This is a genomic window from Streptomyces sp. NBC_01525 (assembly GCF_045040405.1).
In the GTDB taxonomy this organism is placed as follows: domain Bacteria; phylum Actinomycetota; class Actinomycetes; order Streptomycetales; family Streptomycetaceae; genus Streptomyces; species Streptomyces benahoarensis.
Genome location: NZ_CP109397.1, coordinates 5177973 through 5220000, shown reverse-complemented (window position 1 = coordinate 5220000; position 42028 = coordinate 5177973). Strand labels below are relative to the sequence as shown.

Below are 42028 nucleotides of genomic sequence, written 5' to 3'. Positions count from 1 at the left end.
TCAGCTTGGAGCCGATCAGCGGGATGTCCGGCTTCTCCCGCAGGAGGAAGGGGACGCCGCCGATGTGGTCCTCGTGGCCGTGCGTGAGCACGATGCCGTCGATGTCGTCGAGCCGGTCCCTGATGGACGTGAAGTCCGGCAGGATCAGGTCGATTCCGGGCTGCTCCTCCTCGGGGAAGAGCACTCCGCAGTCGACGATCAGCAGCCGGCCTCCGTACTCGAAGACCGTCATGTTGCGGCCGATCTCTCCCAGGCCGCCGAGGGGTGTGACCCGCAGGCCGCCCTTGGGGAGCTTCGGGGGGCGGCCGAGTTCGGGATGCGGATGACTCAAAAGACTCTCCTCACCACGCGCGCCACGCTGCCGTCGGGGCACGTGGCGCGCATGACATTCGTGCACTTGCTGTGGGGCGGTTAAGGGCCGTTTTCAGTTGTGAAGTCTGTGCTCAGAGTTGTACCCCGCCGGCGGCGAGGTCCCGCGTCAGCTGCTCCGTCTCCTCGGGGGCCAACTCCACCAGCGGCAGGCGCAGCGGCCCGCCGGGCAGGCCCTGCAGGCCGAGGGCCGCCTTGGTGGTGATGACGCCCTGGGTGCGGAACATGCCGGTGAAGACCGGCAGCAGCTTCTGGTGGATCTCCGTCGCCTTGGTGACGTCACCGGCGAGGTGGGCGTCCAGCAGGGCGCGCAGCTCGGGAGTGACGACATGGCCGACGACCGAGACGAAACCGACGGCGCCGACGGAGAGCAGCGGGAGGTTGAGCATGTCGTCGCCGCTGTACCAGGCGAGGCCGGAGCGGGCGATGGCCCAGCTCGCGCGGCCGAGGTCGCCCTTGGCGTCCTTGTTGGCGACGATCCGGGGGTGCTCCGCCAGCCGGACGATCGTTTCGGTGTTGATCGGGACACCGCTGCGGCCCGGGATGTCGTACAGCATCACCGGCAGGTCGGTGGTGTCCGCGATGGCCGTGAAGTGCCGCAGGAGTCCTTCCTGGGGCGGCTTGCTGTAGTACGGCGTGACCGCGAGCAGACCGTGGGCGCCGGCGTCCTGCGCGGCGCGGGCCAGCTCCACGCTGTGCCGGGTGTCGTTGGTTCCGGCTCCGGCCACCACGAGGGCACGGTCCCCGACGGCATCGACCACAGCGCGGACCAGCTGCGCTTTCTCCGTGTCGCTGGTGGTCGGGGACTCTCCGGTGGTGCCGTTGACGACGAGGCCGTCGTTACCGGCGTCCACCAGGTGGGCGGCGAGCCGCTGCGCGCCGTCGAGGTCGAGATCGCCATCCTCCGTGAACGGCGTGACCATGGCGGTCAGCACCCGCCCGAACGGGGTCTGCGGTGTGGAAGTCGGAGCCATGGGTCCCACGCTACTCGTAGCTCACCGCTGGATGTGCCGCCGGGGAGCAGGGATGTGGACTCCGGCACTGCCTGCTCGGGGGTTCAAGCAGTGCCGGGTCCGTTTCTTCAGCGTAGATGAAGTTCTCAAAATGCTGCAATACGGACACCTCCGGGGTTGGGGTCCCGGAGGTGCCGCGGTGCAGGTCGGCGGGGCTACGGGGCGATGCGGCCGTTGGCGTTGAATGCGCCGTACGTGAGCGGCATCAGGCGTGCCCAGTGGGCCTCCATCTGCTCGCCGACCATCTCGATCTCGCGCTGCGGGAAGGACGGCACCTGCGCCTGCTCGTGCTGGGTGCGCAGCCCGAGGAAGTGCATCAGGGAGCGGGCGTTGCAGGTGGCGTACATGGAGGAGTAGAGGCCGACGGGCAGGACCGCGCGGGCGACCTCGCGGGCGACCCCGGAGGCCAGCATCTCCTGGTAGGCGGCGTACGCCTGGCGGTAGGAGTCCTCCATGACGCGGCCGGTCAGCTCGTGCTGCTCGGTGGTGCCCTCGACGAACTCGTACTTGCCGGGGCGGCCCTGCTGGACGAGCTTGCGGTCGGCGCCGGGGACGTAGAAGACCGGCTCCAGGCGGCGGTAGCGGCCGGACTCCTCGTTGTACGACCAGCCGACGCGGTGGCGCATGAACTCGCGGAACACGAAGATCGGGGCGCTGATGAAGAAGGTCATGCTGTTGTGCTCGAACGGGCTGCCGTGCCGGTCGCGCATCAGGTAGTTGATCAGGCCCTTGGAGCGCTCCGGGTCCTTCTGCAGCTCTTCGAGGGACTGCTCACCGGCCGTGGAGACGCGGGCTGCCCACAGCACGTCGCTGTCCGCGGCGCTGTGCTTGACCAGCTCGACCGTCACCTCGCTCCGGAAGCGGGCGAGCTCACTGTCGGAGCTGTCAGGGCCGTCAGGGCTCTGCGTGCTCGCGGCGGGGGTCTGGGACACCGGTGGTTCCTTCCGTTCGATCCGTGCGGCGTCCAGCCTACGGCCCGCCACTGACAGTCCGGGAAATCCCGCCTGATGCGGTGTTAGCGGGCAAAAGGGACCCCGGTGTCGGGAGGGAGCGGGGTCGTTGATATTTTTCACAGAAGTTACTGGAAACAGGCACCAAACGGACGCCACAGACGTCTAACCCTGTGAAAGTGCCCACTTCGAGGTTCCTAGGAGAGCCCCAGATGTTCCGCCGGCGTGAGCCCGTCCCGTTCGCCTTCGTCGCCGAGGCAGACCGGTTCCGCAGCAATGTCACTCCCCCGCCCCGCGAACGCGCCTCGCGCTCCCAGCTGGCGGGCCGCACACTGATCACCCTGACCCTGGTGGGCGGCCTGGCGGGCTCCCTGCTGTTCGGGATTCCGGCGCTCCAGCAGGAGGCGCCGGGCGCCGTCAGTACGCATCAGTCCGAGGCCGCGCACCGCTGACCTGCGGGGCCGGAGCCACCCGTGCCGGAGGGCGCCGGGTGGTTCCGGCCCCGCACTGCCGATAGCCTCACCGGTCACAGCGTCCACCAGCGCCCTGAGTGAGGATCAGCCGTGCCCCTGCCCTTCCTGACGGCCGACCGCGACCTCGACGTCGACGACCGTACGGCGGCTCCGCCGCTGCCCCACGAGGCGCCCGAGCGCTGGCGGCGGCCCTACCGCCCCGGCCCCTGGCGGGTGGGCATCTCGGCGGTGGCCCTGCTGCTGGCGTCGTTCGTGCTGCTCTCCGCGATGATCATCGGCTTCGCCGGTTCGCTGCCGGGCGCCGTGACCTGCGTGGTGCTGGCGCTGATCGTCATCGGTCTCGCGCTGCGGCTGCTGCGGGTCGGCGTCTGGGTCAGCGCGCAGGGGCTGCGACGGGTCGGCCTGATCGGCACGGTCACCGAGCCGTGGGGCGCCACCGGGGCGCTGCGGACCGTCCAGCAGCCGGTGCGCTGGCTGGGGCTGCCCCGTACGGTGCAGGGGCAGGCGCTGATCGACCGGCGGGTGTCCGGCCAGTCGCGGGTGCTGCTCACCGACCACGGCGCCGACTTCCTCTCCCGCCCGGAGGCGTTCGAGCGGGCGGCCGATGTCCTGGAGGCGTGGGCCGCGGAGTACCGCAGGTAGACGGATGGAGTACCGCAGGGAGACGAATACGGATGACGACGGCGCCCGGCCGGGGAGAGTTCTCCCGGCCGGGCGCCGTCGTCGTGTGTCCGGTGGTCGTCGTGTGTGCCGTGATCGCGCGGGCCCGCCACCGTATGCCGTGGTCACGGGGCCCAGCAGCTCAGGCGCGCACCGGATCCCCGTCGTGGAGAGCGATGGCGCGCTGCATGGCCTTGCGGGCGCGCGGGGTGTCGCGGGCGTCGTGGTAGGCGACGGCGAGGCGGAACCAGACCCGCCAGTCGCCGGGCGCCTCCTCCGCTTCGGTCTGCCGCCGGGCGAAGACCGCGTCGGCGGCGTCCCGGTCGATCCGGCCGCCCGGGGTAAGCGCGGGTGCCCCGTCATCGGCACCGTTCGCGCCGTCCTCGGCCGCCAGCTCGCGGCCGAGGCGGTGGGCGTCGCGGGCGAAGCGGGTGTTGTGCCAGAGGAACCACGCGCCGATGACCGGCAGGACGAAGGCGATCGCGCCCATGCCCATCGCGGCCGGCTTCCCCGTCAGCAGGAGCAGCGCGCCCTCCATCGCGACCACGCCGAAGACCAGGACCAGCACGGTCGCGAGGAAGAAGTAGGTGATCTTTCCGCCCATGACGCTCAGCCCAGGTCGAGGAAGTGTTCCAGGCCCACCGTCAGGCCCGGGGTGGACACCACACGCCGCGCGCCGAGCAGGATGCCCGGCATGAAGCTGCTGTGGTGCAGTGAATCGTGGCGGATGGTGAGGGTCTCCCCCACGCCGCCGAACAGCACCTCCTGGTGGGCGAGGAGCCCGCGCAGCCGTACCGAGTGCACGGGGACGCCGTCGACCGACGCGCCGCGGGCGCCGTCCAGCGCGGTGCTGGTGGCGTCCGGCTGCGGCGCGCACCCGGCCTCCTCGCGGGCCGCGGCGACGAGCTGCGCGGTGCGGGTGGCCGTACCGGACGGGGCGTCCGCCTTGTTGGGGTGATGCAGCTCGATGACCTCGGCCGATTCGAAGAACTTGGCGGCCTGCCGGGCGAAGGTCATGGTCAGCACGGCGCCGACGGAGAAGTTCGGCGCGATGAGCACGCCGGTCCCCGGGGAGGCGGCCAGCGCGGTGCGCAGCTGCGCGAGGCGTTCGTCGGTCCAGCCGGTCGTGCCGACCACGCCGTGGATGCCGTGGCGGACGCAGAAGTCGAGGTTGCCCATGACGGCATCCGGGTGGGTCAGCTCGACGGCGACCTGGGCACCGGCGTCGGTCAGCGCCTCCAGGGAGTCACCGCGGCCCAGCGCGGCGACCAGCTCCATGTCCTCGGCGGCCTCGACGGCCTTGACGGCTTCCGAGCCGATACGGCCCTTGGCGCCGATCACGGCCACGCGCAGCTTGCTCATCGTGTCAGCTCTCTCTTGGTGGTACGGCGAACGGGGTCAGGCGACGGCTTCGTGCAGCCGGTCGGCCTGCCGGTCCTTCAGCGGGCCGATGACGGACAGCGAGGGCCGCGCGCCCAGGACCTCTCGGGCCACCTCCCGGACCTCGTCGGGGGTGACGGCGGATATCCGCTCCAGCATCTCGTCGACGGAGAGCTGGGCGCCCCAGCACAGCTCGCTCTTGCCGATGCGGTGCATCAGGGCGCCGGAGTCCTCCAGGCCGAGGACGGTGGAGCCGCGCAGCTGCCCGATGGCCCGGCGGATCTCGTCGTCGGTGAGGCCCTCGGCGGCGACCTGGTCGAGCTGGTCGCGGCAGATCGCGAGGACGTCGCGCACCTGGTTGGGGCGGCAGCCCGCGTAGACGCCGAACAGGCCGCAGTCGGCGTAGCCGGAGGTGTACGAGTACACGCTGTAGGCCAGGCCGCGCTTCTCACGGACCTCCTGGAAGAGCCGGGAGCTCATACCGCCGCCGAGTGCGGTGTTGAGGACGCCCAGGGCCCAGCGGCGGTCGTCGGAGCGGGCGAGCCCCGGGGTGCCGAGGATGACGTGGGCCTGCTCGGACTTGCGGTTCAGGTGCTCGACGCGGCCCCCGGCACGCAGTGTGCGGGCGCCCGCGCGCGGGGCGAGCGGGGTGGCGTCCGTGCCGTCGAGGGCACCGGCCCGCTCGAAGGCGCGGCGGACCAGGCGGACGACCTTGGCGTGGTCGACGTTGCCGGCGGCGGTGACGACGAGGTGCGTGGGGTCGTAGTGCTTCTTGTAGAAGCGGCGGATCCGCGCGGGGGTGAGGGCGTTGACGGTGTCGGGGGTGCCGAGGACCGGGCGGCCCAGGGGTGTGTCGCCGAGCATCGTGTGCGCGAAGAGGTCGTGGACGCCGTCGCCCGGGTCGTCCTCGGTCATCGCGATCTCTTCGAGGATCACCCCGCGCTCCGCCTCGACGTCCTCGGCCTCGATGAGCGAGCCGGTGAGCATGTCGCAGACGACATCGATGGCGAGCGGCAGGTCCGTGTCGAGGACCCGCGCGTAGTAGCAGGTGTATTCCTTCGCGGTGAAGGCGTTCATCTCGCCGCCGACGGCGTCGACGGCCGCGGAGATGTCCAGGGCGCTGCGCCGCTCGGTGCCCTTGAAGAGCAGGTGCTCCAGGTAGTGCGTGGCGCCGTTGAGGGACGGGGTCTCGTCGCGGGAGCCGACGTGGGCCCAGATGCCGAAGCTGACCGAGCGGACGGTGGGCAGGGTCTCGGTGACCACCCGCAGACCGCCGGGGAGGACGGTCCGGCGGACGGTGCCCGCGCCGCCCTCGCCCTTGAGGAGTGTTTGGGTACGGGCGACGGCCCGCCCCTCCGAGGAGGTGCGGGCCGTCGTCCGGTGCGTGCGGGACGTCACTTGTCGGCGTCGTCCTTCTTGCTGTCGGCGTCGTCCTCGTCCTCGACCACGGGGATCAGGGAGAGCTTGCCGCGCTGGTCGATCTCGGCGATCTCGACCTGGACCTTGGCGCCGACCCCGAGCACGTCCTCGACGTTCTCCACGCGCTTGCCACCGGCGAGCTTGCGGATCTGCGAGATGTGCAGCAGGCCGTCCTTGCCCGGGAGCAGGGAGACGAACGCGCCGAAGGTCGTCGTCTTCACGACGGTGCCCAGGTAGCGCTCGCCGACCTCCGGCATGGTCGGGTTGGCGATGCTGTTGATCGTGGCGCGGGCGGCCTCGGCGGCCGGGCCGTCGGCGGCACCGATGTAGATGGTGCCGTCGTCCTCGATCGTGATGTCGGCGCCGGTGTCCTCCTGGATCTGGTTGATCATCTTGCCCTTGGGGCCGATGACCTCACCGATCTTGTCCACGGGGATCTTGACGGTGATGATCCGCGGGGCGTTGGGGGACATCTCGTCCGGGACGTCGATGGCCTCGTTCATCACATCGAGGATGTGGAGGCGGGCGTCGCGGGCCTGCTTGAGCGCGGCGGCCAGGACCGAGGCGGGGATGCCGTCGAGCTTGGTGTCGAGCTGCAGGGCGGTGACGAACTGCTTGGTACCGGCGACCTTGAAGTCCATGTCGCCGAACGCGTCCTCCGCACCGAGGATGTCGGTGAGGGCGACGTAGTGGGTCTTGCCGTCGATCTCCTGGGAGATCAGGCCCATGGCGATACCGGCGACCGGGGCCTTGAGGGGCACACCGGCGTTCAGCAGCGACATGGTGGAGGCGCAGACCGAGCCCATGGACGTCGAGCCGTTGGAGCCCAGCGCCTCGGAGACCTGGCGGATCGCGTAGGGGAACTCCTCGCGGGTCGGCAGGACCGGCACGATGGCGCGCTCGGCGAGCGCGCCGTGGCCGATCTCGCGGCGCTTGGGCGAGCCCACGCGGCCGGTCTCACCGACGGAGTACGGCGGGAAGTTGTAGTTGTGCATGTAGCGCTTGCGGGTCACCGGGGAGAGGGTGTCCAGCTGCTGCTCCATGCGGAGCATGTTGAGGGTGGTGACGCCCAGGATCTGGGTCTCGCCACGCTCGAACAGCGCGGAGCCGTGGACCCGCGGGATCGCCTCGACCTCGGCGGCGAGCGTACGGATGTCCGTGACGCCGCGGCCGTCGATGCGGACCTTGTCCTTGATGACGCGCTCGCGGACCAGCTTCTTGGTCAGCGCGCGGTAGGCACCGGAGATCTCCTTCTCGCGGCCCTCGAACTGCGGGAGCAGCTTCTCGGCGGCGATCTCCTTGACGCGGTCGAGCTCGTTCTCCCGCTCCTGCTTGCCCGCGATGGTCAGCGCCTGGGCCAGCTCTTCCTTGACGGCAGCGGTGAGCGCCTCCAGGACGTCGTCCTGGTAGTCGAGGAAGACGGGGAACTCGCCGGTCGGCTTGGCGGCCTTGGCGGCGAGGTCGGCCTGGGCCTTGCACAGCACCTTGATGAAGGGCTTGGCGGCTTCCAGACCGGCAGCGACGACCTCTTCGGTCGGGGCCTCGGCCCCGTCCTTGACCAGCTGGACGGTCTTCTCGGTGGCCTCGGCCTCGACCATCATGATCGCGACGTCACCGTCGGGCAGCACACGGCCGGCGACGACCATGTCGAAGACGGCGTTCTCCAGCTCGGTGTGGGTCGGGAAGGCGACCCACTGGCCGTTGATCAGGGCGACGCGGGTGCCGCCGATCGGGCCGGAGAAGGGCAGGCCGGCCAGCTGCGTGGAGCAGGAGGCGGCGTTGATGGCGACCACGTCGTAGAGGTGGTCGGGGTTGAGCGCCATGACCGTCTCGACGATCTGGATCTCGTTGCGCAGGCCCTTCTTGAAGGAGGGGCGCAGCGGCCGGTCGATCAGGCGGCAGGTGAGGATCGCGTCCTCGGAGGGCCGGCCCTCGCGGCGGAAGAAGGAGCCGGGGATCTTGCCGGCCGCGTACATCCGCTCCTCGACGTCGACCGTCAGGGGGAAGAAGTCGAGCTGGTCTTTGGGCTTCTTCGACGCGGTCGTGGCCGACAGCACCATGGTGTCGTCGTCCAGGTACGCGACGGCGGAGCCGGCGGCCTGCTTGGCCAGGCGGCCCGTCTCGAAGCGGATGGTGCGGGTGCCGAAGGTGCCGTTGTCGATGACGGCTTCGGCGTAGTGGGTCTCGTTCTCCACCAAGAAAATCTCCTCGTCAGCGTCCGCCACCCGTGTGGCGGCGGACCTTCGTCGGCGGAGCGCCGGTACGGGCCGGTCTTCGATCGAAGCTCCCGGGATGCAGCCGCGGAGATGTCGCGCGGAGATCCGGGGGCCACTACCGAGGACCGGCGGCCAGGGGGCGCTCCCCCTCGTTCGGTTGTGCTCGTGACACCAGACTACAAAGCTTCCGGCCGCCTCGCGGCGGCAGCGGTGTCCGGTGCGTACGGCGAAGGGAGCGGCCCCCGGTGGGAACCGCTCCCTTCACGGCGTCCTACTTGGCGCCCGCCGCGCCGCGGCGGATGCCCAGGCGCTCGACCAGCGCGCGGAAGCGCGTGATGTCCTTCTTCGCCAGGTACTGCAGCAGGCGGCGGCGCTGGCCGACGAGCAGCAGCAGACCACGGCGGGAGTGGTGGTCGTGCTTGTGGGTCTTGAGGTGCTCGGTCAGGTCCGAGATACGGCGGGAGAGCATGGCCACCTGGACCTCGGGGGAACCGGTGTCACCCTCCTTGGTGGCGAACTCGGCCATGATCTGCTTCTTCGTAGCGGCGTCGAGCGGCACGCGGTACTCCTCGGTGTGTACGGCCCGGGAGCGCCCCTGGATTTGCTTCACAGGGAATCTTGGTGACTCACGGCGGACCGTCACACAGCGTACCAGCCGACGACGACGGCCCCCCGGGCGGGCCGGGGGGCCGTCGTGGGGCGCGGGCGCAGGTCAGTTGCCGGTCAGGCCGCGCACGGTGGCGTAGACGTCCAGGACCGCCAGGCAGAGCGGCACCAGGGAGAGCAGGACCAGGCCGTCGAAGATGTCGAAGATCCGGCCCCAGAAGGGGGTGACACCCTTACGGGGGACGACCAGTCCGACGCCGACGAGCAGGGCGGCACCGGCGGCGATGCTGGCGGAGAACCAGACGGTGCGGATGTTGAGCGGGCCGGAGTCGCCGAAGCGGGCCAGCTCGACGAGGGCGTCGACCGGCGGGTGGAGCGCGATGCCCAGGATGAGCAGCACGATCGTGAGGATGCCGGCGACGGCCATGCAGGCGATCTGCGCGGTGTAGTCGAAGAGCCGGGCGCGGAGCATGATCGTGATGCCCGCGGCCAGCGCCATGAGCTGGGCCCACATGTTGTCGGAGAAGCCGAGGACGACACCGGCGGAGCCGACGACCAGGGCGGAGCAGCCGGCGACGAGGCCGAGCAGGAGCTCGTGGCCGCGGCGGGCCTGGTTGCCGATCTTGACGAAGTCGACGGCCTCGGAGTCGCCGTCGGCGTCGTAGCCCTTGGCGATCTGGTCGGGCGACTTGTAGCCGATGGGCAGGCGGGCGAAGCGGGCCGAGAGGCCGGGCAGCCAGGCGACGAGCGCGATGGAGACGGCGGCGGTGACGGCGGCGACCTCGATGGGCGCGGCGTCGGTGAGGATCGCGGCGAACACCGAGAGGGTGCCGATCGCCGAGAGGAAGGCGGCGGCGACGAACGGGGCGTCACCCTGCGGTAGCAGCACCACCAGCAGGACGGAGGCGATCAGGACGACCACGCAGCCGACGAGGAGGTGGAGGCGTCCGGGGCCCTCGCCCGCCTCGACGGGGAAGATCCCGGAGCCGGCGATCAGCAGATGCGGCAGCGAGGCGAGGCCCAGCGCGATGGAGGAGCCGTGGTCGTCGTAGACGCGGGCACGGACGCCGGAGACGGCGACGAGGACGATGCCGACGACGCCCGCGATGATGCCGGGCAGCCGGTGCATGTCGCGGTCGACCGGGTTCGAGAACCAGAGAGCGAACGCCATCATCGTGAGCAGCAGGACGCCGGCGGTGAGGCCGACGTAGTGCATGAGGTCGTCGCTCCAGCGGGTGCGGTTCTGCTTGACCGCGGAGGCGACGGCGTCCGAGACGTCGTCGAAGACGGGGAGCGGCAGCGATTCGGCGAACGGCTTGAGCAGGAGGAGGTCGCCGTCGAGGATCTGCTGCTGCGCGAGCGACTGACCGGCGTCGAGTACGGTGCCGTCGCGGCGCACGAGGTGGTAGCCGGTGGGGGCACCCTCCGCCTGGGACTGCCCCGACAGGCGCAGGATCTCCGGGTAGATGTCGACGAGTGCGACGTCCTCCGGCAGTGCCACATCGATCCGTGCGTCCGGCGCGGCGACCGTGACCCGGCAGAAGCCGGTACCTGTGGTCGTGCTCACCTGGCGGTTCCCCCTATCCGTTGGGTGTTTTGTCGCGTGCGTGGCGTATGTATGGATTCATATACGGATCCCTGCGGGAGCCTTATTCACCCCGTCGCGGCACGCTCGCGGGGCGTCAGCGTACCGTCCGATTCGGCGCTTGCCCCACTCCCCCCGAGACTTGACTCCAAACAGTAGGATCAACGCCTGCGTCGGGCCAAGGACTTGGCTCGGGGGACCGTCGAATCCAACGGGGGCGGTCCGAGACTGCGAGATGCATGAAGGACTGATGCCTCGGTGAGCGTTGTCATCGTCAAGCGCCCGCCCCGCGCGCTACCACCTGAAGTTCCTGGTGAGGAGGTGACGCTGGAGGCGCCTCCCGAACTCCCCCGGGAAGGGGAACAGGAGAACATCCTGATGATGTTCATGCCCATGATGGGTATGGGCTCATCGGCCGCTTTCCTTTTCATGGGCGGCCAGCCGTTCATGAAAATCATGGGCGGCGTGATGGTGGTTTCCACCCTGGCAATGGCGATCGTACAGATCGTCAAAGCCCGTCAAGGCCCTTCCGGGCAAATGGTTCAAGAGCGTCAGGATTACCTCAAGTACCTTTCGCAGAAGCGAAAAGAGGTACGGCGCACCGCACGTAAGCAGCGTGACGCGCAGCTGTTCACGCACCCCGACCCCGGGCAGCTGTGGTCGGTCGTCGCGGAGGGCAAGCGGGTCTGGGAGCGCCGGGCGAGCGACCCGGACTTCGCGCAGGTGCGGCTGGGACTCGGCCCGCAGCAGCTGGCCACCCCGCTGAAGGCGCCGGAGACCGCGCCGGTCGACGAGCTGGAGCCGCTGACCGCGCACGCGATGAAGGAATTCCTCGACAAGCACGGGCACTTGGAGAACCTTCCGCTCGCGGTGTCGCTGCGCGCCTTCTACCACCTGACGGTCTCCGGCGACCCGGACACCGTCTACGCCGCCTCGCGCGCGATGGTGGCGCAGCTGTGCACGATGCACTCCCCCGAGGACCTGATGGTGGCGGTCGTCGCCTCCCCAGGTGCGCAGGCGGAGTGGGAGTGGACGAAGTGGCTGCCGCACGTCCAGGACAAGACCACGGACGGCGCGGGTACCCGCCGCCTGGTCGTCGGTGACCTCGGCGAGGTCGAGGAGCTGCTGGCCGACGAGTTGGAGGGCCGCGGCCGCTTCAACCCGCAGGGCACGCCGGTGACGGACACCCCGCACCTGGTGATCCTGCTGGACGCGGGCGAGGTGCCGATCGACTCGGTCATCGCCGGTGCGGAGGGCCTCCAGGGCGTCACCATCGTCGAGGTCGTCCCCGGCGACCTCGACGAGATCCGCGGCGGTCTGGCGGTGCAGGTCCGGCCGGGCAAGCTGGTACTGGAGTCGGCGAGCGGTGCGGTGTACGAGGGGTCCTGCGACACCCTGTCGATCCCGGAGGCGGAGGCGCTGGCGCGTCAGCTGGCGCCGCTGCGGGCCGGCGCCGGTGCGGACGGCGAGGAACCGCTGCTGTCCAACTTGGACTTCACGGACCTGATGGATATCGGCGACGCCGGTTCCGTCGACGTCCAGCGCACCTGGCGGCCGCGGACGCTGCACGAGCGGCTGCGGGTGCCGATCGGTGTCGACCGGGACGGTCAGCCCGTCATGCTCGACATCAAGGAAGCCTCCCAGGAGGGCATGGGCCCGCACGGTCTGTGTGTCGGTGCGACCGGTTCCGGTAAGTCCGAGGTGTTGCGCACCCTGGTGCTGGCCCTGGCGGTCACCCACTCGTCCGAGACGCTGAACTTCATCCTCGCGGACTTCAAGGGTGGCGCCACCTTCACCGGTATGTCGGAGATGCCGCACGTCGCGGCGGTCATCACCAACCTCGGTGAGGACGTCTCGCTGATCGACCGCATGCGCGACTCGATCACCGGTGAACTCCAGCGCCGTCAGGAGCTGCTGCGCTCGGCGGGCAACTACGCGAACATCACCGACTACGAGAAGGCGCGTGCCGCGGGGGCCCCGCTGGATCCGCTGCCGTCGCTGGTGATGATCATCGACGAGTTCTCCGAACTGCTGGCCGCCAAGCCGGACTTCATCGAGATGTTCATCCAGATCGGCCGCATCGGCCGTTCGATGGGTGTGCACATGCTGCTCGCCTCGCAGCGCCTGGAGGAGGGCAAGCTGCGCGGTCTGGACACATTCCTGTCGTACCGGCTGGGTCTGCGGACGTTCTCCGCCGCCGAGTCGCGGACCGCGATCGGTGTGCCGGACGCCTACCACCTGCCGAACGTTCCCGGCTCCGGCATCCTGAAGTACGACACCGAGACGATGGTGCAGTTCAAGGCCGCGTACGTGTCGGGTCCCTACCACGGTCCCGGTGCGGGCGGCGGGGGCGGCGGCGGGCGGGCCAACCGGCTGCCGGTGCCGTTCACGGCGGCGCCGGTCGCCGAGCAGATCATCGAGGACCCGACGCCGGCCGAGCCGGAGGCGCCGCAGCAGGACGACGCGCTGGCCGACACCGTGCTGGACGTCATCGTCCAGCGGATGCAGGGTCAGGGCCCGCCGGCGCACCAGGTGTGGCTGCCGCCGCTGGAGGAGGCGCCGACCGTCAACCAGCTGCTGCCGTCGCTGGCCGTCACCCCCGAACGGGGCGTGCACGCGCCGGAGTACAGCGCGCTCGGCAAGCTCGTGGTGCCGGTCGCGCTGGTGGACAAGCCGTTCGAGCAGCGGCGTGACGTGATGTACCTGGACTTCTCGGCCGGTGCCGGTCACGGTCTGGTCGTCGGTGGTCCGCAGTCCGGTAAGTCGACGCTGATCCGTTCGGCGATCGCCTCGTTCGCGCTCACCCACACCCCGGCCGAGGTGCAGTTCTACTGCCTGGACTTCGGTGGCGGCGGCATGCTCGCCATGGAGGGGCTGCCGCACATCGGCGGTGTCGCCTCGCGTCTGGACGCCGAGAAGGTCCGCCGTACGGTCGCTGAGGTCGTCGGCATCCTCAACGAGCGTGAGGAGTTCTTCCGGCAGCACAACATCGACTCCATCGGCACCTACCGCCAGCGGCGTGCCTCGGGCGCCTTCCCGGACCAGAAGTGGGGTGACGTCTTCCTCGTCATCGACGGCTGGTCGACGTTCAAGACCGACTACGAGCAGCTGGACCCGGTCATCCTGGACATCGCCGGGCGGGGTCTGGGCTTCGGTATCCACCTGATCATCGCCGGTTCCCGCTACACCGAGATCCGTCCGGCGCTGCGCGACCAGCTCCTCAACCGCGTCGAGCTGCGGCTCGGTGACGCGATGGAGTCGGAGTTCGACCGCAAGCGCGCGGAGAACGTCCCGATGGGCAAGCCGGGCCGCGGTCTGTCGCCGGAGAAGCTGGACTTCCTGGCCGCACTGCCGCGGCTGGACGGCATCAGCGATCCGGAGTCGCTCAGCGAGGGCATGGCGAATCTGGTGGAGACGGTCAAGGAGCACTGGCAGGGCGAGCCCGCCCCGCAGGTGCGGATGCTGCCGACGATGCTGTACGCCCGGGATCTGCCCAAGGGCAGCGACTACCCGGACCACGGCATCGCGATCGGTGTCGACGAGACGACGCTGTCGCCCGCCTTCATCGACTTCGAGACCGACCCGCTGCTGGTCATCTACGGCGAGAGCGAGTCGGGCAAGTCGTCACTGCTGCGGCTGCTGACCAAGCAGATCGCCGAGCGGTACCCGTCCGACAAGGCGCTGATGGTGGTCTCCGACTACCGCCGCGCGCTGCTCGGCGAGGTCCCGGAGAGCCATCTGTACAAGTACTGCGCCGCGGGGCCGCAGCTGGAGGAGGTCATCTCCGGTCTGGCCGGTTCGCTGGGCCGCCGGATGCCGGGCCCGGACGTCACGCCGGAGCAGCTGCGCAACCGCAGCTGGTACGACCTGCCGGACGCGTTCGTGATCGTGGACGACTACGACCTGGTGGCGACGAGCAGCGGCAACCCGCTGCAGCCGCTCCTGGAGTATCTGCCGTTCGCCCGTGACCTGGGTCTGCGCCTGATTCTGGCGCGCACCTCCTCGGGTGCCGGACGTTCCTCGTTCGAGCCGGTGATGCAGCGGACGAAGGAGCTCGGCGCGCAGGGTCTGATCCTGTCGGCCGACCCGGGCGAAGGCCCCCTGATGGGCAACATCAAGGGCCAGAGCCTGACGCCCGGCCGGGCCACGTTCGTCACGCGCAAGCGCGGCGCGCAGCTGGTCCAGACGGGCTGGCTCCCGGCGAGCGGCCGCTGACCGGCGGTCCTCGGGATGGACGACGGCGGTGGGGCGTCCCTCTTCGGAGGGGCGCCCCACCGCCGTGGTGGGGGGAGTTGTTCTCGCGTTCCGTACGGGGCCGGGGAGGGTTCCCGCGACCGGCCGGGCCCGTCCTGGTGGGCGGGCCCGGGGTCCCGCGACCGGCCCGGGCCCCCGGGGCGGCTCAGCCGAAGGCGCCGTGCCTGCCGACATCGGGGCGGACGCCGCCTGCCGGAGTGGTGCCCCCGGCCGGGTCGGTGCCGCCGGAGGGCTTGGCGTCCGGGGCCGCGGCGGGTGCCGGGGCGGCGGACGGCGCGGCCGCCGCATCCGGGCCGCCGGAGCCCTTGCCCGCCGGTGCGGCGTTCTTCGGCCCGCCCGTACCGGATGCGGCGGCCGCGCCGTCCGGGGTGCGGGCCCCCTTGGCGATACCGGCGCCGCCGCGGCGGGGGCCACCGGGGCCGAACGGGTCGGGGCCCGCGGGCGCGTCGGAGACCGCCCATTCGCCCTTCAGCGGCGGCCGGCTGCCCTGGCCGCCGCTCCCGCCGCCCTTGCCCCGGGCGAAGCCGCCGAGCGCGTTGCCCAGCTGCCCGAGGGCCATGACTCCGTACATCAGATCGCGGCCGCCGTCCGAGGAGTTGCCGACGGGCGCGGCGGGCGCCGGGGCGTCCTTCGCCTCACCCTCGTGCTCCGGCGCGGCGGGCCGGGACGCGGCGGATTCCAGGTCGGCGGCGGCCAGTTCGAAGACCGGCAGCGTCTCGTCCACCGACCGCTTGAGGCGGTGCCAGTCGGCGGCGAACGCCTCGCCCGCCGGGCCCTGCCAGTCGGCGGCCGCCGCCCGGCCCACATGCTTGTCCAGCTCGCGCACCATGCCGTCGAGGTGGCTGCCCATCTCCCGCCACCCGGCCGCCGCCTCGTGCAGCGCCTCCGGATTGCCCCGCCCCGTCATCCGGCACTCCTGATCATCGTGTCCAGCTCGTCCTCGACCGCCTGCGTCGAGGCGGCCGTCCGCCGTATGCCGCCGCCGACCTCGGCGAGCCGCTCCCGCAGCTGCCCGAGGGCGCGTTCGGCCTGCTCGTACAGTTCCCTGTGCGAACGGGCCGCCTCCTCGTCGCCGAAACCGTCGCGCAGCGCGGTGGCGTCGGCCCTGCGCCGGAATGCGGTCAACTGCCGTGCCAGATCGTCCGCATGTTTTTCGAAGACCGCGCCGAGCTTGTGCAACTGCTCGGTATCGGTCCGGACTTCGTCGGACATCATTTTCTCCCCGAATTTGATGGGCAGTGACCTGCCGGACATCGTCTCAGATGTAGCACACCGGCAAAGGGCGGCCACCTCACCGTTCGGCGGCCGGACGGTGGTACCCGGAATGCGCGGTACGCGATATCCGGCAATAGAGACAACCCGCCTTGACGCCCTCTTCCCACCCGTCATTAGACTCGTGACGCCGGTGCAGCACATGTGGTTGCTGTGCCACACGTTCAAGGGGGCAGCATGAGCAACGAACGGCAGATCCAGGACGCGGACCTGATGGACGTCGCCCAGGATCCGGAGCAGGCGCACCGGCTGCGCAAGGCGCTGAAGACCCTGGCGGACAACCCGAACGTCGGCGGTCCGCTCCAGGAGATGGCCAAGGAGGTCCTGGCCGGGCGGATCGGCATGAAGGAAGCGGTCCAGACGCCGACGTACATGGACGCGATCGGCGACCGCATCGGGGAGATCCGGCGCGCGGCGGAGAACCAGACGATGGCGGAGCGCGAGGAGTCGCGCGAAAAGTTCGCCGCCTGGCAGAAGCAGCAGGACGAGCAGGAGGACAAGGAGCGCGCCGAGCGCGACGGCCCGTCCTCCCAGCTCGTCACCGGTCCGCGCCGTGGCCGCGGCGGCTCCTCCCACCGGAACTGAGACCGCGGGATGCGGGGTGAGGGGAGGAGCCGGGTCTCTTCCCCTCACCCCGCTTCCCGTTTCGCCCCGCCATTCCTCCGGGCCCTGCCCCGCTCCCTTTCCTGATTCCCTCGCTTTCTTCACACAGAAGTGCCTGCGGCGCGCGCAGTGGAGATACCCCGCGCGCTCTTTTCCCGTAAATCGCGTACGGAAATCGGGAGTACGGGGCTTTTGGCCCGAAAACCGTGCGCCGGACAACGGATCGGGCGCCCGACACCCGGTCCGCGGTCAACGGAGCGCACCCGTGTACCGGTTCCGGAACAGCCTGCCCCGCCGGCTCCGGGGGCGCGGCCCGGATCATAGGATCGCCGGTGGAGCCGGAGAACGACGGTGAAGGGCGGGATTCATGGGGGACGAGGAAGTCATCGACGCCTCGCGGACGGACGGCGCCACGGCGCCCGGATACGCACCGCATCCGTACATCGGCGGCCGCACCGCGGCGCTCCGCGCCCTCGCCGCCTGGCGGATGAGCTGGCCCGGCGCGCCCCGCGTCATCGCGCTGACCGGCGCCCCGGGCAGCGGACGCGGACGGCTGCTCACCGGTTTCCTGATGCTGTGCGACCCGGAGTTCCGTACCCGGCTGCCGCTGGACGAGCTGGACCCGGCGACCGTACCGCCGGACCTCCCCGCGCCCGCCGTGCCGCGCCCCGACGGGCTCACCGCGGCGCAGCTGCTGTGGACCGTCGCCGACCACTTCGAGCTCGCCGCCACCCGCACCGCCGACATCTTCACCGAGCTGGGCGCGCGCGAGGAGCCGGTGACGCTGGTGGTCCCGGATGTCGCGGCGGCGGGCCCCGTGCGCGCCGCCGGGGAACCGGCCCGCCTGGTGCGCGAGGTCCTCGCGCCGCTCGCCGCCGTCCCCACCGTGCAGCTGCTGGCCGTCGTCCCGCGCGAGCTGGCCGCCGAGCTGACCGCGGGGCTGCCACAGGGCCAGGCGCAGATCATCGACCTCGACGCACCGGAGTGGGCCGATCCGGACGGGCTGGTGGCGCACGCCGCGACGGCGCTCGACCCGGCCCGGGGGGCGCCCGCCCTGCCGTTCACCACCGGCCCACGACCGCGCGAGGCGCTCGCCGGGGCGCTGGCCGCCCGCGCCGCCGGGAGCCATCTGACGGTGGAACTGGCCGTACGGTCCGCGCTGCTGGCGCCGGAGGGCTTCGACCCGGCCGCTACGGAGCGGCTGCCCGCCACCGTGGGGCAGGCGGTCGATCTGCACGCCCGACGGCTGGGCGCGGACCCGGGCCTGCTGCGGCTGCTGCTGGCGCCGCTCGCGCTGGCCGAGGGCGACGGGCTGCCGCTCCCGCTGTGGGGCGCGCTGGCGAGCGCCGTCGCGGAGCGCGATCTGAGCCGCGAGCTGGCCGAGGGCATGCTGCTGACCGCCCCGTTCGTGGACCCGGTGGAGGCCCCGTCCGACGCCGAGGACGGGGCCGACGGCCGGACCCTGATCCGGATCGCCCACCCCGCGCTCGCCGCGGAGATCCGGGACGGGCTGCCCGACGCCCGGGGCGCGCAGACCCGGATCGCCATGAAGCTGCTGGAGGCGGTGCCCGGCCAGGACTGGTCCCGGGCCGACCCGTACGTCCGCGACCACCTCGCCGGGCACACCCTGGACGCCGGGCTGCTGCCCCAACTCCTCACCGACCCGGGCCTGTTCGTCCATACCGACCCGGTGGTGCTGCGCGCCGCCGTCGAGGCCGTACCGCTCCAGGAGCTGGGCGCCCCGGCCCGTACGTATCTGCGCACGGCGCCGCTGCTGACCCGTACGCAGGCGACGCCCGCCCTCCGCGCGGCGTTCCTGGAGACGGCGTTCGTCGAGGACGGGCTGGCGCCGTACGCGCAGGCGCTGCACGGCCTCGGCCTCACCCTGCCGTGGCGCACCCTGTGGAGCCTGCCGCCCGCCGGGGCGACCGCCGTCACCGCCGGGGTGCTGCCGGGCGGGCCGGTCCCCGTGCCGGTGGCGGTCAGCCGGGTGCCCGCCGCGACGCCGGGCGCCCGCCCGCTGCCCGGCGGCGACGGTGCGTTCGTCGTCCACACCCTGACGGACGGGATCCCGCTCGATGCGGCGCCCGAGCAGGTGGTGCGCCCGTCCGAGGAGGAGCGCGCCGCCTCGCCGTTCGGCCTCAGCCGGGGCGGCGGCTATGTGCGCGTGTGGGACCGGGGTACCCAGGAGGTGGTGGCGGCGGTGATCACCGATACGCCCGTCCTCGGCGCCGATCTGTCGGCGGACGGCGTCCTGCTGATCGCCACCGAACGCGGCGTCACCGCCCGGCGGATCCTCACGACGCCGCCCACCGCCCCGGCTCAACCCGGCCCCGCCGGCGTGCCCTCCTCTCCCGGCCCCGCAGGAGACCGCTCGTGATCACCCAGCAGCAGGCACACGCCACGGCGGACCGCTGGCTCAACCCCGAGGGGGCGCCGGGCCCGCGCCGCCAGGGAGTTCGCTCTCGGCTGGGTGGTGTGGGCCGTGCCGCCGCCTCCGGAGACCGGCCCGGCCGCCGGCGGGCGGCGCCCGCCTCCGGAGACCCGCACCGCCTGAGGGCTTACGGCTTGGGGCTTGCGCTTTGCTTACGACTTTGGGGCTTGCGGCCGCAGGCGCATGGTGCGGCCGCACGGGGGCGACGGCGACCAATTCACGGAGCGGCGACGGCGACGGCAGAGTCAGGGCTGACGGAACCGCGGCGGCGACACATTCAGGACTGACGCAGCAGCGGCACACTCACGGCAGCAACAGCCAGTCCGCGGCGAGGGCCGCGGCCAGTCCGACGCCGAGCAGCCAACTCCCCAGCCGGGTACGGCCGTGGCGGCTGAGTTCGATCACCACGCCGCACAGCACGAGCGCCGCCCCGTACACCCCGACCACCAGCACCGAGGTCCGGCTGGCCAGCCGTACCACCAGCACCGCGGCCATCGCGCCCATCATCACCGAGGCCAGGGCGATCCGTATCCGCCGCGCCTGACGGGGCGTCGCCGCCCGTTCCCCCGAAAGAGGCTCCTCGCCCCTGGCTGCTTCCATGATCCGAGATGCTACGGGACCGCCACGCCCGCCCCCGCCCGCACTCTCCACCGCACAACACCCCCGCCACAGCGCCCCGTTCGCCACCTCACCCCACCGGGAACATGACCTCCCTCCCCGATGCCCTTCCCCCACCCCCTCCCCTTCCTCCACCTTCGCCTTGCCATTCCCGGGAATTCCCCACCGCATCACCACTGCACGGTTCCCCCGCCTCCCGAACGGAAGCTAACTCCCCCGCTGCCCCGCTCCACCATTAACACTCCACAATTCCCACAGATTCCGCACAACCCCATGTGGCATGGCGCCATACAGATCATTTAAAGTGAGATCGTTGGATGTGAAAATTGCCACGCAAAAATGGGAATGCAACGGGGGTAGCGATGGCAGGCAAGGCTTTTGACGTAGATCCCGACGTGCTGAAAGCACAGGGCGCCGCGTTCGTCCACATCGGCAGCGACTTCTCCAAGGCGTCGAAGAAACTTCAGGACGATCTCGAGGGCATCGGCGACCCCTGGAATAAGTGCGACTTCGGCGAGATCTTCGAGACCATCTACGACCCGGTCAAAAAGGGCATGTTCACGTCGATGGACTCGCTCGGAGAACGCCTCGAAGGAATAGGCGAGAAGCTCGGCGAGATGGCCCAGTCCTACGCGGACTCCGACGACCAGGGCATCCACACCATCAGCGCCGTCGGCCGCCCCGTGATCTAACGGGGGGGCGACGCCGCCGCGCGATCCCGCATCGCGCTCCCAGATTTCCCGGTACCACCCGGCATCCATTCCCACAGCTCGGCCCACTGACCGCGGCCACGTCACACTTCTCTGCCACACCGTACGGGGGACAACACCGTGTCACTGACGCTTCCAGGAGAGGTCACCTGGGTCCTGGACCTCCTGGGATACGAATGGCCCGAGGCCGATGAGGACGCGCTTTTCGCATGCGCAGCGGCCTGGCGCACCTTCGCCGAGCAGGTCAACGAAGCCCTGTCCCAGGGCTCGTCCGCGGCCAACGAGGTGACGTCCGCCAACTCCGGTGAAGCCATTGAGGGATTCACCGACGAGTGGGGCTCTTTCGCCGGCGGCGGGAACAGCGGCGACAACTATCTCCGCGACGCCGCCGCGGCGGCCGAGGTCATCGCGCTCGCCTTCGACGCCGCCGCACTCGCCGTCATCGAAGGGAAAGTCGCGGTCATCGTCCAGCTGGTGATGCTGGCCGTGGAACTCATCTCCGCACAGGCCGCCGCGCCCTTCACCCTGGGCCTCTCCGAATTGGGTGCCGCCGGCGTCACCCAGGCGACGCGCCTGATCGTCCGGCAGATCCTCGACAAGATCAAGCGCGAAGTAATGCAGGCCGCCACCAAAGCCATGGAGCACGCCACCATGGACGCCATCAAGAAGATGGCGAAGAAGGCGGTCTCCAAGGAATCCCGCAAACTGGCGGCCGACTACATCAAGAAGACCGTCAAGGAAGAGGTCAAGGACAAGGCCGTCACCGCGGGCAAGGACCAGGCCAGGGAATTCGCCAAGGAAACCCTCGTCGAGGGCGCCAAGGAAAAGGCCAAGGAAGCCGGCACGGAGATGGGTCAGAACGTCGCCGAACAGGGCATCGAAACCCACTTCGGCGAACGCGACGGCATCCGGTGGAACGAAACCGCCGACATCGGCAAGGAAAAGGCCAACGAGTACGCCGACGACGTCCAGAAGGACGCGGGCGAAAGGCTGCAGACCTATCAGGACGGCGTCACCAGCCTCACCGACCCCACCGCCTACGTCGACCGCGCCCAGTCCGACCTCACCGAACGCGGCCTGAACCACGCCCAACGCCAGGCAGACCACCACACCGGCGGCGCCGCCACCCGCCACCAGGAACACACGGACACGGCCAGGGAACACGTACGGTCCGTCTTCGGCTGAGCCGAGCCGCGGCCCCGGCGCCGGGGCCAGGGCCAGGGCCAGGGGCCGCAGTCTGGGGACTCGCCCTGCCGGACATCCGGCTCCCGGCAGGCCGCAATGACTGCGAACGCATAACGGGGCGGGGCCTGCTGCAACGTCCCTACGTTGCAGCAGGCCCCGCTCATCGTCTGCTTCAGCCACCCACTCGACGTCCCAGCGGCGGCCTCATCCCTGCGTCACTGCCCGGGAGGCGGCGGGTACTGCCCGGGAGGCGGCGGGTACTGGCCAGGCGGCGCGGAGTACTGCCCGGGAACGCCACCCTGCTGCTGATACGGCACCTGCTGCCCGCCGAAACCGGGAGCACCGGGTCCACCCGGCGGCGGCCCATTCCGCCGGCCCTTGCGCCGCACCACCATCAGCACGATCGCCAGAACGATCCCGATGACAACGAGGCCCCCGACCACGATGATCACGATGAAGAGCGGACTCATCCCTGCCTTGCTCGCGGCCTGCGTCGAGTCCCCGGACCCGTCGTTGCCCTGCGAAACCGCCGAATCCCCTGCGGCCGGCGAGGAAGCAGCCGTCGGCATCTTCAACGGCCCGTTCTTCGGCCCGGCCGGAATATCCCGCTTGAGCGCGGCGAGCGGCTGAATGAATCCGTAGCCATACTTCTGATCGGGAAGCTGACTCCCCTTCGCCGAAGCCGGGAGACCGGCACTCTTGGTGAGGCGGTTGACCAGCTGGCCTACGGAGAGGTCGGGAAACTTCTCCCGAAGAAGAGCGATGGAAGCCGACACATAGGCAGTCGCGTCGGACGTTCCCGTACCCTTCTGGTACATGGAGGTGCCACTGTTCCCGGCCGATACGATCCCGACGGCCGGAGCGCTCAGCAGGACGGGGGGACCGTAGTTGGACTTGCTCCAGATCTCTCCGGAGTTCTGGACACCGCCAACCGTCAGGACACCGGGGTAGCTGCCCGGGTACTCAATTGCTTCCGCGCCCTTTCCTTCATTTCCGGACGAGGTCACCACCAGCACATCGTGCTTCAGCGCGTAGGCGATGGCTTCGACGTCGCCATCGCTCTTCGTGGAGACGGCCTGCGAAATGTTGATGACCGAGGCGCCGTGATCGACTGAGTAGCGAATGGCCGGGCCGAAGCCCTTTTCCGTCGTGCCGGAGTCCCGCACAGGAAGAATCTTCGCATCGGGCGCCAGACCCTTGACTCCGGAAGCCCCTCCCAGGCCGTGCCCGTGACCGGCGATCTCCGACGCCATCTGCGTACCGTGGGTGTCCCCGTCCTCCGGATCGGCGGATCCCCCATCGTTGAAATCCTTGCCGGGGAGAACATTTCCCTTGAGGTCGGGATGCCGGGAGTCGACGCCGTCATCGATAACGGCGACGGTCACCCCCTTACCCGTCGAAAGCTCCCAGATCTTCTCGGCATCGAATGCCTTCAGAGGCCACTGCGCATCTCTGATCTGATCCGCCGACGCAACCGGTGCGGTGCCGAAGAGCAGCGCACCGGCCACCACCGCGCCACTCACCACACGTAGCTTCCGAGTGAAGCTCATGTCATTACACCTCTCCCAACAGGACGGGGCCCCGGCCCGGAGAGCCAGGGCCCCGCCTTGTTACCACCGATCGACAGCCGACAGGTTCTTACTCGATGACCTTCGGCGCAACGTTACGCTCCGACGCCCAGGTCTCTTCGTCCTCGACAAGGTAGTCGGGACGCTCGCCGTTGTTCTGCCCCTTCTCCTTGCCCTTGGCGCCGTGCACGCCGGGTGCACCCGCCATGCCCGCGGGACGACGGCCGCCGGCGCCGGCGCCGGCCTGCGCTCCGCCGCGGCTGCGGTGCAGTCCCGAACCTCCTTGTCCGGCACCGCTGGCCTTGCCCTTGCCGGCGCCGATGACACCGCCCTTCTGACGGGCAAGGGCTCCACCACGGCCGGCGCCGCCCGCGCCCTTGGCCCCGGCGCCCTTACCGGCGCCCGCGGCGCCGCCCATCCCGGGCATTCCGGTGCGGCCTGCACCACGAGCGCCGGCACCTGCTCCACCGCCACCCGCGACGCCCATACCACCGCCGATACCGCCGCCGCCGATTCCGCCGCCACCTGCTCCGGTGCCGCCACCGATACCGCCACCGGCACCGCCGTTCAGGCCGCCGCCGACACCACCGCCGATACCGCCGGACAGGCCACCTCCGCCGCCGCCCTTCGGGGGCTGGAAGCTGTCGAGCCCGGTGTTGACGTCGGGTGTGTACGAGCCCTTGCCGGGCTGTGTCGAAATCCCACCGCTGACCCCCGACGGCTTAGGCGCGTGCAAGCCGTCGGACGAGAACCCCGGCCCCTTGCCGACGGGCTTGAACGACGGGGTCTCGGCCTTGCCGGGCCCCGGGCCGCCCGAGGGCACCGGCATGGGGATGGCAGCAGGCGGCTCTCCGCCCGGCGTGCCGGGATAGTCTTCCGAGTCGTCCCGGCGCTTGCCGCCCTTCCACGTCCCCATGGCCTTGGCCTGCGAGACGTAAGCCGCGCCCAGCTGTTCCATCTTGACGGCCATACGGAGCTGCTGCTCCTTGCCCGACGACAGGTTGCCGGAGTTGTTGTCCAGTGCCTGCTGTGTGGTCATGCCCGGGTTGGCGAGATCGCGCTTGAGGCCCGCATCGTCGCGGCTTCCACCGTCCTCAAACCAGTTGACGGCGCTGTCGACCTTGCCGGGCTTCTCCATCGACTCGACCTCGGGCTTGAGCTGCTCCAGCACGTTCGCCGCGTTCTTCATCGCGCGCGACGTGTAGTCGGCGTAGAGAGAGCAGTCCGAGATCTTCTTGCTGATCTTGTTGGCCTGCGCCCTGAACTTCTCCGCCGACGGCCCCTGCCAGTGTGCGAGGACTTCTTCGACAGCCTTGTCGAAGGCTCCCTTGATGCCTCCGCTGCTGCCGCCCACGAGCTGGTCGTGAACGTCCTTCCAGCCATGGGAGACGTTGTGCACCTCACTCGGGTTGGACGCCTTCACCATGCCCTGCATGGTGTCCATGTCCATCTCGGCGAAGTTCGTTTCGTGCTTCGCGGCATAACACATCGTTGCCGGGATGTACTCAGCATCGCCACCGCTCATGACCTTCTCCCCCTCTGCTTCTCCACACCAGCCGCGGGTCCTCCGCGCTCGACCGACCGAAACCTCGGATCACTCACCGGACATACTCCCGGCGGTTGCTGCTTCCTGGTCCTGGTAATTGCCGTGTGCCTTACGCGTGTTGGTGCCGAACTTACCCATGACGTCGTTGAGATGCTGCACGATCTCTTCGATGTGCGTCTTCATCTCCGTATGGGCTTCCGTCAGCTTGCGCGCCTCCAGGAAGGTGGCGCCGGGAGCATCGGCACCCAGCGCATTCGGCGACAGCGACGTCTTGTAGCGCGTATCCGCGTGCGCGTTGCCGAGGTCCTTGATGATGCCGTTGAGCTTCCGGACCGTGTCCTCGAGTGCGCTGAGATCAACGCGGTATTGATCACCCATGATGTGTCTCCCCGTGTGATGCGATTGCCGTCTTCCGCCGCCAGTCCCGAAGCGCGATGGACGCACCCACCACTGCGGCGACCGCCAGAAGTCCTCCGCCCACAATGTAGAGGGAAATCCGCGCCCGCCGGTCCTCCGGGCTCTCGCCGATGGTGAGGGCGGCCGGTTGGATCTTGGTGTTGTTCTGGCTGGTGGGCTTGTCCGGAGTGGGGTGGCCGGTGGGCCTGGTGGTGTCGTTGAGGGCGGCCACCGGGTCGATGACGCCCCAGCCGATGTTGTGGTCCGGGCCGCGGTTGACGCGTTCGGCGGTCTGTTCCAGGTGCCAGATCAGCTCCCGCGGCTTCCAGTCCTTGTGCAGGGACTTGAGGAGCGCCGCGGCGCCGGCCGCGTACGGGGCGGCGAAACTGGTGCCCTGGTCCACGCAGTTGCCGCCGTCCGGCACCGTGGAGACCATGTCGACGCCGGGCGCCGCGATGTCGACGTAGTCGCCGGGCTGCGAGAAGGCCGCGCGTTCGTTGTTGCGGTCGGAGGCGGCGACGGCCAGGACGTTGTCGTACTCCTGGAACGCCGCCGGGTACATGCGCTTCTCCTTGCCGGAGGCGCCGTCGTTGCCCGCCGAGGCGACGATGAGGACGCCCCTGTCCGCGGCCTTGGCGACCGCCGCCTTCAGAGTGGGGAGCAGGTCCTCGCTCGCGTCCGTGCCCTGGGAGATGTTGATGATGTCGACGCCCTCGTCGACGGCCGCGCTGACGGCCTTCGCAAGGCTGTCGGCGGTGCCGGGCTTCTCCTGGTCGGTCTGCTGGAACGGGATCACCTTGGCCGCGGGCGCGAGGCCGTAGAAGCCGGACGTGGACCGCGGCTGCGCGGCAATGATGCCGGCGACCTTGGTGCCGTGGCCCACCCGGTCCTCCGTGGCCTTGCCGTCCTTGACGAAGGTCTTACCCCCGGCCCCGATGGCCGGTTTGATCTGGTCGTTCCCGGCATCGATGCCCGTGTCGATGACGGCGACGCGGACCCCTTCGCCCTTGGTGTGCGCCCACAGCTGCTGCATCATCAGGCGCTGCAGGGACCACGGGGTCTCTTTGATGTCGGTGGTGTTGAACTTGCACTCACCGCTGTTCAGCGGAACGTTCTCGTCCGCGGCCGCCGGGAGGGCGGTGACACCGGAAAGAGCGATGGTGCAGGCCGTTGTCACCAATGCGCCTGCCGCGCGGCGGTGGTGCCCTGCTCGGTGACCGTTGGCGCGAGATCCCACGGGTTGTCTGCTCTCCATGCGTGGTGGACGGGACGAGGCGAAGAAGCGGTGCCGAGGTGGCCATGGGGTACGGAAACGAGCAGTGCGGGTGCGGGTGTGGACGCCAGAAGGGCGGGCGCACTGGTGCAGCGCGCCCGCCCTCTTCTGCCACTGTGCGAGCCTCGTGGCTGCTCAGCCGTTAGCCGTTTCCACCTGCGGCGGCGGAAGCTCCTACCACATGGCGGCGTTCCGGTGCTCCGTGTCGCGGTAGTTCACGGATGCCTCGTGGAGCGCCTTGGAGATGGCCTCCAGCGTCCGCTGCAGGGAGTCCGCGCGCTTGTCCCACTCGCGCTGGCGGGCCTGGTAGCCCTCCTTCGCCGCACCTTCCCAGGTGGTGGCGATCCGCTTGACACCGGCCTCCAGGTCTTCCAGCTGCTGCCGGATCTGGTTGGCGGTGCGCTTCACATCCTGGGACGCCTGCTCGATCGTCTCGGAATTGACGAGAATGTGGCCCGACATGATGTCTCCTCGGGAGTTTCTGGAACTGATCGATTCACATGGCCGCGGTACCGTTCGGCGAACGCCGAATCGTGATTACCGCGATTGCTGACTCACCGTGTGCCGCCGTAGCGGCGCCGGGCTCACCCGAAGGGGGAGTCCGAGGAGGAGGACACGTGGGACATCGATGCGTTCTGCGCTTCTTCCGAGGCCGCGTAGTTCTTGGTCGTGCCGTCGATCGCTTCCTTGATCTCGCTCAGAAGCTGGTTGATGCGAGTCGCGTCTTCGTTCACCTTCGACTGAAGCTGGTTGTACGAATTGGCCGCCTGGCCCTTCCAACCGGAGGTGATGTTGTCGACGACCGTGTTCAGGTGCCGGATCTCACCCTCGATCGCCTGGGTGACCGACCCGATCTTGCCGCTGAACGCGACCATCTCTTCTTCGGTGACTGTGAACTGATTACTCATCGCAACGTCCCCCATGAGACTCGCACGTCACCCGCACCGCACCGGTGAGGGTGCCGCGCGGTCGGCGCCGCCTGCTGGCGCCATCGACCACTTTAACCACTCCGTACGGCGGCCCCCAACAGAGGGAGCAATGTTGTGACGGGATCACCACAACCCCAACTGGCCGCCCCGTAAGGCCAGTTCGACGGAATCGTCACGCGAAGCGGACACATGCGATTCTATCGGTCCGCGGAGAAACACATCAAGATTTTCCCGGGCTTCTTCCGGGGGGTAAGGGAAGCCGTGGAGCAAATCCGGAAATAGCCGGGCGGGTCACCGGAAACCGGTGACCCGCCCGCGGAATCCGGCGCGAGGCAGCGCGGGCGGCCGTGCCTCCCGCCGCCCCGTTACGACGTGCCGGTCTTCCGGGCGGCCCCGACGCTGAGCGCCGGGCCCTCCGACAGCAGGTCCACCCACGTCATCAGCATGGGCTCCGCGTGGACGCCCTTGTACCCGAGCCGCAGGGCCGCCTGGTTGACCTCCTGCTTGGCGTTGCCCGCCTTTTCGGAACTGTCGTTGTTGACCGGCACCCGGTAGCGCAGCCCGGTGTCGGTGATCAGGTAGAGCGAGCCGTCCTTCTCCTGGGGTGTGCGGACCCGCTGGAGGAGCTGGCCGCTGCCGGGCGTGACGTAGGAGGAGGCGCCGCTCGCGATCTTCGCCGGGTAGTCCTTGCCGATCCAGGTGCCCATGTTCGGCAGGCCGTTGGGGTAGCCGAGGGCCTTGTCCGCGCCGCCGGGGAGCTTGGTGGTGGTGCCGTCGTAGAGGCTGCAGGAGACGCCGTTGTCGGTCGGGGTGGTCAGACCGCCGGTCTGGGAGCCCTCGGCGAAGTTGTTGGCCATGTCGACCTCTTCGGTCGGCCAGGGCATGTCCACATCGGTGTGCGGCACCTTGCCCAGGTACGAGATGAACCGCCCATTATCATCCGTCATCGGGGTGATGCTGGAGGTGGAGACCTGCTCCGCCCTCATGAGCGAGCCATCGGGGTGCACCTTTTGGGCGTTCGGGCCCTCCATCAGGAGTTTGGCGACGAAGCCCGACACCTGCTGTACGCCCTCCGCGGTGACGACGTATTTTTTGCCCGCCTTCTCGCCATCCGTCGTGCTCTGATCCGCGCTGCCGGGGATTTCGAGGACGGTGCCGATGGTCCGGTACTGCGACGGGACGCCCTCGGCGTGCGAGGGCTGGCCGGCTCCCTTGATCATCGGCAGGTAGATCGGCACCGGGCTCTGGATGAGGGTGTCGATCCACTGCTGCGTCACGTCCTGCGGCTCCGCCTCCTTGAAGAGCACGCGGCGCAGGAGCAGGTCGGGGTCCTTCGCGCCCGTGCCCACCAGCGCGGTGTTGCGCCCGCCCAGGGAGGCGTCGAGCGCGAACTTGAAGCCGTTGTGGTCGACCAGCCAGAGCTTCTTCTGCGGGTCGCGCACGAAGAGCACCTGGTGCATGTCGAGACGCCCCTTGTCCTCGACGAGACTCTTGTCCTTGCCCCCGAGCACGAACACGGCCTGCTGGGCCCTGCTGTTGACGCCGCTGCCTGGACGGTCGCAGACGGCCCAGGTCTTCGCCTTCCCCGCGTCCGTGGCATTGGGGAGACGGTCGGGGGCGAACGGAATTCCGACGGCGGGACCGTGCGCGATCTTTCCGTCCAGCTCGGATTCCTTGACGTTCACGACTTTGTACTTGTCGGGGTCGAGAAGGAGTTTCGCGGAGGCGAGGTTCAGGACGGGGTGGAGGAGTTTCTCCTTCTTACCCTGACTGTTGTCGCCGTCCAGAACGACGTAACGGGTGGTCGAATCGGACCCCACAATGACGTTTTCCCCGACCGCGTCCCACCCCTGGGGCGCCACCGGCATCACGATGCCGCAGGCACCGAAGCCGACCAGGATCACGACGCCCATCAGGACGCTCGGCAGCACAGCCTTCAGAGGGCGCGGCGCACTCTCGATCGACCCGCTCGGCAGCGGCTTCAGAAATGCGGCATTCGTACGCTTCCGCGCGAATGAATACGCATTGAGCTCGTCCCGACGTGATGCCATTGTTGCTTTCTCTCCCCGCGTGTCGGATCCACCTCGACCGCCCCCGGCACTCACGCCGTAGCGCCCTCTACTATGCCGTGTGTCGATCGACCCGTACGGTACGGGTGCCACCTTCCAACGCACCAGTCTCAACGGCGATTGATACGCCGCGAGGCCACACCACCAGTAGAGGAGCAGGCCGGGGGATGTCCAGCGCCACCAGGGCTCGACGCCGCAATGGGCGGCAACAGCAGCAACAGCCTTCCACGGCACCGCGCAACGCGGAAAACGGCGGCCAGGACGGATCAGATCCGGCCAACAGCAGGGAAAGGGGCCGGAGTTCGTCGGGCGGACCGGTGGCCCCACGCCTGCGACCTCAGATCGGCAGCATCGGCCCGGTCCGCGTCCAGCAGTTGGCCATCATCGAGATTGCCGCCGCACTGGTCCTGGTCGGGGCGTCCGTCAACGTGATCGCGCTGACCGTCGCAGCCGTGCTGGCCGCCGTCCTCGTCATCTTCGCGCTCGGCCGGCGCCGCCGGATCCCGCTCCCCGAGTGGATCACGACCGTGCGCGCGATGAAGCGCCGCGGCAAGGCCGCGAGCACGGCGGTGACGCAGGGCGTCGAGCCGGCCTTCGCCCCGGTCGTCGAGTGTGACCCGGCGCTGCGCACGTACGAGTACGCCGACGCCGAGCAGCGCGCCGTCGGCTTCGTCGGGGACGGCACCTTCCTGACCGCGCTGGTGCAGGTCGAGCCCCGGGACGAACCGCTGCGGCCCGCCCGCGGGAGCCACATGCTGCCGCTCGATGTGTTGCACACCGCGCTCGACATCGAGGACATTCACCTCGAATCCGTGCAGTACGTGCAGTACACCCAGCCGGCCCCGGCGCCGCACCTGCCCGAACAGGCCGTCGCCGCCCGGTCGTACGCGCCGCTGCAGGCACAGTCCCAGACCCCGGCCGTGCAGCTGACGTGGATCGCGCTCAAGCTCGATCCGGAGCTGTGCGCGGAGGCGATCGAGGCGCGCGGTGGCGGTATGGAAGGCGCCAAGCGGTCGCTGCTGCGCGCCGCCGACCAGCTGGTGAGCCGTCTGACCGCGCACGGCGTCCGGGCGCGCGTGCTGGCCGAGCGGGAGGTCGTGGCCGCGGTCGGCACGGCGGTGTGCGTGAGTCCGCGGGCCGCCAACGGCGCCATGGGGCGGGACGGCCGCTCCGGGCGCCGCACCCAGGAGACGACGCGGGCATGGCGCTGCGACGACCGCTGGCACACCACGTACTGGATCGGGCGCTGGCCCCAGCTCGGCCCCGGCGGTGCGCCGTTGGCGGCCGTCACCCAGCTGCTGACCAGCACCGCGGCGATGGCGAGCACCTTCGCGCTGACCGCGACGCACGGCAGCGGGCGGGCGCCCGCGATCTCGGGTTACGTCCGGCTGTCGACCCGCAGTGAGAACGAACTCGACGCCGCACAGCGGGAGTTGGAGCGGCGTTCCGGTTCGGCGAAGGTCGGTCTCGTCCGGCTCGACCGGGAACAGCTGCCCGGCCTGCTCGCCACGCTCCCCCTCGGAGGTACCCGCTGATGGCCTCTCCCACGTATCAGCCGCGCGTGAACAACTCGGGGACGGGCTGGCGCAATCCGCCCATCGGCGCGCCGGACACCGGCCAGGAGCGCCGCCCGTCGCACCAGCCGCGTCCGGACGAGCAGCGGTCGGCGCAGTCCGGGCCGACGCCGCAGCCGGGTTTCGGGCTGCGCGGTCCGCGCCGCAGCCCGCATGTGCTGACGGCCGATTCGCTGGCCTCGCTGACCCTGCCGGTCGGCGACGACGGTGTCATCATCGGCATCGACCCGCAGAACCAGCCCGCGGTGCTGAGCCTGCTGCGCCCCGCGCCGCTGGAGATCGCGCTGGTCGGCAGCATGTGGATGGCGCAGGTGCTGGCGCTGCGTACGGTCGCCACCGGGGCGCGGGTCGCGGTGGAGACGGCGCGGCCGCCGGCCTGGGGGCAGATGGCGCAGGCCGCCGGTGGCGGTCAGCAGTGCGTGTCGGTGCACGAGGTGCGTCAGATCGCGCCCCAGGGACCGTCGGTCTCCAGCCCCGTGCTGGTGGTGCGGGACATGGGCGCGCGCCCCCCGCGCAATCAACTGGCGCCGAGCCCGTGGCAGTCGGTGCTCACCGTGCTGCCGTTCCTCGGGCCGCGGTCGCCCCAGATGCTGAGCCGGGCGGATCTGGTCGGGCTCCAGCGGCTGTCGCCGGAGGAGGCGGAGGTCGTGACGCGCATCATGCGGCTGCCGGAGCAGGTCGGCGCGGTGCTGCCGACGCTCAGTGACAACGCGATGCTCTGGTGCACCCGCGACAGCCACCAGTTCGTGATGACGCAGCCCACCGAGGCGGAGACCAACCTGCTCGGCGGGCCGCGCCGGATGGACTGACGGCCCCGGGCGCACCGCGCCCGCCGGCCGGGACATTTCCTACGGGCGCATCCTCGGATGCGCCCGTAGGCGTGCCGCAGGGTCAGAAGACGACATGACGTCGACTGCCGTTCGGGCCCGACTCTTGATTAGGCTGTATGACGCCGCAGGAGCACACCGGACGGCAGCCGATACGGGGATGGAGAAAGCAGTGTTGGCGCAATCCCGGGCGGCGTGTTCCGAATTCCGTGACATCCGATCGATCCGCCTGTATCCGGTCCTGCCGTTCAGGTGCGTTGCAGTACACCAGGAGGCACAGTGAACGAGCGGGAGGCTTTCCGCCCGGACGGGAACGACCCTGACGACGAGCAGTCCGAGTTCGACCTGACGGGCGAATTCAAGATCGATTTCGCGGCTCCAGCCTGGTACGCGAGCAACGACACCAGCGGCGGCGCGGGCACCCCCATGGCGCCCGCCCCGTCCCCCGCCTCTCCCCCGCCGCCCGTCGGGCAGCCGCTGCCCGGCCAGGGCGTCGCGGGCCCGCCCTCGGCCGGTGGCCCGCAGGGCGCCCCCGGCCCCGTCGGCGCGCCGGTACCGCCGCCCGCCCACACCGCGCCGCCCGGTTTCCCGATGCTGCGCCCGCAGGAGCCCGCGGACGCGCCCCAGGGCGCGCCGTCGGCGGAGGCCCCGGCACCCGCGCCCGTCGCCGACACCCCGGCGGGCGGCGGCAACGTCCGCTCCGGTACGGGCGCCGACCCGTCCGCCTCGCTGTGGGACGACGACGAGGACGACGCCGCACCGGCCGAGGAGACGGCACCGGCGGCGCCGCAGCCGGCCGAGGCGCCCGTGGCCGAGGCCGCGCCGGCCCCAGCCCCCGCGCCGGCCCCGCAGGCGCCGGAACAGCCGGGCCCGGAGGCACCGCAGGCCGCCGCACAGCCGGTGCCGCAGCAGGCCCCGCAGCCCGAGCAGGCGCAGGCCGCCCAGCCGGAGCAGGCACCGCAGGCTGCCGTGCAGCCGCCCCAGGCGCCGCAGCCGCAGCCGCAGCCGCAGCCGCAGCCGCAGCAGGGTGGCGCCCCGCAGGACGCTCCGCAGCAGGGCGGGGCGCAGCCGGGCGTGCCGCCGCAGGGCGCCCCGTGGCCCGCACAGCCGGACGCCGCCGTGCAGGGTGTGCCCGGTCAGGGCGGGCTGCCGCCGCTGCCGCCGGAGTACCAGCCCGCCGATCCGCGCACGGCGCAGGCCCAGCAGGCCCAGGCCCAGCAGCAGCCGCAGCCGCAGCAGGCCCAACAGCCGCATCCAGGCCAGGAGTTGCCCCCGCAGCAGGCCCGGCCCCAGGCCGCGCCGCAGGCCGGTTTCCCGCAGCAGGCCGCGCCGCCTCAGGGCTACCCCCCGCAGGGCGGGTACCCGCAGCAGGCGCCCCAGCAGCAGGGCGCGTACGGCTATCCGCAGCCCGCGTACGGCTACCCGCAGCAGCCCCAACAGCAGGCGCCCGCACAGCAGTCGGCGTACGGCTATCCCCAACAGCCCCAACAGCAGGCGCCCGCACAGCAGTCGGCGTACGGCTATCCCCAACAGCCCCAACAGCAGGCGCCCGCACAGCAGTCGGCGTACGGCTATCCCCAACAGCCCCAACAGCAGGCGCCCGCACAGCAGTCGGCGTACGGCTATCCCCAACAGCCCCAACAGCAGGCGCCCGCACAGCAGTCGGCGTACGGCTATCCCCAACAGCCCCAACAGCAGGCGCCCGCACAGCAGTCGGCGTACGGCTATCCGCAGCCCGCCGCGCAGGGGTACCCGCAGCAGTCGCCGCAGGCGCACCCGCAGCAGACGACCCCGCAGGCCGGTTACGACGCGCAGGCCCAGCAGGCCGCCCAGCAGCAGGCCCAGGCCGGGTACCCCCCGCAGGGCCAGCCCGCGCAGACCGGCTACGACCCGCAGGCTCAGGCCGCCCAGCAGGCACAGGCAGCCCAGCAGGCGCAGCAGGCCCAGGCAGCCCAGCAAGGGCAGGTTCCGCATCAGCCGCTTCCGGGGCAGCAGGCCGGTGGTGCCGCGAACTACGCCTCGTACTCGCAGCCGGGCCAGCAGCAGCCGCAGCAGCGGGCCACCCCGGGCGCGCCGCTGGGCTACAGCGCCGCGGTCGAGTTGACCTCCGACCGCCTCCTGCGCAACCAGCCCAAGCGACGCAAGCCGGGCGCCAACGCGCAGCCGTCCAAGTTCAAGCTGGGTGCGAAGAAGGAGGAGGCGGAGCGTCAGCGCAAGCTGGAGCTGATCCGTACGCCCGTGACGTCCTGCTACCGGATCGCGGTGATCAGCCTCAAGGGCGGCGTCGGCAAGACGACGACCACCACTGCGCTCGGCGCCACGCTCGCCTCCGAGCGGCAGGACAAGATCCTGGCGATCGACGCGAACCCGGACGCGGGCACCCTCGGCCGACGTGTCCGCCGCGAGACCGGCGCGACCATCCGTGACCTGGTGCACGCGATCCCGCATCTGCACAGCTACATGGACATCCGCCGGTTCACCTCACAGGCGCCGTCGGGCCTGGAGATCCTCGCCAACGACGTCGACCCCGCGGTCTCCACGACGTTCAACGACGACGACTACCGCCGCGCGATCGACGTCCTGGGCCGCCAGTACCCGGTCATCCTCACCGACTCCGGCACGGGCCTGCTCTACAGCGCCATGCGCGGCGTCCTGGACCTCGCCGACCAGTTGATCATCATCTCCACGCCGTCCGTCGACGGTGCGAGCAGCGCCAGCACCACGCTGGACTGGCTCTCCGCGCACGGCTACGCCGACCTGGTGCAGCGCGGTATCACGGTGATCTCCGGGGTCCGTGAGACCGGCAAGATGATCAAGATCGACGACATCGTGTCGCACTTCGAGACGCGCTGCCGCGGTGTGGTCGTCGTGCCGTTCGACGAGCATCTGGCCGCCGGTGCCGAGGTCGACCTCGACATGATGCGGCCCAAGACCCGCGAGGCCTACTTCCACCTGTCCGCCCTGGTCGCCGAGGACTTCTCGCGCGCCCAGCAGGCCCAGGGGATGTACCCGCAGCAGGGCCAGCAGATGGGCCAGGACCCGTACGCCCAGGACCCGTACGCCCAGGACCCGTACGCGCAGGACCCGTACGCGCAGCAGCAGTACCCGCAGCAGGGTCAGCCGCAGCAGCAGCCCCAGGCGCAGCCACCGGCCGGTTACCCGCCTCAGCAGGGCGGCTGGACCCAGCAGCCGCAGCAGCCGCCCGCCCACTGGCAACAGCAGCAGCCCGCCCCGGACGCGCCGCAGCCCGATCAGCAGGGATGGCAGCAGCAGCCTCCGCAGTGACGCGGCAGCCGTCGCACCATGCGGGCGGGGCCCGGCACTTCACGGTGCCGGGCCCCGCCCGCGTGGTGCGTGCCGCGCGGCCGCACGGGGCGGACGACGAAGGGCGCCCGGAGGCTTCCCCGGACGCCCTGTCGCGCGGCGTGGCCCACCCCGTCGGGCTCAGCCCGCGGCGGCGATCAGCTCACGTGCCTGCTTCACATCGATCGCCATCCGCTCCAACAGCGCGTCGAGCGTGGCGAACTTCTCCTGCCCCCGGATGTACGCGAGGAAGTCCACCGCGACGTGCAGCCCGTACAGATCCAGCCCCACCCGGTCGATCGCATACGCCTCGACCGTGCGGGTCTTCCCGTCGAACTGCGGGTTGGTGCCCACCGATACGGCCGCGGGCATCGCCTCGCCCTCGACGTGCAGCAGCCCCGCGTACACCCCGTCGGCCGGGATCGCGGTGTGCGGCAGCGTCTCCACATTGGCGGTGGGGAAGCCCAGTTCACGGCCCCGCTGCGCGCCGCGGACGACGATGCCCTCGACCCGGTGCGGCCGTCCCAGGACCTCCGCCGCGCCCGCGACGTCGCCCTCGGCGACCAGCCGACGGGTGAGCGTGGACGAGAACGGCACCCCGCCGCCCGCCGAACCCCGCTCCACGAGATCGACGACCTCGACGGTGAAGCCGTGGGCGACGCCCAGCTCGGCGAGGGTCTCGACGGTGCCCTTCGCCTTGTGCCCGAAGCGGAAGTTGGGGCCCTCGACGACGATCCGCGCGTGCAGCTTGTCGGCCAGCACCTTCGCCACGAAGTCGGCGGGCGCGAGCTGCGAGAACTCCCGGGTGAACGGCAGGACCAGGACGGCGTCGACGCCCAGCTCCCCCATCAGCTCCGCGCGCCGGTGGTGCGGGGCGAGCAGCGGCGGGTGGGTACCGGGGCGGACGACCTCGCTGGGGTGCGGGTCGAAGGTGACGACCACCGCGGGGATGCCCAGCTCCCGGGCGCGCGCGACGGACTCACCGATGATCAATTGGTGGCCGCGGTGCACTCCGTCGTACGAGCCGATGGTGACGACGCTGCGCCCCCAGCCCTCGGGGATGTCCTCCAAGCCACGCCAGCGCTGCACTGTGCCCGCTCCTCGCCCGAACTCTTGTCCGTCCACTGCGTCAATTCGGCATGACGCAGGTCTAAGACTGCCATGCCGGGCCCCCCGCCACCCGAGAAGGGTGACCTCACCGCCCTGAAGGGCCCGGGACGGGCCCCATGGGGCGGCGCGTGGGGCGCGGGCGGCAGGGCCCCGCTCCTCGCGTGGGGCGGGGCGGAGACGGCGCATGGGGCCGCCGCATGCGGCGCGCCCCACGCACCGGGCACACGCCCCGCGCGCCGGGCACAGCCACCACCACGAGCGACCGCCCCGCCCCCTCCCTCAACCCGAAGAGCCGGCCCGAGGCTCCAGGCCCCGGACCGGCTCCCCGGCCTCGCCGTACGCCCCGTCCGCTCTACGCGAACACCGCCAGGCTCTTGGCCCTGCCGCCCTGGTTCTCCACCAGGGCGAGGAAGGTGCCGTCCGGGTCGAAGGCCGCAACCGGGCCGTCGGTCTCGAACAGCGGCATCGGGATCCGCGCGCCGTTCACCAGCAGCCGGGACTGCGCCACGGTGACGTCCCAGCGGATGAAGGCGGCAGCCGCCGCCTCACCGATCGGCATCACCGGCAGCCCCGCGCCCTCGGTGTCGTCCACCGCGTCCTGCAACTGCTCCAGGGTCCGCGCCCGGTCGAGCTTGTACGGCCCGACGCGGGTACGCCGCAGCGCCGTCAGATGGCCGCCGACGCCCAGCCCCTCGCCCAGGTCCCGGGCGAGGGCGCGGATGTACGTCCCCGAGGAGCAGGTGACCGAGACCAGCAGGTCGGTCACCGGGGTGCCGTCCTCCGCCTCGGCCTCGTGCACGGAGTGGACCACGAACGACGAGACGGTGACCGGCCGGGCCGGGATCTCGACCTCCTCGCCGTCCCGCACCCGCGAGTACGACCGCTTACCGTCGATCTTGATGGCGCTGACCTTCGACGGGACCTGCATGATCGCGCCGGACAGCACGGCAACGCCCGCGTCGATGTCCGCCCGCACCAAGCCGTGCGCTGCCTTCGACGCGGTGATCTCGCCCTCCGCGTCATCGGTGACGGTGGTCTGCCCGAGCCGCACCGTGCCGACGTACTCCTTCTCCGTCAGCGCGAGATGGCCCAGCAGCTTGGTGGCCCGCTCGATGCCGAGGACGAGGACGCCCGTCGCCATCGGGTCGAGGGTCCCGGCGTGGCCGACCCGGCGTGTCCGCGCCATGCCCCGCATCTTCGCCACGACGTCGTGCGACGTGAAGCCGGACGGCTTGTCGACGATGACAAGGCCGTCCGGCCCGGTGTTCTTACGCTTCATTCTGCGGCTGCGCCCTCATCGTCCTCGTCGTCGCCCGGCTTGCGGTACGGGTCGGCCTCGCCGGCGTACTGCGCGCCCGACGACACCTCGCGCACCTTGGCGTCCGAGGCCCGCGCCTTGTCGAGCAGGTCCTCGATCGTCTTGGCGTTCTCCGGCAGGGCGTCCGCGACGAACGTCAGCGTCGGCGTGAACTTCGTCCCGGCCGCGGCGCCGACCGCCGAGCGCAGGATGCCCTTGGCGCTCTCCAGGCCCGCGGCGGCGCTGGCCCGGTCCTCGTCGTCGCCGTACACCGTGTAGAAGACCGTCGCCTCCCGCAGGTCGCCGGTGACCCGGGTGTCCGTGATGGTCACGTGCGTACCGAGGCGCGGGTCCTTGATTCCGCGCTGCAGCTTCTGGGCGACCACCTCCCGGATGAGGTCCGCCAGCTTCTTCGCCCGCGCATTGTCGGCCACTGGTCCGTCTCCTTCGTATCTTCCACAATTGTGCTTCCACCGGCGTCCGTCCGCCCGGCCGTCATGACCAGTCGTCGTCGCCGTGCAGCCGTCGGCGTACCGACAGCAGCTCCACTTCGGGCCGTGCGGCGACCAGGCGCTCGCAGCGGTCCATCACCTCGGTGACATGCCCCGCGTCCCCGGAGACCACCGCGAGGCCGATGGTGGCCCGGCGGTGCAGATCCTGGTCCCCGACCTCCGCGACGCTCACCGCGTACTTGCGGTGCAGCTCGGCGACGATCGGGCGGACGACGGAGCGCTTCTCCTTGAGCGACCGTACGTCGCCGAGAAGCAGATCAAAGGACAGTGTCCCTACGTACATGTACGACGGGTAGAGCCACCCGTGGGGCCTCGGAATCGCGAGTCCTTCGCACCGTACACGCAACGGCCGGGGCCGATCGACGGAAATACGCTCCGCCGACCGGCCCCGGGTCCGCCCGCCGCCCGGCCGCCCCGAAGGGGGCCGGGCTCCGCGCGGACAGTGCGCTACGTGATCAGCCGCGCGGCTTCTCGCGCATCTCGTACGTCGCGATGACGTCGTCGATCTTGATGTCGTTGTAGTTGCCGAGGTTGATACCGCCCTCGAAACCTTCGCGAATCTCGGTGACGTCGTCCTTGAAGCGGCGCAGACCGTGGATGGTGAGGTCCTCCGCGACCACCTTGCCGTCGCGGACGAGGCGCGCCTTGGTGTTGCGCTTGACCTCGCCGGAGCGGATGAGGACACCCGCGATGTTGCCGAGCTTGGACGAGCGGAAGATCTCGCGGATCTCCGCGGTACCGAGCTCGACCTCCTCGTACTCCGGCTTGAGCATGCCCTTGAGGGCCGCCTCGATCTCCTCGATCGCCTGGTAGATGACCGAGTAGTACCGGACGTCGACGCCCTCGCGGTCGGCCATCTGCGTGGCACGGCCTTCGGCGCGCACGTTGAAGCCGATGACGATCGCGTCGGAGCCGGACGCCAGGTTGATGTCGGACTCCGTGACCGCACCGACGCCGCGGTGCAGCACCCGGATGTCGACCTCTTCGCCGACGTCGAGCTGGAGCAGCGAGGACTCCAGGGCCTCGACCGAACCGGACGCGTCGCCCTTGATGATGAGGTTGAGCTGCTGCACCTCGCCGGCCTTGAGCACCTTGTCGAGGTCCTCGAGGGACACCCGGCGGGTGCGCTTGGCGAAGGCGGCGTTGCGCTCGCGCGCCGCGCGCTTCTCGGCGATCTGACGGGCCGTACGGTCCTCGTCGACGACGAGGAAGTTGTCGCCGGCGCCCGGGACGTTGGTGAGACCCAGGACCAGGACGGGGGTCGACGGACCCGCTTCCTCGACGTTGTTGCCCTTGTCGTCGAGCATCGCGCGGACGCGGCCATAGGCGTCGCCGACGACCATGGTCTCGCCGACGCGCAGGGTGCCGCGCTGGACCAGGACGGTCGCCACGGCGCCACGGCCGCGGTCGAGGTGGGCCTCGATCGCGATGCCCTGTGCGTCCTGCTCCGCGTTGGCACGCAGGTCCAGCGAGGCGTCCGCGGTCAGGACCACGGCCTCCAGCAGCTGGTCGATGTGGAGACCCTCACGGGCGGAGATGTCGACGAACATGGTGTCGCCGCCGTACTCCTCGGCCACCAGACCGAACTCGGTGAGCTGACCGCGCACCTTGGTCGGGTCGGCGCCCTCGACGTCGATCTTGTTGACCGCGACCACGATCGGCACGTTGGCCGCCTTGGCGTGGTTCAGGGCCTCGATCGTCTGCGGCATGACACCGTCGTTGGCCGCCACCACGAGGATCGCGATGTCGGTCGACTTGGCACCACGGGCACGCATGGCGGTGAACGCCTCGTGACCGGGGGTGTCGATGAAGGTGATGCGGCGCTCTTCGTCGTTGACCTCGGTCGCGACCTGGTACGCACCGATGTGCTGCGTGATGCCGCCGGCCTCGCCCGCGATGACATTCGTCTTGCGGATCGCGTCCAGCAGGCGGGTCTTACCGTGGTCGACGTGACCCATGACGGTCACGACCGGCGGACGGGAGACGAGCATCTCCTCGCCACCCTCGTTCTCGCCGAACTCGATGTCGAAGGACCCGAGCAGCTCGCGGTCCTCCTCCTCCGGGCTGACGATCTCGACGACGTAGTTCATCTCGCTGGCGAGCAGCTCCAGCGTCTCGTCGGAGACGGACTGGGTCGCGGTCACCATCTCGCCGAGGTTCAGCATGACCTGGACCAGCGATGCGGGGTTCGCGTTGATCTTCTCGGCGAAGTCGGTCAGCGAGGCACCACGCGACAGGCGAACCGTCGCGCCGTTGCCGCGCGGCAGCATGATGCCGCCCACCGACGGGGCCTGCATGGCCTCGTACTCCTGGCGCCGCTGCCGCTTCGACTTACGGCCGCGACGCGCGGGACCGCCGGGACGGCCGAACGCACCCTGTGTGCCACCACGGCCACCGGGGCCGCCGGGACGGCCGGCAAAACCGGGACGGCCACCGAAGCCGCCGCCACCGGGGCCACCGCCACCGGGACGACCGGCGAAACCGCCACCGCCGCCACCCGGGCGACCGCCGCCGCCACCACCGGGACGACCGGCGAAGCCGCCGCCACCACCGGGACGACCGGCACCGCCACCACCGGGACGACCGGCACCGCCGGGTCCACGGCCACCGCCGGGGCCCGGACGCGGGCCGGCGGCCGGACGCTGCGGCATCATGCCCGGGTTCGGACGGTTACCGCCGCCGGGACGCGGGGCACCACCGGGGGCCGCACCCTGCGGACGGGGCATGCCACCGGGGGTCGGGCGGGCGCCGCCCTGACCCTGACCCTGGGGACGGGGGCCGCCCTGGCCGCCGCCCTGCGGACGGGGACCACCGGGACCACCCTGGCCGCCGGGGCGCGGCGCGCCACCGGGACGGGGGGCCTGCGGACGGGCCATGCCCGTGGAGCCACCGGAGGTGAAGGGGTTGTTGCCCGGACGCGGGCCGGACGGACGGCCGCCACCGGGACGCGGGGCACGCTCGCCACCGGGACGCGGGGCGTTGCCGCGGCCCTGACCACCCTGGCCGCCCTGCGGCGCGGGGCGCGCCGGACGCGGGCCGGGGGTGGCGCCGGAGCGCGGGCCGGGCTGTGCGGCGGGCGCGGACGGCGGGGCCTGGAACTCGGGCTGCGCGGGGGCGGCCGGAGCGGGCTTGGGAGCCTGACGGGCCGGCGCCGGGCGCGGGGCCGGGGCGGGCGTGCTGCTCTTGGGTGCCTCGGGTGCGGCCGGGGCCGCGGGGCCCGGCTTGGGCGCACCAGGCTTGGGGGCGCCCGGCTTCGGGGTAGCCGGACGGGCCGCCTGCACCGGGGAGGGCGCGGACGGCTTTGCGGGCGCAGCCTTGCGCGGCGCCGCGGGCTTACCGGCGGCGCGGCCGCTGCCGCCACCCGCCTGGAAAGCGTCGGTCAACTTGCGAACAACCGGCGCCTCGATCGTCGAGGATGCCGATCGGACGAATTCGCCAAGTTCTTGGAGCTTGGCCATGACGACCTTGCTCTCCACTCCGAACTCCTTGGCGAGTTCGTATACCCGGACCTTAGCCACTTCGCTCCTTCTAGGTCCGGGTTGTCCACCGGACCGTCGCTACTTCATGGGCGTACTCATCGCGTACTCATCGAGTGCTCATCGCAATCTCGACCTACTTCCGACTCGCGAGGTACCTGACCGCACGGGGATTTCCGTGCGCTGTGCATTCGTGCTGTGCGTTATTGCCCGGGCCGCTGCTCGACGCCTTCGATGTACTGCCGCAAGGCCCCTGCATCGAACGGCCCCGGGCCCCGGAAGGCCCGGTTGAACGCCCGGCGGCGGACCGCCAGGTCGAGACAGACCCGTGTCGGGTGCACATGAGCACCCCGGCCGGGCAGCGTACCGCGAGGATCGGGGGCACACTCACCCTCGATCGC

35 protein-coding genes (2 of these 35 only partly in view) are annotated in these 42028 nt (G+C 70.7%); 10 read left to right on the top strand and 25 right to left on the bottom strand.

Going from position 1 to position 42028, the window contains the following annotated elements; translation table 11 throughout:
- From OG422_RS23425 to thyX, 3 genes are all read right to left on the bottom strand, one after another.
- Positions 1-331, bottom strand: partial view of a ribonuclease J gene (locus tag OG422_RS23425; protein ID WP_405745175.1) — the 5' end (the start) only. Its footprint begins 1355 nt before the window's first position; the window shows 331 of its 1686 coding nt (coding positions 1-331); its start codon is at positions 329-331; its stop codon lies off the left edge, out of view.
- A 112-nt stretch (positions 332-443) separates the two neighbouring features.
- Positions 444-1343 (bottom strand): 4-hydroxy-tetrahydrodipicolinate synthase, encoded by a 900-nt coding sequence (gene dapA / locus OG422_RS23420; protein ID WP_143942530.1) that lies wholly within the window; start codon positions 1341-1343, stop codon positions 444-446.
- A gap of 194 nt (positions 1344-1537) precedes the next feature.
- The gene (gene thyX / locus OG422_RS23415; RefSeq protein WP_405745172.1) at positions 1538-2314 is read right to left on the bottom strand and encodes an FAD-dependent thymidylate synthase; all 777 of its coding nucleotides are present in this window, start codon (positions 2312-2314) and stop codon (positions 1538-1540) included.
- 230 nt (positions 2315-2544) lie between these two features.
- Between thyX and OG422_RS23410 the strand changes: the two genes are divergently transcribed.
- Both OG422_RS23410 and OG422_RS23405 read left to right on the top strand, forming a co-directional pair.
- The gene (locus tag OG422_RS23410; protein ID WP_143942532.1) at positions 2545-2784 is read left to right on the top strand and encodes a hypothetical protein; all 240 of its coding nucleotides are present in this window, start codon (positions 2545-2547) and stop codon (positions 2782-2784) included.
- A gap of 111 nt (positions 2785-2895) precedes the next feature.
- Entirely contained in the window at positions 2896-3447 is a 552-nt protein-coding gene (locus OG422_RS23405) for a hypothetical protein (RefSeq protein WP_143942533.1), read from the top strand.
- 160 nt (positions 3448-3607) lie between these two features.
- On the opposite strand, the gene OG422_RS23400 is transcribed toward OG422_RS23405, so the two are convergent.
- From OG422_RS23400 to eccD, 6 genes are all read right to left on the bottom strand, one after another.
- Positions 3608-4069, bottom strand: coding sequence for a hypothetical protein (locus tag OG422_RS23400; protein ID WP_405745167.1), 462 nt, complete (start codon positions 4067-4069; stop codon positions 3608-3610).
- Between the two features lie 5 nt (positions 4070-4074).
- A complete protein-coding gene (gene dapB / locus OG422_RS23395) occupies positions 4075-4827 on the bottom strand; it encodes a 4-hydroxy-tetrahydrodipicolinate reductase (RefSeq protein WP_405745164.1) in 753 nt (250 codons plus the stop codon).
- Between the two features lie 36 nt (positions 4828-4863).
- The gene (locus tag OG422_RS23390) at positions 4864-6243 is read right to left on the bottom strand and encodes a M16 family metallopeptidase (protein ID WP_405745161.1); all 1380 of its coding nucleotides are present in this window, start codon (positions 6241-6243) and stop codon (positions 4864-4866) included.
- Positions 6240-8459 carry a polyribonucleotide nucleotidyltransferase gene (locus tag OG422_RS23385; protein ID WP_405747958.1) on the bottom strand — a complete coding sequence of 740 codons (2220 nt, stop codon included), beginning with the start codon at positions 8457-8459 and terminating at the stop codon, positions 6240-6242. The genes OG422_RS23390 and OG422_RS23385 overlap by 4 nt, the downstream gene beginning before the upstream one ends.
- Before the next feature lie 292 nt (positions 8460-8751).
- On the bottom strand, positions 8752-9039 hold the full coding sequence (rpsO, locus tag OG422_RS23380; protein WP_143942537.1) for a 30S ribosomal protein S15: 288 nt from the start codon (positions 9037-9039) through the stop codon (positions 8752-8754).
- 153 nt (positions 9040-9192) lie between these two features.
- A complete protein-coding gene (gene eccD / locus OG422_RS23375) occupies positions 9193-10653 on the bottom strand; it encodes a type VII secretion integral membrane protein EccD (protein ID WP_405745157.1) in 1461 nt (486 codons plus the stop codon).
- A gap of 276 nt (positions 10654-10929) precedes the next feature.
- Here eccD and eccCa point away from each other — a divergent pair, with 276 nt between their 5' ends.
- Positions 10930-14886 (top strand): type VII secretion protein EccCa, encoded by a 3957-nt coding sequence (gene eccCa, locus OG422_RS23370; protein ID WP_405745154.1) that lies wholly within the window; start codon positions 10930-10932, stop codon positions 14884-14886.
- 184 nt (positions 14887-15070) lie between these two features.
- Here the strand turns inward: eccCa and OG422_RS23365 are convergent, their stop codons facing one another.
- Together OG422_RS23365 and OG422_RS23360 are read right to left on the bottom strand one after the other, a co-directional pair.
- On the bottom strand, positions 15071-15832 hold the full coding sequence (locus tag OG422_RS23365; protein ID WP_143943670.1) for a WXG100 family type VII secretion target: 762 nt from the start codon (positions 15830-15832) through the stop codon (positions 15071-15073).
- A complete protein-coding gene (locus OG422_RS23360; protein WP_143943671.1) occupies positions 15829-16137 on the bottom strand; it encodes a hypothetical protein in 309 nt (102 codons plus the stop codon). The genes OG422_RS23365 and OG422_RS23360 overlap by 4 nt, the downstream gene beginning before the upstream one ends.
- A gap of 237 nt (positions 16138-16374) precedes the next feature.
- Here OG422_RS23360 and OG422_RS23355 point away from each other — a divergent pair, with 237 nt between their 5' ends.
- Together OG422_RS23355 and OG422_RS23350 are read left to right on the top strand one after the other, a co-directional pair.
- Positions 16375-16782, top strand: coding sequence for a hypothetical protein (locus OG422_RS23355; protein WP_143943672.1), 408 nt, complete (start codon positions 16375-16377; stop codon positions 16780-16782).
- Between the two features lie 385 nt (positions 16783-17167).
- Complete coding sequence (locus OG422_RS23350; RefSeq protein ID WP_405745149.1) at positions 17168-19180, top strand: ATP-binding protein; 2013 nt, start codon at positions 17168-17170, stop codon at positions 19178-19180.
- A 357-nt stretch (positions 19181-19537) separates the two neighbouring features.
- On the opposite strand, the gene OG422_RS23345 is transcribed toward OG422_RS23350, so the two are convergent.
- The gene (locus OG422_RS23345) at positions 19538-19834 is read right to left on the bottom strand and encodes a hypothetical protein (protein ID WP_143943675.1); all 297 of its coding nucleotides are present in this window, start codon (positions 19832-19834) and stop codon (positions 19538-19540) included.
- Positions 19835-20247: 413 nt separating this feature from the next.
- Between OG422_RS23345 and OG422_RS23340 the strand changes: the two genes are divergently transcribed.
- Together OG422_RS23340 and OG422_RS23335 are read left to right on the top strand one after the other, a co-directional pair.
- Positions 20248-20544 (top strand): hypothetical protein, encoded by a 297-nt coding sequence (locus tag OG422_RS23340; RefSeq protein WP_251076736.1) that lies wholly within the window; start codon positions 20248-20250, stop codon positions 20542-20544.
- Between the two features lie 138 nt (positions 20545-20682).
- On the top strand, positions 20683-21747 hold the full coding sequence (locus OG422_RS23335) for a PE-PGRS family protein (protein ID WP_405745145.1): 1065 nt from the start codon (positions 20683-20685) through the stop codon (positions 21745-21747).
- Positions 21748-21962: 215 nt separating this feature from the next.
- On the opposite strand, the gene OG422_RS23330 is transcribed toward OG422_RS23335, so the two are convergent.
- From OG422_RS23330 to OG422_RS23300, 7 genes are all read right to left on the bottom strand, one after another.
- Positions 21963-23270 carry a S8 family serine peptidase gene (locus OG422_RS23330; protein WP_405745142.1) on the bottom strand — a complete coding sequence of 436 codons (1308 nt, stop codon included), beginning with the start codon at positions 23268-23270 and terminating at the stop codon, positions 21963-21965.
- 115 nt (positions 23271-23385) lie between these two features.
- Positions 23386-24840 carry a hypothetical protein gene (locus OG422_RS23325; RefSeq protein WP_405745139.1) on the bottom strand — a complete coding sequence of 485 codons (1455 nt, stop codon included), beginning with the start codon at positions 24838-24840 and terminating at the stop codon, positions 23386-23388.
- A 69-nt stretch (positions 24841-24909) separates the two neighbouring features.
- Entirely contained in the window at positions 24910-25239 is a 330-nt protein-coding gene (locus OG422_RS23320) for a hypothetical protein (protein ID WP_143942857.1), read from the bottom strand.
- Complete coding sequence (gene mycP / locus OG422_RS23315; RefSeq protein WP_405745136.1) at positions 25232-26512, bottom strand: type VII secretion-associated serine protease mycosin; 1281 nt, start codon at positions 26510-26512, stop codon at positions 25232-25234. Before mycP ends, OG422_RS23320 begins: the two co-directional genes overlap by 8 nt.
- Before the next feature lie 192 nt (positions 26513-26704).
- The gene (locus OG422_RS23310) at positions 26705-26992 is read right to left on the bottom strand and encodes a WXG100 family type VII secretion target (protein ID WP_143942859.1); all 288 of its coding nucleotides are present in this window, start codon (positions 26990-26992) and stop codon (positions 26705-26707) included.
- Between the two features lie 122 nt (positions 26993-27114).
- Positions 27115-27438, bottom strand: a complete 324-nt coding sequence (locus OG422_RS23305) for a WXG100 family type VII secretion target (protein ID WP_143942860.1) — start codon at positions 27436-27438, stop codon at positions 27115-27117.
- Positions 27439-27824: 386 nt separating this feature from the next.
- Positions 27825-29510: a type VII secretion protein EccB gene (locus tag OG422_RS23300; RefSeq protein WP_405745131.1), complete on the bottom strand. Its 1686-nt coding sequence runs from the start codon at positions 29508-29510 to the stop codon at positions 27825-27827.
- Positions 29511-29845: 335 nt separating this feature from the next.
- Here OG422_RS23300 and eccE point away from each other — a divergent pair, with 335 nt between their 5' ends.
- From eccE to OG422_RS23285, 3 genes are all read left to right on the top strand, one after another.
- Entirely contained in the window at positions 29846-31063 is a 1218-nt protein-coding gene (eccE, locus tag OG422_RS23295; RefSeq protein ID WP_405745128.1) for a type VII secretion protein EccE, read from the top strand.
- Positions 31063-31911, top strand: coding sequence for a hypothetical protein (locus tag OG422_RS23290; protein ID WP_143942863.1), 849 nt, complete (start codon positions 31063-31065; stop codon positions 31909-31911). Before eccE ends, OG422_RS23290 begins: the two co-directional genes overlap by 1 nt.
- Before the next feature lie 297 nt (positions 31912-32208).
- Complete coding sequence (locus OG422_RS23285) at positions 32209-35214, top strand: SCO5717 family growth-regulating ATPase (protein WP_405745125.1); 3006 nt, start codon at positions 32209-32211, stop codon at positions 35212-35214.
- Positions 35215-35373: 159 nt separating this feature from the next.
- Here the strand turns inward: OG422_RS23285 and OG422_RS23280 are convergent, their stop codons facing one another.
- The 6 genes from OG422_RS23280 to OG422_RS23255 all read right to left on the bottom strand — a co-directional run.
- On the bottom strand, positions 35374-36321 hold the full coding sequence (locus tag OG422_RS23280) for a bifunctional riboflavin kinase/FAD synthetase (protein WP_405745122.1): 948 nt from the start codon (positions 36319-36321) through the stop codon (positions 35374-35376).
- 373 nt (positions 36322-36694) lie between these two features.
- Positions 36695-37621: a tRNA pseudouridine(55) synthase TruB gene (truB, locus tag OG422_RS23275; RefSeq protein ID WP_405745119.1), complete on the bottom strand. Its 927-nt coding sequence runs from the start codon at positions 37619-37621 to the stop codon at positions 36695-36697.
- Positions 37618-38073, bottom strand: a complete 456-nt coding sequence (gene rbfA, locus OG422_RS23270) for a 30S ribosome-binding factor RbfA (protein WP_030288054.1) — start codon at positions 38071-38073, stop codon at positions 37618-37620. The genes truB and rbfA overlap by 4 nt, the downstream gene beginning before the upstream one ends.
- Positions 38074-38134: 61 nt before the next feature.
- Positions 38135-38434: a DUF503 domain-containing protein gene (locus tag OG422_RS23265; protein WP_143944399.1), complete on the bottom strand. Its 300-nt coding sequence runs from the start codon at positions 38432-38434 to the stop codon at positions 38135-38137.
- A gap of 172 nt (positions 38435-38606) precedes the next feature.
- Positions 38607-41669 (bottom strand): translation initiation factor IF-2, encoded by a 3063-nt coding sequence (gene infB / locus OG422_RS23260; protein WP_405745115.1) that lies wholly within the window; start codon positions 41667-41669, stop codon positions 38607-38609.
- A gap of 161 nt (positions 41670-41830) precedes the next feature.
- Positions 41831-42028, bottom strand: the 3' portion of a protein-coding gene (locus OG422_RS23255; protein WP_143944724.1) for a YlxR family protein. 93 nt of this gene lie beyond the right edge of the window; the window shows 198 of its 291 coding nt (coding positions 94-291); the start codon falls outside the window, past its right edge; it ends in the stop codon at positions 41831-41833.

What these genes read in the sequence shown, in the direction of transcription:
- OG422_RS23325 (WP_405745139.1), bottom strand. Translation starts at nt 24,840, where the DNA reads ATGAGCGGTGGCGATGCTGAGTACATCCCGGCAACGATGTGTTATGCC.
- OG422_RS23290 (WP_143942863.1), top strand. Translation starts at nt 31,063, where the DNA reads ATGGCCTCTCCCACGTATCAGCCGCGCGTGAACAACTCGGGGACGGGC.
- OG422_RS23320 (WP_143942857.1), bottom strand. Translation starts at nt 25,239, where the DNA reads ATGGGTGATCAATACCGCGTTGATCTCAGCGCACTCGAGGACACGGTC.
- OG422_RS23410 (WP_143942532.1), top strand. Translation starts at nt 2,545, where the DNA reads ATGTTCCGCCGGCGTGAGCCCGTCCCGTTCGCCTTCGTCGCCGAGGCA.
- OG422_RS23360 (WP_143943671.1), bottom strand. Translation starts at nt 16,137, where the DNA reads ATGTCCGACGAAGTCCGGACCGATACCGAGCAGTTGCACAAGCTCGGC.
- OG422_RS23365 (WP_143943670.1), bottom strand. Translation starts at nt 15,832, where the DNA reads ATGACGGGGCGGGGCAATCCGGAGGCGCTGCACGAGGCGGCGGCCGGG.
- OG422_RS23310 (WP_143942859.1), bottom strand. Translation starts at nt 26,992, where the DNA reads ATGTCGGGCCACATTCTCGTCAATTCCGAGACGATCGAGCAGGCGTCC.
- mycP (WP_405745136.1), bottom strand. Translation starts at nt 26,512, where the DNA reads ATGGAGAGCAGACAACCCGTGGGATCTCGCGCCAACGGTCACCGAGCA.
- OG422_RS23265 (WP_143944399.1), bottom strand. Translation starts at nt 38,434, where the DNA reads ATGTACGTAGGGACACTGTCCTTTGATCTGCTTCTCGGCGACGTACGG.
- OG422_RS23345 (WP_143943675.1), bottom strand. Translation starts at nt 19,834, where the DNA reads ATGGAAGCAGCCAGGGGCGAGGAGCCTCTTTCGGGGGAACGGGCGGCG.
- OG422_RS23305 (WP_143942860.1), bottom strand. Translation starts at nt 27,438, where the DNA reads ATGAGTAATCAGTTCACAGTCACCGAAGAAGAGATGGTCGCGTTCAGC.
- dapB (WP_405745164.1), bottom strand. Translation starts at nt 4,827, where the DNA reads ATGAGCAAGCTGCGCGTGGCCGTGATCGGCGCCAAGGGCCGTATCGGC.
- OG422_RS23355 (WP_143943672.1), top strand. Translation starts at nt 16,375, where the DNA reads ATGAGCAACGAACGGCAGATCCAGGACGCGGACCTGATGGACGTCGCC.
- OG422_RS23400 (WP_405745167.1), bottom strand. Translation starts at nt 4,069, where the DNA reads ATGGGCGGAAAGATCACCTACTTCTTCCTCGCGACCGTGCTGGTCCTG.
- dapA (WP_143942530.1), bottom strand. Translation starts at nt 1,343, where the DNA reads ATGGCTCCGACTTCCACACCGCAGACCCCGTTCGGGCGGGTGCTGACC.
- OG422_RS23350 (WP_405745149.1), top strand. Translation starts at nt 17,168, where the DNA reads ATGGGGGACGAGGAAGTCATCGACGCCTCGCGGACGGACGGCGCCACG.
- truB (WP_405745119.1), bottom strand. Translation starts at nt 37,621, where the DNA reads ATGAAGCGTAAGAACACCGGGCCGGACGGCCTTGTCATCGTCGACAAG.
- OG422_RS23300 (WP_405745131.1), bottom strand. Translation starts at nt 29,510, where the DNA reads ATGGCATCACGTCGGGACGAGCTCAATGCGTATTCATTCGCGCGGAAG.